Here is a 56,850-nt window from a genome sequence, read left to right as displayed (position 1 = left end):
AGGCCGGCGAGCGCGACGGCAAGGGCACCTACGTCTTCCCTAGCGGCGCCAAGCTGATCACCGAGTTCCGCGAGGGCCGGCCCCAGGGGCACGGCATGTACGTGTGGACCAACGGCAACCGTTACATCGGCGACTTCCGCGACAACCAGCGGACCGGCCGCGGCACGATCCTGTTCGCCGACGGCGGTCGCTACGAAGGCGAATTCGTCAACGGCAAGATGCAGGGCCGCGGCGTTCGCGTCTGGGCGAACGGGGCCCGCTACGAGGGTGAATGGTCGGACGACAAGGCCAATGGCTGGGGCACCAAGTCGGGCGGCCCGGGTGGGCAGATTTTCACTGGGAACTGGACCAACGGCTGCTTCCGCGAGAACAATCGTTGGGCGACAGTTGGAGCCACGGCACAGGCTTGTGGTTTCCAATAGGAGGCGTCATGTCGGCGAGCCCGGACTTGATCATGATCCAGTTCCTCCAATGGGTCGCGGCACGGCCGCGCCGCCGCGAGGACGTGCTCGACGCCTGGCAGAGTTCATGCCCGCGCTTCCCGGTCTGGGAAGATGCACGCGCGGACGGACTGGTGCGCCAATGTGGCGGCGAGGCCGGCGAACACCGGGTCGAGCTCACCGAACGCGGTCGCACCGTGCTCGGCCGGGCGTGACACCCACACCGCCGCAACATCGCCTATAATGACGACATGACGCTGCAACGCGCCGCACTTTGGGCCGTGGTTATCGCGGCGACGATCTTCCTGCTCGTCGCTGGACGCGGCCTGCTGTTGCCGTTCGTTCTGGGCATCGTGCTCTGGTACATGGTCGATTCGCTGGCCGACACCTTCGCCCAGCCGAGGCTGGGCGGGCTGCGCCTGCCACAGCCGCTGGCACTGTCCCTTGCGGTCCTGCTGATCGGTGGACTGTTCTGGATCGTCGGACGCACGATCGGACGCAACGTGCAGGCCGTCGTGGCGGCGGTGCCGAGCTATGAAGCGCGTCTCACCCATCTGATCGAGCAGGCCACCCAGATGGCCGGTATCGAGCAGGCGCCGACCCTGTCGGAGCTGGTCGCACGCATCAGCCTTGCCGACACGCTGGGCAGCGTCGCGACCGCAGCGGCCTCGGTGGTGAGCGTTGCCGGGCTCATCCTGATCTACACGCTGTTCCTGTTCGTCGAGCAGGTTCACTTCAGGCGCAAGCTCGGCGCCATCTTCCACGGCGACGGCCAGGAGGCGCGTGTGCTGGCCGTGCTCGCCCGCATCGACCGCGAGATCCGCATCTACATCCGTATCAAAACCACGCTTGCGACGGCCACCTCGGCGCTGGCCTACGTCGTCATGTCCTCGGTCGGTGTCGACTTCGCGGGCTTCTGGGCCGTGATGGTGTTCTTCTTCTACTACATCCCCACCGTGGGCTCTATCATGGCCATCATCGCGCCGGCGTTGCTCACTCTGATCCAGTTCGACAATCTCACGCCCTTCCTGATCGTGCTGCTGGTATTCGGCTCGATCCAGGTCGTGACGGCCAACGTCATCGAGCCGGCGATCATGGGGCGCTCGCTCAATCTCTCGCCGCTGGTGGTCATCGTCTCCCTGATCGTGTGGGGCACGATCTGGGGCGTCGTCGGCATGTTCCTCTGCGTGCCCATCATGGTGGTGGCGCTGATCGTGCTCGCGCAGTTCGAGACGACCCGGCCGGTCGCCGTCCTGCTGTCCGCCGATGGCCGCATCCCGGAGTCGACGCCATGAAACGGCTGCCCCTCCTCCTCCTGCTCGCCGCATCCGCAGCTGCCGCACAGGTTTCCTCATCGGACCCGAGACCGTCGCCGATGCCGGCGCCAAGGGGCGAGGTCATGTACTCCTGTCCCGGCGGCATGGACTTCGCCTCTTCCTTCTCGGACGACGGCGATCAGGCGACGCTGCGCATGCCCGGTCAACCCGACATAGACTTGTCTCGCGTGTCCGCGGGGTCCGGCTTTGCCTATTCGGATTCCTATTACGAGTTGCGCGGACGCGGCCGCGAAGTGACGCTCACCGCCGCCGGACGGTCGATGCGGTGCCACGCCGCCGGCCGACCGGGCGATCCGCCACGCACCTACGAGGGCGGCGGCCTCACGGTCACCCTGTTTCCCGACGGGACGTTCCGGCTGCGCGAGAAGCGAGACGGATCGACCGACCCCCTGCTCGATCTGGGGGAGTGGGCGCAGGAAGTCGAGGGCGGCGTACGGCTGGTCCTGCGCGGTGGGGCGGGCAGTCGACGGGCCTTCCGCGAGATTGGGACCGACAAGCTGGTTGCCGACGATGGCAGCGAGCTTGCGCAGGCTGCTACCCCGGACCCGATCGACGGCCGGTTCCGCCTCTCGGGCATGTATCGCGATGCGCAGGATGGTGGCTTGTTCGCTCCCTGCCTGGTCGGCCGCACCTATGGCGTGGCTCCGGGCGGCGCCGAGCCCGAGCTCGAAAAGGCATGGGTCGACGCCACGCCCTCTCGTGAGACCAGCCTCTATGTCGAGATCATCGGCGGCTTCGACGGCAACAACTCGGTCACTGTGGATCGCTTCCTTGGTCTGAAGCGCGGCGGCGCCTGCCCGGCGCTGGCGTCCCGCGGGTCAGCGTTGCGCGATACCGAGTGGCGGCTGGTCGAGCTCGACGGCGAGCGTCCCGCGTTCGAGGACTGGCGGCGGCGGCCGCTGATGCGCCTCGACGATCTCGGCAAGTTCACCGCCTCGACGGGCTGCAACACCATGGGCGGCGACTATGTTCTGGACCCGGCCGGGCTTCGCTTCACGCCGGGACCGATGACGATGATGGCGTGCGCGCCGGCGGAAATGGCGATCGAAAAGCGTTTCCTCGCGGCACTCGATGCGATCCGGACCGCGCAGATCTCCGGCACGACACTCGATCTCATCGACGCGGCAGGCAAGAGACGTATGCGCCTCGAGGCTCGAGGCAGTTAACGAAACGTCTCGGTATCGGCCCGAAGCGTCAGGCTTTTACCGCCGTCTATCGCAATGTGCAGGAACGTGAAGCCGGAGGGAACGGCGGCGCTGTCAGCGCTCCCCTGAAACTCACGATCGATCTCGTCGAACAGCCGGACGTAGAGTTTCCACTCAACCATTCCCGACTCGAACGGCACGCGAACGGACTCGTTCCAGTCGAGAGTGCGAACCCCGCTCTGTACGACGCGATCCACTGCCACGTCCCGGACCAGCGTCGCCTCGAAGCGGCCGATCGTTGCGGTGCGTGCCGCCTTCGTCGCCGCCTTGGCCACGACGGCGACGCAGATCTGGCTGGGACGGTCCTCACGCACGAAAGCGACCGATCCACTGTTCATCGTCTCGTCGGGGATATCATCGATCCAGCCCAGCCGCTCGACGATCACCACACGCCTCTTGCTCTTGTCGAAGCGCCATCCCGGCGGAGGATCGAAGCAACGCCGCACGGTCCGCGCCTCGCCGGCCGGCGCGCGCGCCAATATTTCCGGCGATACCAGCGTGTTCGACTCCGGTACGGCGGACCGCACCTTCTGATCGAACGCGAACGAGCCCACCTTTTCCGGGATCGAGGTGAAAAGCAGCTGGAACGTCACGGTGCGCGAGTCATGGCGCAGGAAAAGCGATCCGGAGGCAAGCCGGGCATGCCTGGCGTCAGCCGGGAAGGCGCTGCGCGGTACGACAAACTTCAAGCGCTCGGGCGTCACGAGGGCCTCGCCGCGCCATGAGCCGATCGTCAGCACCGGCAGCGTCCGGTCCCTCGCCAGTCGCAGGCCCAGAACCTCGATCTCGATCACGGGATCGTCCCCGGCCGGAGCGGCGGGAGGCGGCGCGTCGCTCGACCCTGGGCGCCGGGGCGCAAGGAATGTCGGCGTGTAGGAGAGAATGACCGGCGAGAAATCGAAGGACGCCATCCACTCCAGGTCCGCCGGAATTCCGCTGGCCGCCTGCGCCACGGCAGCGGCGCCGCCGGCGGTGCCGGGGCGATCGATAGCGGCGCGCAATGCTGCGTTCACCGCCTCGAGCCTGGCGAACACCTCCCGTCGCGCGGCCGGCAACCGGTCGAAGGGCAGCTCACGCTCAGACTCGTAGCGCGAGGCCAGCGCATCGAACAGCAGGCTCGCCGCCCGGAACGACGAAAGCATCTCGATGCGCGCGAGGCTGTCGGCACGCGCCTGCAGCTCGGCGCGCTCCGCCTGCAGGATGACAAGCTTCTCCGCGATCGTCGGCGGGGCCGGGACGCTTCGATCCTCGGACAACTGGGCGTACGCCACCGCGGCGCCCGTGACCAGAACGACCACGAGCAGCAGCAGGACCAGTGTGCGGATCCAGAGCGATCCGGATGCGGGCGAGCCAGCCGTCATGCGGAGGCTTCTAGCATTGGCCGCCGATGACGGCACCGGCGGCTGATTGTCTGGATCAGTAGGAGAAGAGCACCGGCAGCGGCGACGTCAGGATCAGGTCTCGTGTCACGCCGCCGAAGATCATCTGGCGCAACCGGCTCTGCGTGTAGGCCCCCTTGACGATCAGGTCGGCCCCCAGCGCCTGCGCCCGGTCGACGATGGTCTGGCCGGCCGTTTTTGCTCCCGGCTTCACATGCTGGCCCGTCACGTTGAGACCGTGGCTCTTCAGCGAATCGGCAATCTCCAGGGCCGTCGGACCAGGCACCATCGCCCCTTCGACGCTCAGCACCTCGATGGCCTCGGCGCCGCTCAGGACCGGCATCGCGAGCGAAATCGCGCGCGCACTCTCGGTCGAACCGTTCCACGCGAACAGGATGCGCTTCCCGACCATGCCGCTGAACCCCGGAGGCACGACGAGGACCGGACGGCCCGAATCGAACAAGGCCGTCTCGAAGACACTTTCCGGCATCTTCGGCAGGGCGCCGGGCTGCGGCAGAACGATGAGGTCATAGGCTCGGCCGATCGTGCCGATCGCCGTCGGACCGCTGTCGTCGGCCGAGCGCCATTCGGAGACGAGGCCCTTCGCCCGTTCCTCGAAGGCCTGCTTGACTGCCGCGACCCGCTGGCGTTCCTCGGCATCCTCGGCCAGGCCACCGCCGATCGGCGCGCCCATGCCGGCATCCGCCCAGGCCATGCTCATGACTCCGTAGGAAGGCGGTTCGAGGCCGATAAGGCGCGCCCCGAATGTGCGTGCGATCTTGGCAGCCAGATCGAATGCGGCCGGATCTTCCGACGTCCAGGCCATTGTCAGAATGGACTTCATGACACGCCCCCTCCTTGCTTGACCAAACGATAGCACGGGGCTCGCCGCAGCGCGCGCCACGACGAACTTGATACAATTCTCACATTGTATCGGTGTGCCGGTCCAATACGTTAAGGGCGATTTTTCAACTTAATGTTCGACAGGGGCTCCGATGAGCCTCCAGCATTTCCCCACTTCGGAGATACCGATGCTGTCCTTTATTCGCCGGTTGATGGCGGACGACAAGGCCGCCACCGCGATCGAGTACACGCTGATCGCGTCCCTGATCGCCGTCGCCGCGATCACTGCCATCAGCACCGTCAGCGGCAAGGGCCTCTAATCCCGGCCGCCTCTGTATCGGTGCATCCGCGCACCGATTCTTCATAGAGGCCTTTGTGTCAGGCGATCTGCCCGGCCGACGGCACGATCCAGGCAAAACGGTCGGACAGGGCCGCAAGAGTGATCCTGTTGATGGCCTCCGCGCCGATCGTGTCGCCACCCGTGGCATCGGGCAGGTCGCGCGTCGCCACCGTGTCGGCTGCGATGGTGCTCATGAAGCCCTGGTCCGTCGCCGCACGCACGGTCGCCGAAATGCACATATGGGTCATGAAGCCGCCGACGATCAGGTTCTTGCGGCCGAGCCCGGCAAGCTTCGTGGCCAGGTCCGTTCCCGCAAACGCATTGGGCAATCCCTTGTCGATGATCGTCTCGCCGTCGCGGGGCGTCAGCTCCTTGACGATCTCGTAGCCCGTCGACGTCGGATTGAAGGCCTTGCCCTTGGACTGGTGGCGCACATGGACAACGGGTGCGCCCGCGTGGCGGGCCTTCTCCAGCAGCACGGCCAACGCCTCGACCGCAGGCTGCACCCCGGTCAGCGGCAGCAATCCATCCGTATATTCCCTCTGCGCATCGATGATCAGCAGGATCCCGTCGGCCATGGTGGCCGGCGTCGGTTGCGCCCCGGCCATCTGCAGCATGGTCATTGCCATGTTCGTTCCTTCGACTATTTCGCGGTTGTGTAAGCCCCGGCGACATCAACGCTCATGCCAACCGGATTTGCAACACCTTCGAGGGGGGATCTCAATGGCCCTCAAAGGGTGTAAATGCGGCGCAGAGAGGATGAACTTCGTGCTGAACGGTCAAGGACACGGATGAAAGCGATCGTCATCGGCGGCGGCATCATGGGCCTTTCGACGGCCTGGGGATTGGCGCGCCGGGGCCACGAGGTCGAGCTGTTCGAGCAGGGTCCGCTGCCCAACCCCTTGGCCTCGTCGATGGATGAGCACAGGTTGATCCGCCATCCCTACGGCACCCATGTCGGCTACGCCCGGATGATCGACGATGCATACGCGGCCTGGGACCTCCTGTGGTCCGATCTCGGTCAGACCCTCTACGAGCCGTCCGGCACCCTGGCGCTGAGCGGCAATGGCGCAGACTGGGCGGAACGGTCGGCTGCCGCCCTCGCCTCGATCGGCAAGCCGATGACCGAGCTGTCGATGTCGGAGCTGCCGCGACGCTTTCCCCTGCTCGACACCAAGGGACTCGAGCGCGCCTTCTGGATCGACACGGGCGGCGTGCTGCTGGCGCAGGACATCGTGACGGCACTCGTGCGGCACCTCGGCGCGCAGGCCAACGTGACGCTGCGCGGCGACACGCCCGTCCGCACGGTGGATCTCGAGCACGGACGCATCGTCACGAAGGCCGGCGCGACGCACGATGGCGACGTCGTCATTGTGGCCGCCGGCGCCTGGGCTCCGCGCCTGCTGCCGGCACTTGCAATGCGTGTCGTGCCCTCGCGCCAGGTCGTGATCTATTTCGACCTGCCGGAAGACCAGCGCGCCGCCTGGGCCAGGGGACCGATGATCATCGAGAAGACGGGCGACGTCGGCCTCTATCTCGTGCCACCCGTCCGCGGACGCGGCATGAAGGTGGGCGACCACGAGTTCAGCCGGAGCGGAGATCCCGCCGCGACGCGCGATGCGCAGGAAAGCGAGATGCGCGCCCTCCTCGATCGCTGCGGCAACCTGCTGCGAGGGTTCGACCGTTGGCAGGTGCGGAACCTGAAGGTCTGCTTCTATAGCGTCACCGGCGACGAGCGCTTCGTCGTCGAGAAGCAGGGCGCGAAAGGCTGGGCGATGTCGCCCTGCTCGGGCCATGGCTTCAAGTTCGGCGCCCTGATGGGACTGGAACTGGCGCAAACCATCGACGGAGGTCGCGACGCCACGGCGCATGCACGATGGGCCGCCGGTCTGGTCGGCGATGGGCCGACCTGACAAAATGCCGTGAATCTGGGAGAGAAACCGACATGGCATCCGCCAAACGCCGCCGCCCGTCGAAAGCCGAACCAAAAACCGCACCGAAGAAGGAGACAGGACTGCGACAGGGCCTCGCCACCTACGGCGATGCCGGCTTCTCGCTGTTCCTGCGCAAGGCCTTCATCAAGGCCGGCGGCTATTCCGACGACGCACTCGACCGGCCGATCGTTGGCATCACCAACACCTTCTCCGACTACAATCCCTGCCACGGCAACGTGCCGGACCTGATCGAAGCGGTGAAGCGCGGCGTCATGTTGGCCGGCGCGCTGCCAATGGTCTTCCCGACCGTGTCGATCCACGAGAGCTTCTCCCATCCGACCAGCATGTTCCTGCGCAACCTCATGTCGATGGACACCGAGGAGATGATCCGTGCCCAGCCGATGGACTCGGTGGTGCTGATCGGCGGCTGCGACAAGACCCTGCCGGCCCAGCTCATGGCCGCGGCGAGCGCCGACCGGCCGGCCGTCGTGCTGCCGGTGGGACCGATGCTGGTGGGCCATTTCAAGGGCGAGGTGCTGGGCGCCTGCACCGACTGCCGCCGCCTGTGGGGCCAGTATCGCGCCGGCACCTTCTCCGAATCCGACATCGAGCAGGTGAGCGAGCGCCTGGCGCCGACCAAGGGCACCTGTATGGTGATGGGCACCGCCAGCACCATGGGCTGCATCGTCGAGGCGCTGGGTATGGGCCTGCCGACCAGCGGCTCGATACCGGCCACCCACTCGGACCGGCTGCGCATCGCCGAGCAGACCGGCAGGCTCGCGGCCGAGATGGCGGTCAAGCAGGGGCCGAAGCCAAGCGAGATCATGACCAAGGCGGCGTTCCGCAACGCGCTCACCGTGCTGCAGGCGATCGGCGGCTCGACCAATGCGCTGGTGCATCTCACCGCGGTGGCGCGTCGCCTCGGGATCGAGATCGAGCTGGAAGAGTTCGACGAGATCGGCCGCAACGTGCCGGTGCTGGTCGACCTGAAGCCGTCCGGCGATCACTACATGGAGCACTTCCATTGGGCGGGCGGCAATTCGCGCCTGATGAAGGAGATCCGAAGGAACCTCGACGAGAAGTGCAGGACGGTGGCCGGCAAGACGCTGAAGCAGGTGATCGACGGCGCCGAGATGGTGCCGGGCCAGACCGTGATCCGCACGCCTGCCAATCCGATCAAGCCGACCGGTGGCATGGCCGTGCTGCGCGGCAATCTTGCGCCGCGCGGCGCCGTCATCAAGCACGCGGCGGCCTCGCCTGCGCTGATGACCCATACCGGCCGCGCCGTGGTGTTCGACTCGCTGGAGGATCTCGCTGCCCGCGGCGACGATCCGGACCTCGATGTAAAGGCGGAAGACATCCTGGTGCTGCGCAATGCCGGCCCCAAGGGCGCGCCCGGCATGCCCGAGGCGGGCTCGTTCCCCATTCCCATGAAGCTCGCGCGCGCCGGCGTGAAGGACATGATCCGCATTTCCGATGCGCGCATGAGCGGCACGGCGTTCGGCACCATCGTGCTGCACGTCGCGCCGGAGGCCGCGGTCGGCGGCCCGCTGGCACTGGTGAAGACCGGCGACCGCATCACCCTCGACGTGCCGAAGCGCCGGCTCGAACTCCATGTCGATGCAAAGACGCTGGCGGCCCGCAAGAAGGCCTGGAAGGCGCCTGCGGCCCATCCCGGCAGCGGGCGCGGCTACACCGGCCTGTTCTTCAAGACCGTGCTGCAGGCCGACGAAGGCGTCGACTTCGACTTCCTCGGACCGGAAAAGTGACCGAAGCCAAGCTCCCCCGCATCTCGGTCGTCGTCACCTGCTACAACTGCCGTGACTACATCGCCGACGCCATCCGTTCGGTCGCGCACCAGACCCTGCGCGACTTCGACTGCGTCATCGTCGACGACGCCTCGACCGACGATTCGGTCGCCGTCGTCCAGCAGACACTCGAGGAGCTTGCCGACTCCCGCTTCCGCCACATCCGTCTCGACAGGAATGTCGGGCAGACCGGCGCCACGCGCCGCGGCCTCGCCGAGACGAACGCGATGTTCGTCTGCTTCCTCGATTCCGACGATCTGTGGAACCCGGACTTCCTCGAACGCCATCTCGCCGCCCACCTGAACGAGACCTACGCGGTGGGCTTCACGGCGTGCAACGCGCGCCTGATCAACGGTCACGACGAATTGATCGCCGGCGGCATGTACTGGTTCGGCAAGGACCGCGCCCGTGTCGACCGCGACCAGGCCTTTGTGCCCATCGAGGCGAGCCGCGTGCCGACGATCGATGCATCGCGCGGCACTGCCGGATGGCAGAGCCACACGCCCTATCGCCTCTACACCAAACGCGCGGTGCACTGGGTCTGGGTCAGCACCTCGTCGATGATGTTCCGGCGCTCGCTGATCAATCTCGTCTTTCCCGAGGATGACGAAGCGTTCCGCCTGCACATGGACTTCTACGTGGTGGTCATGGCGCAGATGGTCGCCGGTTCCCTGCTGATCGACGACGCCCTCTACTCCTACCGGCTTCACGGCCGCAACGGCGCGGCGGACAACCCCGTGCTGGGCGGACGTCTCCATCTGTCGAGCCGGAACTGGGGCAACACCTATTCGCAAATGCTTGATCGCATGCTCGGTGCAATGATTCGCGATCAGGAGCGCTTCGTGACGGCCCTCGGGGATCGCCAATACCGCCGCATGCTCCTGCGCATGCGTGCCGCCCGCGCCAATCTGTTGGTCGGCTGGGTACTTACGATCCGGAGTTGGTTGATCTAGCACAGTTCCTGCTTCATTCTTTGTGAGCAGTTATTCTCGCAACTCACGGGAAATCGGGGGAGAAGACGATCGTGAGCAGGTTCGGACGGTGCGTGAGCCTTGTCGCTCTGCTACTGGCCGGCGGCTTCGGTGCTGTCGTCGCGGGCGCATACCCAGCCGCGGCGCAGACATCGACCGTTTCGGCGGCCGACGAGGCCGAATACGACGCGGCCTTTCAGGAAATGCTGCGGAAGCCGTCCGACCTCGACACGCTTTTCAAGTTCGCGATGATCGCGTCCAAGACCGGCGATCTCGAAGGCGCCATCTCGGCGCTCGAACGCATGCTGGTCGTCGATCCGGACTTGCCGCGCGTCCGCCTCGAACTGGGCGTCCTCTACTACCGGCTGGGATCCTTCGAGGTGGCGCGCAGCTATTTCGAGATGACGCTGAAGTCGGCCTCGCTGCCGCCGGACGTCAAGAGCCGCGCCGAGCAGTTCCTCGCGGAATCGGAGAAGCGGCTGACTAAGTCGCGCTTCAGCGGCGAGATCTTCGCCGGCATGCGTTACCAGTCGAACGCAAACCTCGGCCCCCCGACCTCGAGCGTCCGCCTGTTTGGCCAGGCGGCCAACCTGAACCAGTCGGCTCTGGGCACCGCCGATTGGGGCGCCGTCACGTCGGGCTTCGTCCGCCATACCTACGATCTCGGCCAGAACAACCGGGGCCAGCTCGAGACGCAGCTCTCGGGCTATCTCAACCGCCAGTTCCAGATCCAGGCCGCCAACGTCTCCATCCTCGACCTGACCTCGGGACCGCGCTTCCAGGCGTTCCAGGGCATCTTCGAGGATGTCTCGCTGAAGCCGTTCGGCACGGTGGGCTACATCTGGGTCAACGACGTGCCCTACTACGGCAGCTTCGGCTCGGGGCTCGAAGTGGGGACGCTGCTGTCAGACAAACTGCGCAACACCACGAACCTCGTCTGGCGGCGGCAGATGTACCAGAACAGCTGGTATCTCCCGACCAACAACCAGTTCACCGGCGTCGAATACACCGCCAACACGACCTTCCAGTATCTGGTCAACGACGCCCTGATGCTCTACGCGAACGGCAACCTGCAGCGCTACCAGACCGACAGCACGCCCTGGCAGAATTACACGCTCTACGGCGCCGGCGGCGGCATGTCCTTCTCCTTCGCCGATCCGCTGTTCAAGAGCGAGATGCCCTGGACCATCAGCCTGTTCGGCAACGTGCAGTGGTGGTATTATGATCAACCCGATGCCGTCGTGGATCCGTCCGTTACCAGACAACAAACGGACACGATTCTGAATATAACCTTGTCCATTCCTTTCGATCAGCGGACCATGTTCACGGTTTCCGGTGGAAGGTTCGTGCGGTCGGCGGACATTCCCAACTACGCGTTCACGAACAACAGTGCGCTCATCGGAGTAACCTGGCGCTTCTAGCGCCGCTCAGGAGATCACAGTGGCCCCCAGACTCTCTGGCTCGAACCTGTCCCTGCTGGCCGCCGCGCTTCTCGCCGCGGCCGCCTCCCTTCCGCCGCTCGCCGCCAATGCCAAGGTCGGCGTCACCTCGGCGGCCGACGGAGACCCGCGCGGAAAGCCGCCCACGGAGGCCGAACGCGTGCTGCGCGTGGGCGTCGACGTGCAGGCCAACGAGCTGATCACGACCCAGGCCAACGACCGCGCGCATTTGATGTTCCTCGACGGAACGTCGCTTTCCGTCGGCCCGAACGCGCAGCTCACCATCGACAAGTTCGTCTACGATCCGGCGACCAAGACCGGCGACCTCGCCATCAACGCCAGCAAGGGCGTCTTTCGCCTGGTCGGCGGCAAGATCAGCAAGACCAACGCCATCACCGTCACCACGCCGTCGAGCACCATCGGCATCCGCGGCGGGATCAGTATCTTCGACGCCGACCAGCAGAAGACGATGTCGATCTTCGTCTTCGGCATCAGTATGACTGTCAGCGCCGGCGGCAAGGTCGAGATCGTGACCCGTCCCGGCTTCCAGGTGACGACCTTCTTCGGCGGCCTGCCGGGCCTGGCGAGTGCCATTCCGCCAGGCGCCCTGGGCGCCCTGTTCGCCCAGCTCGAAGGCAGCAAGGGCGGAACTCAGGGCGGGGCCGACCAGGCCGCCCAGAGTTCGGGCTTCTCGGGCGCCAATTCGGGTCAGGGCAGCGGAAATACCCTGGGCGACCGCTTCGGCAGCGGCCCGGGGCCGAGCAACATCAATCTAAGCAACATCATCACTAAGGCCGTCACCCAATCAACCGAGATCGCGCCCACGAATCAGCCGACGCTGGACAAGGTCATCAGCAACTCCGGCCAGATGACGCAAACCATCACCTACAATGGCGTGATGGGCGGTCTGGTGCGCGACAATGGTCGCTACTCCTTCGGCACGGGCAGCTATCAGCAGGTCTGGTCGATGGGCTCGAACAGCGGCACCACCACCGCGAATTTCAACAATAGCAGCTATAGCGGTACCACGACCCGGACCGGCAACTATGGTTTCCAGGCGACCATGCCGACCACGAATTCGAACACACCGGGCCGCACGATGAACATGAACGGCGCCTTCATCGGACAGGGATATCCGAACTATCAGGCTGGAACCTTCTCGGTGAACGGTCCGAACTATCAGGCCGGCGGCGTCTTCGCGGGACAGAAGGCGGGCACCCCCCCGGGGCACTGACGCCCCGGCGTCAGCCGATCCTCGCGGCAATGAAGTCCGCGATGGCGGAAATGTCGTCGCGCGGAAACCACGGCAAATTGCCGTCCCCTGGCTGGACATCGGCGGCGATGGCGACGATGGCGGGATCCCCCGGCGCCAGCGGCTCGGAGTCCCTTGATGCCCGCACCTCGATCTTGAGGTGCGCTTCACGCTTGTAGCCTTCGATCAGGACGAGATCCGCGGGTGACAGGCGGGCCAACACCTCCGAGAGCGATGGCTCCGGCGTCTCGCGCATGATGGCGTAGCGCCGGCCGCCAACGAGGGCGACCTCGCCGGCGCCGGCGGCGCGATGACGCCAGGAATCCGTGCCCGGCCGGTCGATGTCGATGTCGTGATGGGCATGCTTGATGGTCGCCACCTTCCAGCCGCGCCGCACGAACTCCGCCACGAGGCGTTCCGTCAGGGTCGTCTTGCCGGCGTTCTTCCAGCCGGTGATACCGAAAACGCGCGACGGGTTCACGTGGTGATCCGGTCGGCGTGCGCATAAACAGTCAAGCGGCCGTCGCGCACGAAAGCCACCAGCGCGACGCCCGCCTGCTCGGCCGTCTCGATGGCGAGCGACGTCGGCGCGGAAACCGCTGCGATCGCCGACGCCCCGATCATCGCCGCTTTCTGGACCATCTCGTAGGAGCACCGGCTGGTGACGACCACGAAGCCGCCCGGCCCGGCGCCACCGCTGCGCGCCAGCGCGCCGGCCAGCTTGTCGAGCGCGTTGTGACGGCCGACATCCTCGCGCACGCAAACCAGCATGCCGTCAGCTGACGCCCAGCCGGCGGCATGCGTGGCGCCGTTCGTCCGGTTGATCTTCTGATGGTCCGGCAGGCCCGCCATCGCGCGTTCGATCGACGGTCGTGCCACCGGTCGAGGATCCGACACCGCGGGGACGGCGCGTAAGGCGGCGTCGAGACTGTCGACCCCGCACAGGCCGCAGCCGGTGCGGCCGGCGAGGCTGCGCCGCCGCTCCTGGAGACCCGCCATCCGCTGCGCCGCGATCTCGAGCCTGACCTCGATTCCGCGCCCGACGGGCTCGACCTCGATGTCGTAGATTTCCGACGGCCGCTCGACGATCCGCTCGGTGAGGGAGAAGCCGCGGGCGAAATCCTCGAGGTCGCAGGGCGTCGCCATCATCACGGCATGGCTGATGCCGTTGTAGACCAGCGCCACTGCGACCTCTTCGGCGACGATCTCCTCGAGCGTCTCGCCGCCGCCGGCGGTGAGGCGGCGGGCCGGCCGGCGAACCGAGCCGTCGCGGCTCATGCCGTGGTCTCGTCGATCCGCAGGTGCCTGCCCTCGCGATCGAAGAACAGGCCGCGGTTCAAGGTCAGGGGATCGGCCTTCACGTCGGCCTCGACCTCCTTCAGCTTGCGCGCGGCCACCGGGTCGGGCAGCGGGCCGCCCTGGTGGCCAAGACCGACGAAGAAGGCGACGCCGTCCCACGGTGTGCGCGCGCCGTCGAGCAGGCCTCGCATCTCCTTCCATGTCATCTCGTCGCCGATCAGGTGGGCGTAGCTCGATCGCAATGGCACGGCGTTGGACGACGTGATCCGCACCAGCAGGATGAAGATCGTGAACGGGCCCGTATCGGCGAACTGCGCCGCGAGCCAGTGTTCGAAATCGGTCTTCATCGCAGGCTAGAACTCGACCACGGGCGTGGGCGGCATGTAGCGGTCGAACACCTGCAGGAAGGGCTCGCCGCGCTCGGCCTCGTACCAGGCCTCGAAGGCGCGGAAGGCCGCAATCGGATCGGCGATCACCGGCGGATCGGCCGGCTGGCCGTCGTCCCGCACCTGCGGATGCGCCTCGGCATGGAGCGCCTCGGCAATGGGCCGCAGCCAGTCGAGCAGCGGCCGCGCGCCCTCCCCCAGTTCCGAGAGGCCGTTCTCGATCCAGCCGATGTCGCGGAACAGCGCTTCGAGCTGGCGCTCCACCGCGAGATCGCGATCGGGCTCCAGCGCCGCCACCCTCGCCATGTCGGACAATGCACTCAGGCGCCGCCAGGCGAAGGTACGCGCGCGCTCGGCCTCCCTGATCTGCGCCTCGACCGAGGCGCGCACGTTACGCTCGGCCGTTTCGGCCGCGGTGCAATCCGCCTGGAGGCGGGCGATCAGGGAGTCTGCGGCAGACGGCATGCCGGAAGTTGACCCGACCGGCGGCGCCGCCGCAAGCCTCTCGGCCTGCCGCTTTACTTTGCGTACTTGAGCTCGACCTCGGCGACGCCGGCGGCGACGTTGAGACCCACGCTGCCCTCGACGCTGACGGGCTGCAGGGTCACCTGGCCGCTGCCGCCGCCCACGAGCACGTTGGCGCCGACGCCGCCGCCCACGGTGGCCTGCGCCGTCGCGCCGACATAACCGCCCGTCAGCGCGCCCGGCGCAATGTTGCCCGGCGCGAAGACGAGCCAGACGATCTGGGATTCCTTGGTGAAGCCGATATCGACGCCGTAGCGCTTGATGGCGCCCGTGTACTTCTCGCCGACACCGTCAGTCCGCGCGAAGATGCAGTCGAGGTCCTTCGACGAGCCGAAGATGAAGCCCATGCCGCCCGCGACCTTGCAGGTGAGCGAGCCGACATTCGCGCCGGACTTGCCGGTCGCCTGCGGCGTGCCGGGGGCAGCCGGAGTCTGTGCCTGGGCGGCCACGCCGAGGCCAGCCACGAGAGCAGCAGCCGCAACAGTCGTCACTATGGATCGAAGCATGTCGGCATCCTTTCGAGGGTTGAGAGTCAGTCTTCCTTTTTTGCCCGCTCGATCGCCTCGAGAATCTCGGTGAGGCCGACGGAGTAGACAACTCCCTGCTTGTTCATCTCGTGCCGGATCGTGCGGATGAGGCCGGCCTTCCGGATCATGAGATTGGCCAGCGCGATCTTTGCGTCCTCGTTCGTCACGTCGTCCTCTTGGACCTTTCGGCCCATCCTCGTCTTGCTGGCCTAGTTGTTCTGGCCGCGGGCCTTCAGGACGTAACCCGTCGCCCGGAAATCCGTATCCTGACGGATGGCTGCCGTCACGACCGGGTCCCTGTGCGGGTTGCTGCTGGCGATCAGGGCATCCGTCTCGGCCTGGCAGTTCGCACTGACGGTTCGGCCGGCACTCGACGCGTCAGACATATCGACCGCAAAAGGTGCCGCCTGCCTCTGGAGACAGGCATCACGCGCCTCGTATGTCTTGCCGACCGCTTTCACGGTCCAAGGCTCCGAATACTGCTGGTTCACCGAACAGGCCGCCAGCGACAGCAGGGCGACGAGGATCAATGTACGCATCGGGGGACGAGACTCCAGAAGAACAAACAGAATGGCGGAAGAGAGTGGGAGTCGAACCCACTAAGAACCGGCTAACGGCCCTCTCTGGCTTTGAAGGCCAGCCGCCCCACCGGGAGCGCTTCCCCTCCGGGGCGGATGATTCACCAGAACCGATGCCGTGTCACCTGTCATACTGGGATGAAATTCTCCAAGGGATTCAAGACCATGACCATCGAATTGAAGTACGTCATCGCGAATGTCTCAGACCTGCCGGCAGCCGTCGCCTTCTGGCGCGACACCGTCGGTCTGAGGCTCAAGTTCGAGACCCCGGAATGGGCCGAATTCGACACCGGCACGACCCGGCTGGCCCTTCAGCCAGCATCGCCGGCAAATCCGGCAGGGACATGGCAGCCGGGCCTGCGTGTTTCCGATCTTGCCGCCAAACGCGCCGAGCTCTCCGCACGAGGCGTGAACATCGGCGGCGCGCCGCATGAGGAGCACGGCTTCCTGCTGTCCCTGTTCAGCGGTCCCGACGGCGCGCCCGTCAGCCTGAGCGGACCCGTCGCTAAGCCGTAGACGGCGGACCGTACTGTCCCGCCTTTTGTGGCACCGCGCGGCGCAGATCGCCGCGGCGGATCGTGATGCCATGGCGGTCGAAGAATTCCAGGATCTGGATTGCCAGCTTACGGCCATTGTCCAACTCGTCGCGGAACTCGGCGGCGCTGAATTCGTGGTCGAAGCCATTGGCAATACCGATCATCTCCGCCACCACCGGGCGCAGGAAGAAATGGTCCGGCGCCACCTCCACGACCCTTCCCAGCTTCGAGAGGCGCTGCAGCAGCCGGCGCGTGTCGGCCTCCGGCGCATTGTAGGCCTGTGCGAAGTCGCGGACGCGCGGCGGTTTGAAGCGATCGCGCGTCAGGTCGGCTGAGATCTTCTGCCACAGGGCTTCATCGCGTGAGCCGAGCTTCAGCGAATGGCCGGGCAGGCGCAGGAAGGCACCATCGACGACGACGGTCTTGCTGCGGATCTCCTGGTCGAGCAGTGCCTTGAACACCGGCGCCGGCCAGCGGCGCCTCAGCGTTACCCGTAGCCGTTCCGCCTGCAGCCCTGGCGCATCGGCCCTCGTTTCGTGGAAGGTCTTGAGCGTATCGACGATGTCCTTGCGCGAAGCCTCGAGCGTCTCGGCCAGAAAGCCGAAGCCTTCGAGCTTCTGCCCGCCCGCTGCCTGGAGAAGCTTCTCGACCTCGGCCGGCCTCAGGTTGCGCGACAGGCCGAAGCGGCCGAGATCCACGAAGCCGCTCTCCAGACGCAGCAGCCGTGACATGATCATGCCGTCCGTCTCGGCAAGCGCGGCCAGCTCCAGCAAGCGCCTTTCGGCGCGCCGGTTGCGCGGCGGCCCAAACGGATCGATCACCGCCGCACCCGCCATCGTGCGCGTCGCGGACGGATCGCGAAGGATGACCCGGTCGCCTGCGAGCGCGCCGACCTTCTCGTCGAGGACGATCTGGGCGAGCGCCGTGTCGCCCGGCGCCAGTTTCTCGCCTTCGAGCAGCGCCACGCGGCCCATCACATGCGCCGATCCGAGATGGACGTGGACTGGCGACCAGTGCTTCAGCGGCTGGGCTTCCGAGGCGAGCAGGCTCAGCCGGACGTCGATGCGGTCGGTCGGGGCATGAAGCTCGGGACTGACGACCCATTCGCCGCGCTTGATCGCATCCTTGGAAAGCCTGGGACCCGCGAGGTTGAGCGCGCAGCGCTCGCCGGCACGTCCGATCCCGGCGGGCCGGTTCTGGGCATGCAGCGAGCGCACGCGGGCTTCGATGCCCGACGGCGTCAATAGCAGGCGGTCGTCGACCTTGATTTCGCCGGCATGGACCGTGCCGGTGACGACGACGCCGGCACCGGACAGCACGAAGCAACGATCCACCGCCAGCCGCGCAAAACCCGCCGCGCCCTTGCCGCTCTCGCCGAGGGAGAGGAGCTTTTCCTTCAGCTCGTCGAGCCCCTGCCCGGTCACCGCCGAAACCGGCACGATCTCCGCGCCGCGCAGGGACGTGGTGGAGAGCAAGGTCTCGATCTCGGCCATCCGCTCCAGGAGCTGGTCGTCGTTGGCGAGGTCGGACTTGGTGAGGGCCACGATGCCGCGGTCGAGGCCCAGCAGGTCGAGGATCTGCAGGTGCTCCACGGTCTGGGGCTTGATCCCTTCGGCCGCCGACACGACGAGCAGCGCCGCATCGATGCCAGTGGCGCCGGCCAGCATGTTGTGCACGAAACGCTCGTGGCCGGGCACGTCGACGAAGCCGAGCTGGCGGCCGTCGCCGAGGTCGCTGTAGGCGTAGCCGAGGTCGATCGTGATGCCGCGCGCCTTCTCTTCCTTGAGACGATCGGCATCGACGCCGGTCAACGCCTTCACCAGCGCCGTCTTGCCGTGATCGATATGGCCCGCGGTCCCGACGATCATGTCAGGGGCTCCCCGGCGCGGCGCTCAGCCTCGGCGCGCTGCGACGGCTTGGCGTGGGCCTGGGCCTCCTTGAGGAAGCCGGCCGCCAGCTCGCCCGCGCCGTTCGCCTCGGCCCGCCTCAACCAGTGGAGCGCCTCCACCACATCGCGCTCGATACCCTTGCCGGCGAGATAGGCCGCCCCGAGCATCGCCTGTGCCTCGGGATGGCCAAGTCGCGCCGCACGTGCCCACCAATCCACGGCCGCCGCCGCGTCGCGCTCGACACCCAGCGCGTTGTGATGGATGTCGCCCAGCCGCGCCATCGCTGCCGCACTGCCGCTGGCCGCCGCCTTCTCCGCCCAGAGACGCGCGCCGGCGTAATCCAGCGGACAGCCGCCCCCCACGAGCTTCATCCACGACAACATGTCCTGTGCTTCGGGATCACCCTGCTGGGCGGCTTTCTCGTAGAGCCGCGCGGCCTCGGCATGATCCTGCGGCACGCCCCATCCTTCGTAGTGGCAGAGGGCGAGATTGCGCTGGCCACCAGCATCGCCCTGCCCGGCAGCCCGCCGCAGCCACTCGACCGCCTTGGCATGATCCTGCTCGACACCGCGCCCCTGCAGGAAGGCCGCGCCCATGTTGCTTTGCGCCCTCGCATGCCCCTCATGGGCGAGCGGCGCCCATAGGTCGAGCGCGACGCCATGGTCGCCGGCCTTCCAGGCAGCCAGTGCCTCCGACATCCGTTGCTCCGGCGGCGGGGTGCGATCGAGCAGTCTAGCCAGCCACGACATGAAGCTTGTCCAGTTGGGCGACGAAAACCGACTCCTCGTCGAGCGTGCGCAGATCGAAGTAGAGCGTGCCGTCGCTGATGCGGCCGATCACGGGGATGGGCAGGCGGCGAAAGACGTCGGCGATCGCGTCGAGTCCCTTGGCCCTGACCGCAATCGCGAACGACGGCAGCAGGTCGACGGGGAGCGCGCCCGAACCGATCTGTCCGCGCACCTCTGCGACACTCACATTCGCGGCGGTCCCCAATGCGGCCTGCACCAACGGCAGCAGCCGCTCGGCGACTGCGCGGATCTCAGCCGCCGGCCGCGCGAGGGCGCGGATGGTCGGGAGGCGTTGGGCGAGCTTCGCCGGATCGGCGTACAGCCGCAGCGTCGCTTCGAGGGCCGCAAGACGCACCTTGTCGAGTCGCAGCGCCCGCTTCATCGGGTTTTTGGCAATGCGCTGGATCAACGGCTTGCGGCCGACGACGAGGCCCGCCTGCGGGCCGCCCAAAAGCTTGTCACCGGAGAAGGTGACGACATCCACTCCGGACGCGATGGCTTCACGTGCGGTCGGCTCATGCGGCAGGCCCCAGGCTTCGAGATCGGCGAGGGTACCACTGCCGAGATCCTCGATCAGCGCCACGCCCTTTTCGCGGGCCAACGGCACCAGCTCGGCGGCCGCGACCGATTTCGTGAAGCCCTGGATCGAGTAATTCGAGGGATGGACCTTCATGATGGCCGCCGTATCGGGACCGATCGCTGCTGCATAATCCTTGAGATGCGTGCGGTTCGTCGTGCCGACCTCGACGAGGCGGCAGCCAGCGCGCGCCATGATGTCGGGGATGCGGAAGGCGCCCCCGATCTCGATCAGCTCGCCGCGCGACACGATGACCTCGCGGCCAGCGGCCAGCTCGCTCAGCACCAGCAGCACGGCGGCGGCGTTGTTGTTCACCGCCGTCGCGGCCTCGGCGCCGGTCAGGCGGCAAAGCCATGGTGCGATGTGATCGTCGCGCTCACCGCGCGCGCCGCCATCCAGATCGTATTCGAGCGTGGTCGGCGAGCGCATCGCCTCGACCGCTGCGGCAATGGCCTCCTCAGCCAGAACGGCGCGACCGAGATTGGTATGCAGCACGGTACCGGTGAGGTTGAACACGCGACGCTGCGAGGGCTGCAGAAAGGCACCCAGCTTCGACGCGCACCACGGGACGCAGGCCGCTTCGGTTGCAACCTCGGCGGTGCCCCGCTTGGTCTCGACCCACGCCCTCAGAGCTTCGATGACCAAAGGCCGACCGGCGCGCTCGATCAGCGGCGCCAGCGTGGGCCACGAGGCCATGCGATCGATCGACAGGGGACGGATTTCTGAGGCGCCATCGGCGCGGTCGGCACGCGACACGGGTTTGTTCCTACCAGAGAGAGGCCGGACATCCTGTCCGCCGGCACCCAACCATGGCTCAGGCCCAACGGCCGATCAATCAATTCTCCGGCCGCTCCATCATCCCCAGCACGAAGGGATTGGGCACGCGCGAGAAGCCCTCCTCGCCCACCAGCACGTCGAGGCCGAGCGAGGCCAGGTCGTCGGCCAGCGGTTCGAGGGCACGGGCCTTCTCGAGATAGAAGACCTTCGAATAGCCCTGGCAGACCTCGCAGCATTCGGCACGGAGATAGGCAGTGCCCGCCAGATTGCGGAACGAAATCTTGTCGGTGCTGCCGCAGTGCACGCAGCGCACCCGCGTGTAGCGCCACGACGTGGCGCACAGCGAACAATGGAGGTGCCGGTGGCCGAACTTGGTGCCGCCGGGCGAGACGAGACCCGACACGGCCGGCGATCCGCAGGCCGGGCATTCGCCGCTTTCGGTCTCACCGGCCAGATCGCCGGCATCGAGCAGCGCCGCCATGCGAGTCCACGCGACCTGCAGGGCTGCCGCCACGAACACGGCCTGCGCGGCTTCCCCGGTTGCGACATCGCCGCCGAGAAAGCGGTCTGCGAGCGATTCCAGTGAAGCCTGGTCCGCCTGCAGAAGTGCCTCCCGCGCTGCTCGCGCCGAGTCCGGCAGGACCTCGAGCTCGATCGTCTCCAGGATCCGGGTCAGCGCCACGCGCCAGCTTTCGTCACGAGACCAGATCGAGGGGTCGAGCGGTGCGCGCTGGACGAGCCGCGCCTTCGTGATCTCGGCCGTCCCGGGCAGCGAGCCCGGCGGCAATCCCTCCAGTGCCTCGTGCTGCACCGTCACCAGCGCCGCGATCAGGCGCAGGAAACCTTCGAGATCGTGACCGGGCGCCAGCGCCAGAAGACGGGCAGCTCGGCGCTGGAAGACCGTCGACAGATCGGGCAGCCGAATGCGCTCGCCCTCGGCGGCGGCGCCGAGGATGTTCTCGCCGAAGGCAGATGCGGGATTTTCGGGACTGGAACTCAGGACTTGCCGACTTCCTGGCGGAACCACTTGCGATGATGCTTCCAGGCCCAGCCGCCGCTGACGGAGCCCCGCGTCATGGCGCTCAGCGTGCCCTTGACCCAGATGGCGGCATAGACGTGCACGATCCAGATCAGGATGGCGCCGATGGCGCAGAGCGCGTGGACCACCGCCGAGAGACGCTTCTGGTCGATCGTCGTGTAGGACGCGAAGTAGGTATCCCACAGCACGAAGCCGCTGCCGAGCAGCAGGAGGATCAGGATCGACTGGCCCCAGAAGACCAGCTTCTGGCCGGCATTGTACTTGCCGATCTCGGGCAGCCCCTCCTCCCTGTCGTTGATCACCGCGCCGAGGTTCTTCATCCAGATCGTGTCGTCACGGTTCCAGAAGTTGAGCGTGAAGAAGCGGAGGAACAGGCCGAGGAAGCTGACGGCCAGGACGACGCCGATCCAGGGATGGATGGCGCGCGTGATCTGGCCGCCGCCGAACAGGTAGGTGAGGAAGTAGAGAGAGGGATGGAACAGCGCCATGCCGCTCAGCGCCAGCAGGATCAGCGACACCGCCGTGACCCAGTGATTGATGCGGGCGGCCGTCGTGTAGCGACTTACCGGCTTGGTATGCGCGGTCATGCCTTCTCACTCCCAGCCACCTCAGCGGCCTTCTCCTCGTCATGCTCGGTGACCCGGTTGGGCCCCTTGGTGACGTAGTGCATGAGGCCGAAGGCGCCGGCGAAGGCGATGGCTGCCAGCGACAGCGGCTTCATCACGCCCTTCCAGATACCCACCAGCGGACTGATCTGCGGATTGTCGGGCAGGCCGGCATAGAGCGACGGCTTGTCGGCATGCTGCAGCACGTACATGACGTGTGTGCCGTTCACACCCGGCGGATTGTAGAGCCCGGCATTCTGGTAACCGCGCGACTTCAGGTCGGTAATGCGCTTGCCGGCATGGGCGATCATGTCTTCCTTGGTGCCGAAGTAGATCGCCTGTGTCGGGCAGGCCTTGGCGCAGGCCGGCGCCTGGCCGACCACGACACGGTCGGAGCAGAGCGTGCACTTGTAGGCCTTGCTGGTGACCTGCGAGATGCGCGGGATGTTGAAGGGGCAGCCCTTCACGCAGTAGCCGCAGCCGATGCAGTTGTCCGAGATGAAGTCGACGATGCCGTTGGTGTACTGCACGATGGCGCCCGGCGCCGGGCAGGCCTTGAGGCAGCCCGGATCGTCGCAATGCATGCAGCCGTCCTTGCGGATCAGCCATTCCAGGTCGTCGCCGTGCTCATACTCCGTGTAGCGCATCACGGTCCACGAGGCGGTCGTGAGATCGGTCGGGTTGTTGTAGGTGCCGTCGGTGTAGCCGATCGGCTGGTCGAGCTGGTTCCACTCCAGGCACGCGGTCTGGCAGGCCTTGCAGCCGATGCACTTGCTGACGTCGATCAGCTTGGCAACGGGAACCGCGGCCGGCTTGCCGGCGGCGGGCGCCGGCACGCTGGAAGCGGACCGGCGGCGGAGATCGAGGGCTTGCATCACTGACATCTCACCCTCCCCGATCACGCCACGGCCGGCTGCGACGCCGGCGGGGTGGTTTTCTTCACGTCGACCAGGAACGCCTTGTATTCCGGCGTATTGGTGCTGGCGTCACCGACCGGCGGCGTCAGCGTGTTGAGCGGGTAGGATTTCCGCGTGAGCCCGATGAAGCCATAGTGGATCGGCAGGCCGACCACGTCGCAGGGCTTGCCGTCGACCATGATCGGACGGATGCGCTTCGAGACAGACGCCTTGGCCTTGATCATGCCCCGCTGGCTCGAGACCTCGACCCAGTCGCCGTTCTTGATGCCCTTGGCCTTGGCCAGCCTCTCACCCATCTCGACGAACATCTCCGGCTGGACCACGGCATTGTCGTGCACATTCTTGGTCCAGTAGTGGAAGTGCTCGGCGAGGCGATACGAGGTCGCCACGATCGGGAACTTGTCGGGCGTGCCGAACGACTTCGTATCCGCGGCGAACACCCGGACCACCGGATTGGTGGTGACCTTTGGGTGCAGCGGATTGACGATGAAGGCGTCCATCGGCTCGTAGTGCTCGGGGAACGGCCCATCCGGCATGGCGGTGCGGCTGAACAGCCTCGCCGTGCCTTCCTGGTTCATGATGAACGGGCCGACCGACTTGTCCGGCGCGACGGTGGGTGCGTAATCGGGCACGTCGCCGCCAACCCAGCGCGAGCCGTTCCAGGTGATGTATTTCTTGCGCTCGCTCCATGCCTTGCCCGCCGGATCGGCCGAGGCGCGGTTGTAGAGGATGCGGCGGTTGGCCGGCCACGAGAAGCCCCAGTTCGGATGGATGCCGAGACCGGTCGGATCGCTGGCATCGCGGCGCATCGCCATGTTGCCGGCCTCGGTATAGACGCCGGTGTAGATCCAGCAGGCGCCCGACGTCGTGCCGTCGTCGCGCATGACCGCGAAGCCCGGCAGCAGTTGGCCGGCCTTCAGCATCACCTTGGAGGGATCGGCCGGATCGGGCAGATCCGCCAGCGCATAGCCGTTGATCTCCTTCAGGAGTTCCACCGGGTCGGGGTGCGCCGGCTTGGCGTAGTTCCATGTCGTGTTGACGATGGGATCGGGGAAGGCTCCGCCTTCCTTCGAGTAGAGCGCACGCAGGCGGCTGTGCAGGTCTGCGATGATCTGGATGTCGCTGCGCGATTCGCCCGGACCGTCCACCGCCTTCCAGTGCCACTGGATGACACGGCTGGAGTTGGTGAAGCTGCCCTCGTCCTCGGCATAGGCCGTGGTCGGAAGCTGGAAGACCTCGGTCTGGATTGCCTTGGGATCGACGTTGTTGAACTCGCCGTGGTTTTCCCAGAAATGCGCCGTCTCTGTCTCCAGCGGGTCGATGATGACCAGCCACTTGAGCTTCGACAGGCCCGCCTGGACCTTGGCCTTGTTGGGCGCGGCCATCATGACGTTGAGGCCCTGGCAGAACAGGCCGTTCATCTGGCCGCCCGCCATCATGTCGACCATCTTCAGCACGTCGTAGGCCGTGTCGAACTTGGGCAGGTAGTCGTACGCCCAGTCGTTTTCCTTGGTCGCCGCGGCGCCAAAGAGGCTCTTCTGCTGGCTGACGAAGAACTTCCCGTAGTTCTGCCAGAAGCTCGTCTGGCCCGGACGGATCGGCTTGAACCCGCGCGACTTCATGTAGTCGGCGTAGGTCGTCTCCTTTTCCGTCGGCAGCACCAGATAGCCCGGCGTCGACGTCGACAGCAGGGCGAAGTCGGTGATGCCCTGGACGTTGGAATGGCCGCGCAGGGCGTTCACGCCGCCGCCCGGGATGCCCATGTTGCCCAGCAGGAGCTGGATCATGGCCATGCTGCGGATGTTCTGCGCTCCGGTCGTGTGCTGGGTCCAGCCAAGCGCGTAGAGCGAGGTCATCGAACGCTCGCCGTTGGCGGTCGTCGCGATCAGCTCGCAGACCTTCAGGAACTTGTCCTTGGGCGTGCCGCAGATGCGCTCGACCATCTCGGGCGTGTAACGCTCGACATGGGCCTTCAGCAGGTTGATGGCACAGCGCGGATTCTGCAGGGTCTCGTCGACCTTCGCCATGCCCTGTTCGTCGAACTCGTAGTCCCACGTGGAGCGGTCGACGTAGTTCTTCTTCGACTCGTCGTAGCCGGTGAACAGCCCGTCCTCGAACTTGAAGCCTTCCTTCACGATGTACGAGGCGTTGGTGAACGACTTGACGTATTCCTGGTGGATCTTGCCGTTGCCCAGCAGGTAGCGCATCAGGCCGGACAAGAAGGCGATGTCGGTTCCCGGCCGGATCGGCGCATAGAGATCCGACACCGCGGCCGAGCGCGTGAAGCGCGGATCGACCACGATCAGCTTGGCGCCGTTGTTCGCCTTCGCCTCGACCACCCACTTGAAGCCGCAGGGATGGGCCTCGGCGGCATTGCCGCCCATGATCAGGACGACATCAGCGTTCTTGATGTCGTTCCACGAGTTCGTCATCGCACCACGTCCGAATGTGGGGCCAAGACTGGCCACCGTCGGTCCGTGTCAAATTCTGGCTTGATCCTCCAAGGCCAATATCCCGGTAGATCGGATGGCCTTGTAGGTGAGATAGCCCGCCTCGTTGCTGCACGAGGAGCCGGCGAAGAATCCGGTGGTAAGCCAGCGGTTGACCGTGACCCCGTCGCGGTTCTTGGTGATGAAGTTCTTGTCGCGGTCTTCCTTGGCGAGCTTGGCGATGCGCTCCATCGCGAAATCCCAGCTCACGCGCTCGAACTTGTCGGAGCCCGGTTTGCGGTGCATCGGGTATTGGAGGCGGTTCGGGCTGTTCGCGAAGCCGAGCGACGCCGCGCCGCGCGCGCAGAGCGTGCCGCGGTTGATGGGATTGTCCGAGTCGCCCTCGATGTGGATGACCTTGGCCTTGCCGTCCTTCGTGCCCTCCGACGACGAGTAGACGAGGACGCCGCAGGCCACGGCGCAGTAGGGGCATGTATTGCGGGTCTCGGTCGCCTTTTCGAGGCGGTAGGGCCGCACGCCGGCGGCAAGACCTTCGCCCGCGCCCATGAAGCCCAATGCACCAACGGAAGAGGCGGCGAGGCCGGCGGCGCTCACCTTCATGAATTGCCGACGTGTGACGGCCATGTTTCGCTCCATCCCAACGACGCCCGCGAGGCAGTTGACCGCCTCTTTTTCCTCATTGCGTCCCGTAGAGTGAAACTCGGCAGAGGCCGTGAATCAACCGGTATTTCGAGTATAACTGAAAGTTGAGGGCCTACCCCCGCGTGCAGGCCCGGGCATCCCCGCCCCTTTCAGGGCTTCGGCTGGAATCCCCAGGTCTGCGCCAGAATTTCACCCATCCGCGCGGCGATGATCCGATTGCCGAGGCTCTCGTTGGCGGCATCCCGGGCGTAATGGATGTGGTCGGCGTAGATCGTCGCCTTCTCCCCGGCAAAAATCTGTGTCAGGTCGTAAACGGGTGCGCCGCCGTCGCGCAGGGTCATGAGCCCCGTGACGATGTTCTTGTAGATGTCGCGATAGGAGAGATCGCCCACGACGCGCTTCTCCTCCTCGGTGAGTTCCTTGCCGATCGCCGGCGCCGGCTGGATGAAGTAGGCCGACTTCACGTTGTTGTCGCGCGCGACCGCGAACGTGGCCCTCACGTACTTCTTGTAGAGCTCCAACTGGACGTCGAAGGCGAGCTTGTGGTTCCGCTGGATGTCCTCCGGCAGGTGGAAGATGCTGTTCAGCGTGGTCTTCTTGGTCGACTTGAAGATGTCCTTGCCCTTGGCGGCCTGTTCGATTCCCCTCACCACCATGTAGGCGGCGTGCGAATGGCCGAGGATCGGATTCAGCGCCAGAGTGCCGGCGATCCGGCCCATCACCCAGCCGACCGCCGCGTCGCCGAAATTCTCGTCGGCGACGAACGGATTGACATCGAGGAAGTTGCTGAGCGGCCGCTCCAGGCGTTCGCTGAAGCCCGGCCAGAAGAAATAGTGCTCGTTGAATCCGCCGAGGACGGCGACCGCATCGACCGACGAGGCGTAGAGAGTGAAGAGAATGAACGGCTGCGGCTCTTTCCAGGCGCCATCACCGCCGTTCAGGACCAGGAACGGCTTGCCGTTCGGGCTGATGTACTTCTTGTTGAGTTCTTCCTCGAGATAGCGCGGCGCGGGCGGCGCTGCATTCTGCCCGAGCTGCGACGCCACGGAGCCGCCGGTCAGCATCACGACATAGCGGTCGGTGGGCTTGAGGACCGGATAGTCCGGGCCGAAAAGCCCGACATTGTTGACCCACGGCAGGCCGCACGGCGGGTTGGCGTGGTGCACGAAGCCGACATAGGGATGCGGAAAGAGCGTGTCGACGTAGCGGCACGCCGTTCCCTTGGTAGCGTCACGTACATAGGTGTTCTGTGTACGCTCGAACAGCTCCGTCGCCGGCGTATATCGGCCGTCTTCGAGATACATCCAGGCGATCGCCGTGACTTCGAGCGCGGCGAGCGAAAGGACAACTCCGAAAAGGATGGAGATCCAGCCGAAAATGCGCTGCTTCATCTCCCCGCCCGTTACTTCCTCGTTGCCTGGATGGCCTGCCAGACGCGTTGCGGCGTCGCCGGCATCTGAATGTTCCGCACGCCGAGCGGCCACAGAGCGTCCATGATCGCGTTCATCACGGTGGGCGTCGAGCCGACCGTCCCGGATTCTCCCACGCCCTTCGCGCCGATCGGGTTGCTCTTGGCCGGTACCGTGTCGTCGAGCTGGTTGTTGAATGTCGGAAATGTGCCAGCCCGCGGCATCGCGTAGTCCATGAACGAGCCGGTCAGGAGCTGGCCGCTCTCGCGATCATAGACGTTCTCCTCCAGCAGCGCCTGCCCGATGCCCTGGGCGCAGCCGCCATGGATCTGGCCGAACACGATCGGACGGTGCAGCGGCTTGCCGACATCGTCGACCGTCGTGTAGCGCTTGAGTTCGACCATGCCGGTGTCGGGATCGATCTCGACCTCGCCGACATGGGCGCCGTTGGGCCAGGCGATGCCGTCGACCGTGTTCACGTTCTCGATGAAGATGCGCTTGTCCGGCTGCTTCGCCGCCAGCTCGCCGAGGCCGATGCCGCGGTCGGTGCCGGTGATGGTGAACCGGCCGGCCGAATAGACGATGTCGGCGGTGGCCGCTTCCAGCGCGTCGGCCGCCAGTTCCTTGCCCTTGTCGACCAGCTTCTCGCTGCCGCTCAGCACCGCCGAGCCGCCGATATAGGCCGAGCGTGAGCCCATCGAGCCGACACCGCCGACACGATCGGAATCGCCCATGGCGATCTCGATCTGGGACGGATCGATGCCCAGCAGCTCCGAGGCGAGCTGGGTAAAGCTGGTCTGCAGCCCCTGTCCCATGCCCTGGGTGCCCATCCAGATCACGACCTTGCCGTCTTCCTTGACCTCGTAATGCGCCATCTCGTTCATCACGTTGGCCGAGGTCCATTCGACGTAGGAAGCGAGGCCACGGCCATAGAGCTTGCCGCGCTTCTCGGCCTCGGCCTTGCGCGCCGCGAAGCCGTCCCAGTCGGCCGCCTCGAGCGTCTTGGTGAGGAAGAGATTGAAGTCGCCGGAATCGTACTTCTCGCCCATCGCCGTCGTGTAGGGCATCTGCGAGGGCTTCACGAAATTGCGCCGGCGCAGCTCGGCCGGATCCATGCCAATCTGGCGCGCCGCCGTGTCCATCATGCGCTCGAGGTTGAAGATGCACTCGGGGCGGCCGGCGCCGCGATAGGCGCCGATCGTGGCGGTGTTGGTAATGACGCAGGTAATCCGGAGATCGATCAGCGGAACGTCGTAGGTGCCGGTCGTCACCTTCGGGCCGACGAACAGCGGGATGACCACGCCGCCACGCGACGGATAGGCGCCGATATTGGCGAAGGCCTCCATGCGCAGCGCCAGGATCCTGCCATCCTTGTCGAAGGCCATCGAGGCCTTGTGGAACTGGTCGCGGCCGGCGGTCGTGGCGGCGAATTCCTCGCCGCGCTCGGCACGCCAGCGCACCGGGCGCTTGAGCACCTTGGCCGCCCACACGGCCACCGCCTCGTCCGGCTGGATGCCGACCTTCATGCCGAAGCCGCCGCCGATATCGCGCACGACGACGCGCACCTTGTCCTTGGGCATCTTCAGAATGACGTCACACAGCGTGTCGCGCGTGACCGACGGGTTCTGGCTGCCGATATGGACGATCAGCCGGTCGTTCTCCCACTCCGCCATCACCGCGCGCGGCTCCATGGCGTTCACGATCAGCCGCTGGTGCACGATGTCCAAGGATACGACGTGGGCGGCGCCTTTGAAGACTTCCTCCGCCTTGGCATGGTCGCCGAACTTGTTGTAACCGGCGACGTTGCCCGGCGCGCCCTGCCAGACTTGGGGTGCGCCAGGCTTCAGCGCATCCTCGATCTCGGTGACCGATGGAAGCTGCTCGTACTCGATCTCGACCAGTTCGACGGCATCCTGGGCCTGTTCGCGTGTGTCCGCCACGATGGCCACGACGGCCTCGCCGACATAGCGCACCACCTCGTGGGCCAGGGACCGGCGCGGGGTCATCTCGGGCTTGCTGCCGTCGGCTGCCGGGAACATCGCCGGGAAGGCGAAATTGCCGACGCCGTCCTTTTCCATGTCGGCCCAGGTGTAGACCGCAACCACGCCCGGGGCTGCCTTGGCCGCTTCCGTGTCGATCTTCAGGATTTTTGCATGGGCATGCGGAGAACGGACGAGAACCACATGCGCCTGGTTCGGACGCGAGAGGTTGTCGGTGAAGCCGCCCGTGCCGGTCAGAAGCCGGTCGTCCTCGACACGCTTGATGTACTGAGCCTTGCCAAACACCGCCATACGCCACTCCCGCCACGAATTCCCATCCGGATTGGCCGGACTATAGCGGCGAAGCGGCGTCCCACAAGTCAGCGCGACGGATCGTCCCCCAGCTCAGTGACGTAGGCTGGGCATCTCGGGCAGCGGCACGATCCGGATTCCGGCCGCCTCGAGGCCCTCGCGGACGGCCTTGGACACGGTCACCGCCGTCGGCCCGTCGCCGTGCACGCAGATGGAATCGACCTGGCAGGGGATGCGTTTCCCCGAAGTGGAATAGATCGCCTGTTCGTCGACCATGCGGCGGACATGCTCGACCGCCTTGGCCGGGTCCTTGATCATCGAATTGGCTTCCTTGCGCGGCGTCAGGAAGCCGGCATCCGTATAGGTGCGGTCGGCGAAGACTTCCTCGGCGACGCGCAAACCGTGCTTGCGGGCGGCCTTGCCCTGCTCGGTGTTGGCCTGGGCGAGGAAGATCAGGTCCCGATCCACGGCCCGGGTTGCGCGGGCGATCGCCTCGGACATTTCCGGGCTCTCAGCCGACATGTTGGCCATCATGCCGTGAGGCTTCATGTGGGTCACCTTGGCGCCGTGGAGGGCCGCGATCGCCTGCAACGCCCCGATCTGGTAGGCGATGTTGGCCTCCAGCTCCTTGATCGTGAGGTTGATGACGCGGCGGCCGAAGCCCTGCAGGTCGGCGAAACCCGGATGGGCGCCGATCGACACGCCGTTCTGCGCGCAGAGCTTCACCGTATCCATCATCACGACCGGATCGCTGGCATGGAAGCCGCACGCCACATTGGCCGAGGCCACGATCTTCAGGACCTCCGTATCGTTGCCCATCACCCAGGGGCCAAAGCTCTCGCCCAGGTCCGAATTGATGTTGACGTGTCCTGCATTGGTCGCGGCGGCCATGGGAGACTCCCTCAATCTGAGACGCTATCCTAGCAGATGTGAGCGTTCGATACCTATCCTGCGGCGATACCGCCTTCACCGTCGAATTCGGCAACGAGATTTCCCCCGAGATCAATGGCCGGGTCATGGCACTCCACGCCGCGATCAGCCTGGCCCGCGAGGGCGGCGAGATTGCGGGCGTCGTCGAGACCGTCCCCACCATGCGGTCCCTGATGGTGACCTACGATCCCCTTGCGACCTCCCGCGCCAATCTCCAGCCCAAGGTCGATGCGCTGATCGCCCGCGGCCTGCCGGCCGACGCCGTGAGCCGCCAGGTCACCGTACCGTGCTGTTACGACGATCCCGAATTCGCGCCCGACCTGGCCGAGGTCGCGGAGCGTGCGAAGAAGACGCCGGAACAGGTGATCGAGGCCCACCTCGCCTCGCCTTTCAAGGTCTATGTGCTGGGTTTCATGCCGGGCCTCGCCTACGTGGCGGGGCTCGACCAATCCCTGTTTCTACCCCGCCGCAGCCAGCCGCGTGTGCGGGTGCCACGCTCTTCCGTCGCCATCGCCATGGACATGACGACGATCTATCCGTTCGAAAGTCCCGGCGGCTGGCACCTGATCGGCCGCACACCGCTGTGGATGTTCGACAAGCGCCGCGAGCAGCCGGTCTTCCTGTCACCCGGCGATTCGCTCACCTTCGAGCGCATCGACCGCGAGAACTTCGACCGCATCGCCGGTGAGGTCGAGGCCGGCACGTTCGACTGGTCGAGCCTGGTGAAAAGCAAATGATCGCCGGATTGAAGGTCGTCCGCGCCGGCCTGTTCGACACGCTGCAGGATCTCGGCCGCACCGGTTTCATGGCGCTGGGCATGCCGACCGCCGGCGCGATGGACCGGATCGGCCTCGGCCTCGCCAATGCGCTGGCCGGCAATCCCGCCAACACCGCCGGGCTCGAGATCGGAGTCATGGGGCCGGACCTGCTGGTCGAGGCCGACAGCGTGCACATTGCGCTCGTGGGGCCACTCTCGCCCGCGCTGATCGAAGGACCGGATGCCGCAGCGAAGCCGCTGGAGTCCGACCGAAGTCACCTCCTGAAGCGGGGCCAGATCCTGCGTGTTGGCATGATCGAGGGATCGAGCACGGCCTACCTTGCCGTGGCCGGCGGCTTCGACCTGCCGGCCTTCATGGGCAGTCTTTCGACCTATTCACGGGCCGGCATCGGCGGCTTCGACGGTCGCAAGCTCGCGGCGGGCGACCTGCTGCCGCTGGCGCAGGCGGCCGCCGCCGCGGGCGACGAGCGCAAGCTGGCGCAGCCGTTTGACTATGGCAGCGGACCGCTGCGCGTGGTGTGGGGACCGCAGGAGGACTATTTCAGCGATGAGGGCCGCCGCACCTTCGTCGAGTGCGAGTATCGCGTTTCCAAGGAAGCGGATCGCATGGGCATCCGCTTCGAGGGACCGACGATCGCCCACGCGAAGAGCGTCGACCACGGCGGCGCCGACATCATCTCCGACGGCATCGCGCCCGGCGCCATCCAGGTGCCCGGCGCCGGCCTGCCGATCGTGCTGCTGGCCGATCGGCAGACGGTCGGCGGCTATCCGAAGATCGCCACAGTTGCGTCGGTCGACCTGCCGCGCCTCGGACGCCTGCTGCCGGGCCAGACCGTGCGCTTCGCAGCCATCACCGTCGAGGAAGCCGAGGCCCTGCGCCGCGACCAGGAGGCCAGGCTCCAGCGCGCCATCGCTGGATTCGTCGCGGCGCGCCCACCGGGCGGTATCGACCTGGCCCGGCTCTACGAAGAGAACCTGATCGACGGCGTCGTTTTCGATCAGCCGTGGAGCGCGACCTCGAAGCCTTCTTCGGCCGAAGGCGGCACGAAGTAGCTTGTAAAGAGATCGAACTCGGCATCGCTGGCGTTGAAGGCGTGCGTGCCGGCGGCGTTGCGGGCGCGCAGCCGCGCCTTGCAGACCTCATCCGGCACGTCGAGAAGGTGCAGTCGGTAATCCGCACCGGCCCGCTCGAAGAGGCTGCGCATCCACTGGCGACTGGCCGGCGTATTTGCAGGAAAGTCCAGTACCACTGACAAGCCCGCTTCCAGCAGAGCCACGACATGGTCGCCCATCACCTCACGCAGGCGGCGTGAGTTGCGCACATAGTCCTCGATCGTCTTCTGCTCATCCTTGTAGAGACAGGCGAGCCATACATCTTCGCTGATGCGAATCGTGCCCGCGCGCTCCGCCAGCCTGGCGGCGAGCGTCGACTTTCCGGCGGCGATCTTGCCGCAGATCATGTGGAGCGTCGCCTGTCCCTGCTCTGCCGTTTCGTCCATCGGTCGGCTCCCCCGCGAAAGCCGCTTTACTGTAGCCGGTCCGGGTCTTCGTTGGTACGAACCGCGAGGGCTGGAAACGTTCCGACAAACGATCGGGGGATGCGTCGAGATGAGCTGGCAACCGGAAATGGACGAACTGCGCCGCCGTCAGGAAATGACGAAGCGCATGGGCGGCGCCGACAAGGTCAAGCGCCAGCACGATGGCGGCCGCCTGACGGTCCGCGAGCGCATCGACCGGTTGCTCGACAAGGATTCGTTCCGCGAGATCGGCAGCGTCGCCGGCAAGGCGGAATATGACGGCCGCAACGACCTGGTCGATCTCACGCCGGCCAATGTCGTCATGGGCCGCGGCAAGATTGACGGACGGCACGTCGCCGTCACCGGCGACGACTTCACGGTGCGCGGCGGATCGGCCGATGCCACGATCAAGGAGAAGTCCAACTACGTCGAACGCTACGCCAACCAGTACCGCATTCCGGTCGTGCGCCTGATCGAGGGGTCGGGCGGCGGCGGATCCGTGAAGACGATCGAGACGACCGGCCGCGCCAATGTGCCGGGCGTCGCGGGCTGGGAATGGACCGTACGCAACATGGGCGCGGTGCCGACCGTGGGCCTCGGCCTCGGCTCCGTCGCGGGCCTCGGCGCCGCGCGGCTGGCCGCCACCCACTATTCGGTGATGGTGAAGGAAGTCTCCGCGATGTTCGTCGCCGGTCCGCCGGTGGTGAACCGGCTGAGCCCCAAGCAATACGACAAGCAGGAACTGGGCGGCTGGGAAATCCAGCTGCGGGCCGGCGCGATCGACGAAGCCGTCGACAGCGAGGACGAGGCCTTCGCCGCAACGCGCCGCTTCCTCTCCTATCTGCCCTCCTCGGTATACGAGGCGCCGCCGCGCGGCCCCGTGACCGACGATCCGGCGCGGCGCGAGGAATCCCTGTTCGACGCCATCCCGCGCGACACCCGCAAGGTCTATCGCATCCGGCCGATCGTCGAGAAGGTGGTCGACCAAGGCAGCTTCTTCGAGATGGGCCGGCTCTACGGTCGCTCGGTCGTGACCGGCTTCGCGCGAGTCGACGGGTGGCCGGTGGCGGTGATGGCCAGCGATCCGATGTTCTATGGCGGCGGCTGGACGTCCGATACCTGCCAGAAGGTGACGCGCTTCCTCGACCTCGCCGAGACCTTCCACCTGCCGGTCGTCTATTTCTGCGACTGCCCCGGCTTCCTGATCGGCCTCGAGGCCGAGAAGAGCGGCGTCATCCGCCAGGGCGTGCGCGCCATGTCGTCGATGTTCCAGACGACCGTGCCGTGGTGCACCTTCATCATCCGCAACGCCTTCGGTGTGGCGGGCGCCGCGCACCAGAACGGCTCGCGGATGAACTGGCGCTACGCCTGGCCCTCGGGCCGCTGGGGATCCCTGCCGCTGGAAGGCGGCATCGAGGCCGCCTATCGCGCCGACATCGACGGGGCCGACGATCCCAAGGCCAAGATGGCCGAGATCGAGGATCGCCTCAACAAGCTGCGGTCGCCGTTCCGCAGCGCCGAGAGCTTCTGGATCGAGGAGATCATCGATCCGCGCGATACGCGCAGGATCCTTTGCGAGTTCGTCGACCTCGCCGCCCCGGTGCGCGGCAGCGGCCCCGCCAGCATGTGGATGCGACCTTAACGGCGCCAGCCATAGCCCTCGAGCTTCGGCAGCATGCCGCAGGCGGGCTCGAAGGGTGGGTTGCTGAGATAGTCCTGATCGGAAACGATATAAGACTGCCCGGGCGCGCGGCTGACCACCGCGCTCAACGCCGGATACGACCAATCCTGGAAGAACAACTTGGTCGGCCAGTCGTGCAGGGGCAGCGTCTCGGCCCTCACGATACCGGTACGTTGGTCCACGACGAGGCGTAGTTGCTCGATGTGGCCGCTCCACAGCCGGGTCAATGCGATGTCGGGAATCGCTCCCGCGACGGCGAGCGCCCCGAACAGCAACACCATGCGGCTTGCCACCTCGGGCTGGCGTACCGCGACAAAGATTGCCGGCGGATTGCGATACGCCACCTGTAGCCACATGCCGATGAGAAGCGCCGCCAGAAGCATGCCGGCCGCCTGACGCGCGACATAGTGCGAAGGCGGATAGAGTATCGAGGGCGCATGCACGATCCGCCACCACGGCGACACGGCCAGCAGCACGACGATGACCCCCATCACCACGACCGGCCCGCGCCCCTGCAGCCAGGCCGGCCGTCGCACGCCGGCGACAAGACAGATCAAAAATCCCGCAAGGGGGATGGCAAACTGCATGTTCTGCCAGAAATCGACACTAGTGGAGCGCACTTTCATGAAGTGCGGATGGTCCCAATAGTCGAAGATCGTCACAGCCGAGACGAGTGCCGCGCCGATAAAGGCGAGCGCCGCCAGCTGGAACAGGATCTTGGTCCCGGGATCCCCGCCGCCACGCCGGGCCGACCACAGGATCGCAGCCGCCAGCAGCGGTCCGAGGTAGATCGTGGCCTCGTAGGAGCGCAGGCAGAGCAGGCCGAAGGCCAGCAGCAGGGCGGCGTCCCGACGGCGGGTGCCGTCGGTCGTGAGCGCGACCGCCATGGCGGCGGTAATGCAGGCAAAGGCTACGTTGTACTCGCCGACGATGAAGAACGAGGTCGGCAGGTAGACCGCGGCAATGATCGCCAACACGGCCGCCAGCAGCACGGGATCGCGGCGCACACGCACAAGGGCGAGGTGATAGAAGGCGGTCGGCAGCGCGAACAAGGCTGCCGAATAGGCGATGGCCAGCATCCTCGTGTCGCGGACGCCCGCCTCTGCCAGCAGCAGCACCGGAGCCTGCGTCACCCAATCGACGTGGGCCCGGGCGGCATAGAAATCGTGGAAATGCCCGTGGTCGAGCAGATTCACCAAGAACGAGGCGCCGTCCCAGAACAGGCCACGACAGGTCACCGTGTTATGCAACGCGAGGGCCCAGAGGAGCACCGCGATACTCCGGGCGACGGCGACCGGCGACATCGTGGGCACGATCAGTCGCGCCACATGTAGTGCCCCAGCGGATAGGGTTCGGCCGGCGGGAATGGTTGCCAGTTGTTGAAGCCGCGCGGCGGCGCGATGATTCCGTCGCCGCGTTTGCCACGCAAGGCCAGGCTCTGGCTGGGCAGGATCCACGACTCGACCAGCGTCTCGAGAGGACGCCGCGAAAGGGGCGTGGCTTCGTAGGCGATCACGCCGCTGTTGCTGCGCACGATCGTTCGCACCGTATCGAGATAGCGGCACCATTCGAGCGTGAGATAGATGTTGGACGGCAATACTGCGAGCACGATCAGGCAGGCGAAGGCAAGCATCCGGCTCGATATTTCGGTTCGGCGCAAGGCGACGAACGAGGCGAACCGGGCGCCGAGCGGCGACGTATAAAGCCACATCAGCACGACGATGGTGGCGATGACGAGGCCCGCGAGGCTGCGGGCGGTATATTGCGACTTGGCATGCGGCCGCACCAGCGAGTCGGTCAGCACCAGCAACGGTGACAGCGCAAGCAGGATCAGGAAGATGCCGGCCAGGACGTAAGGTCTGCGGCCGGCGAGATCCCGCGGACGCAAGAGCGCCCAGCCGGAGATGACCAGAGCCGCGCCCATCGCCAGGTCGAATTGGACGTTCTGCCAGGCGTCGAGCACCGTCGCGGCAGTCCGGCTGAGATGGTCTTCCGAGAAAGGGTGGATCACCGAGTCCGCCGCGACCCACATGCCGCCCAGGAATGGCAGGATGGCGGCCAGGTAGAGAAACGTGGCGACAAGGGGTCGCGGCCGGATCCGGTAGACCGTCCAGGCGATCATGAGGGCCAGCAGGGGCCCCAGGTAGAGCATCACCTCGTAAGTCCGGATCGCCAGCAGTCCGACCGCGACCAGGAAGGCCCCGTCGCCGACGCTGAGTTCCCTCGCCGTCACCAGCCGGACGGCCACGACGATGCCGATGGCGTAGGCCGTGTTGTACTCGCCGACGATGAAAAAGGACGTCGTCATGAAGACGACGCCGATCGCCGCGAGGACTGCCGCCAGCAGGACCGGATCGTCCTTCACTCGCATCAGCGCGAGGTGGTAGAGCGCGGTCGGAAGGGCGAAAAGGCCCAGCGACAATAGCTGGGCCAGCAAATGCAGGTCGGTGACACCGAGGAACACTGCCGTGAGGATCGGCGCCTGACCTAGGACCATCGCGTACAGGCGAGGGTCGTAGAAGTCGAAGAAGAACTCACGCCGTGCGACCTGCACGAGGAATGCAGATCCATCGACGAAAAGCCCCCGGCACTCCCAGCTGTACCAGAGCGCCAGGATCCAGAGCAGGCCGACAGCGGACCTGTATGCGACTGTAGTTGTTGGCATTTCCCCGCGAGGGGGCCTACAGGACCCGCGCCGGAGGTGCAAGCCTTCACGGCTTGCAGCGTCGATGGGGCGCTGTTAGCAAGGCGCGGCAAACAAGGATGGCGGATGCTCAGTTGGGAGAAAATCGACGCGATTCCAGGCTGGTTCATGTTCCAGTCCTATTGCGTCTGGCGTGCCCTGCTCGACCAGCAGGCCGGTGCTTCCGGCGACCTGTTCGAGATCGGCGTGTGGCGGGGACGGTCCGCGTCGGTCCTGGCGTCCTACCGGAAGGGCAACGAGAAGCTCTATCTCTGCGATCTCCGGCTGGATGAGGCCGCCGTCCACCGTTCGATCGAGTCGGTCGGCGCCAAGCCCACGAACATCGTGCCGCTGTCAGGCCCCTCGGCCGACCTGCCGGCCAAGCTCGACCTGCAGGCGATGCACCAGTCGGTGCGCTGGTTCCATATCGACGGCGAGCATACCGGCACGGCCGTCTATCGCGAACTCGAGTTCGCCAACCGGATCGTCAACACCGAGGGCATCGTCGTGATCGACGATTTCTTCTCGCCACGCTACCCGGCCAATACGACCGAGGTCATCCGCTACCTCGAGAAGAACCCGTTCCACTTCCGCCTTCTCGCCGTCGGCTTCAACAAGGGCTATCTCTGCAGGCCCGAGAGCCTGCCGCGCTACATGGATTTCATGGCCTCGGGCATGTCGCGCGCGCTGCAGGGCTACGGCGCCAAGACGACGATCTTCAAGACGACCGGTCCATGGGACACCGATGCCGTCGGCATCACCGACTTCGTCGATGATGCCGGGGCCATCGCGGGCCCCGACAACGAACCGCAACGCTGGCACATGATGCGGACACGCCATGTCTGGGGGCCGATGCGGCACCTCCAGAACGGCTGGCGGATGCTGCGCGGCGGCTAAGCCGCAGGTCTCGCGATCTTCATCTGCTCGTCGATATCGTCGGCGATGAAGTTGCGCACCACCTCGTCGAGATCCTTGTCGGTCTCGAAGCCGAGGCGTCGCGCCCGGGCCGAGTCGATGCCCTGGGGCCAGCCGTCGCAGATCTTCTGGATCGCCGGATCGTGCTGCCAGACGACCTTGCCCACCTTGCGATTGCCGGCATGCCGGCCGACCGCCTGCTCAAGCTCCTTCGCCGTCACGTTGATGCCGTTCAGAAGCAGCGTGCGGCCGGGACCGAAGGCGTCCGGCGGCAGATCGTGCAGGCGCATGAAGGCGTCGACCGTCTTGCGCGGGCTGAGGACTACCATGACCGTCTCGGGTGTCACGGGACAGACCACGTCGACGCCGGTCAGCGGCTCGCGAAGCACCGAACTCGCCCAGGTCGAGGCCGCCTTGTTGGGCAGGCCGGTGCGCACGCAGATCGTCGGCAATCTCACCGAAGTGCCGCGCAAAAAGCCCTTGCGCGTGTAGTCGCGGACCAGGAACTCGCCGATCGACTTTTGGGCGCCGTAGGATGTCTGGGGCGTCAGGGGCGTGTCGTCGGTGACCGCGGGCGGGAGATCGCCGCCGAAGGCGGCCAGCGAGCTCGTGAACACGACGCGCGGATTGGTACCGAGCGCCCGACAGGCTTCCAGGACGTTGCGCGTGCCGTCGAGGTTGACCCGATAGCCCAGGTCGAAATCGGCCTCGGCGCCAGCGCTGACCACGGCGGCGAAATGGAACACGGTCGACGCGCCCTGCACGATCGACTGCACGGTCGCGAAATTGGAGATGTCGCCGGCCAGCGTCCTCACCCTGGGATCGTCGAGGCCCGGACCCTCCGCCTTCGCGACGTCGAACAGCAGCAGCTCGCTCACCTTCTGGGGCTGGCCCGAGGCGCCCGCGATCTCTCCCTGCTGCAGGATGCGCCGGGCGAGTTTCTTGCCGAGGAAGCCTGCGCCGCCGGTGATGACCACCTTCATGTCGTTTCCGTCCCGATTTCGTTGCGTGACGTCGAAAGTGTGCACAGATCACGGCTTGCAGTCTATGTTTGCGGGAGATGGCAGGCCCCAGCGACATTTATGTATTCAAGGACGCTCTCATCATCCTGGGAACGGCGGCCGTCGTCGCACCCGTCGTGCACCGCCTCAAGATCAGCCCGGTCCTCGGCTTCCTGGTCGTTGGCGCCGCACTGGGCCCGCACGGGCTTGGCCACCTCGCCGACTATTCCCGCGCCATCGACTGGCTGACCGTCACCGGCGAGCGGCAGATCAGCTTCATCGCCGATCTCGGCATCGTCTTCCTGCTCTTCTTCATCGGCCTCGAACTCTCGATGCGCCGCCTGGTCACCATGCGCCGGCTGGTCTTCGGACTGGGCGGCCTGCAGGTCGTCCTCTCGGCCCTGGCCATCAGCCTGGCCGCCTTGTGGTTCGGCCAACCCGCCGCCGCCGCACTCATCATCGGCACCTGTCTGGCGCTGTCCTCGACCGCCATCGTGATGGAGCTGCTGTCCGGTCAGCGCCGCATGATGTCGACCACCGGACGCACCAGCTTCGCCATCCTGCTGGCGCAGGACCTGGCCGTGGTGCCCCTCCTCTTCCTGATCAGCGCCCTCGGGGGCCATTCGGACGGGTCGGTGGTCCAGGGAGTCATTGTCGCCGTGGTCGAGGCCATTCTGGCCATCGCGGCGATCGCTCTCGTGGGGCGAGTGGTGCTGAAGCCGCTGTTCCGCCTGGCCGCCAGCACCGACAATCCGGAATTCTTCATGGCGGCGACCCTGCTGATCGCCGTCGGATCGGGCGTGATCGCGGCCTTCGCGGGCCTCTCTATGGCGCTGGGCGCCTTCATCGCCGGTCTGCTGCTGGCCGAAACTGAATACCGGCGCGCCGTCGAGGCGATGATCGACCCGTTTCGCGGGCTGCTGCTCGGCGTCTTCTTCTTCTCCGTCGGGATGCACATCGACCTGAGCTTCATCTGGCGGGAACCGCAACTCGTGATCGGCGGTTTCATCGCCATGATGGCCGCCAAGACGGCCCTGCTGGTTCCCCTCTGCCGGCTGTTCGGCGTGCCATGGGCCGCCAGCGTCGAGACCAGCCTGCTGCTGGCGCCCGGCGGCGAGTTCGCCTTTATTGGTATCGGGCTCGCCGCAGAGTTCGGCCTGATCAATCCCGGGGTCGCCGCGGGCGTTCTCGCGGTGGTGTCGCTCACCATGGGTACGCTGCCCTTCGTATCGTTGTTCGCGCGTCGAGCCGCCCTGCGCGTGGCCAAGCAAGTGACGGGCGGTGCGCCGGCGATACAGCTGCCACCGTCCGATCACGCCAAGCGCGTGATCGTGGTCGGCCACGGACGCGTGGGCCAGCTCGTCTGTGACCTGCTCGACAAGCACGAGATTTCCTACATCGCCGCCGACCGCGACGCCGCCCGCGTCGAGCGCTGGCGCAAGCTCGGGCGCCCCGTCTACTTCGGTGACGCCTCGAACGCGCTGTTCCTGCAGCGCTGCGGCATTGATGAGGCGACGGGCGTCATCGTCACCATAGACACGGCGGCGGTCGACGATGTCGTGCGCGCCGTGCGCGCACGGCGGCCCGACGTGATGATCGTGGCACGGGCCCACGACGCCCAGCATGCGCTGCATCTCTACACGCTGGCGGTCACCGACACCGTGCCGGAGACCATCGAGGCGAGCCTGCAGCTGGCCGAGTCGGCGCTCGTCGGTCTGGGCGTCCCGATGGGCCTCGTCATCGCCTCGATCCATGAGCGGCGCGAGCAGGTGCGCAACGAACTGCAGGCCGCCGCCGGCGGCACCGGATCGATGACGGCGCAGATCCGCCGCGCCAGGCGCGACAAGGCCGCCAAGCCGTGAAGGTCATCAGCTGGAACCTGCTGCGCCTCACCGGCGCCGCCGTCGAGGATGTGGCGACGCTGATCGACAGCCAGAAGCCCGACATCCTTCTCATGCAGGAGGCGACCCGGCATATCGAGGCGTTGCCTAGTCTGGTCGGCGGTCATTTCTACAGGCTGTCGTGGCTGGGCCGGATTCACGGCCTGGCGGTCTGGAGCCCGACCCATTTTCCACGCCCCGTGGCCCTCTCGCTGCCGGCATCGCGACTCCCCGGCCGACTGCCGCGCCGGCGCGCCCAGATCATCCAGATGGGCGAAATCACCTTCGCCAACGTTCATCTTTCGCACGGCCAGCTTCTCAACCGCCGCCAGCTTGCCCGCATCGCCGCGGCACTTCAGGGAAAGCCGTCGGCGATCATCGGCGACTACAATGCCGTCGGTCCCATCTTCCTGCCGGGGTTCACCGATGTCGGTCCGCGCGAGCCGACACACCTCTCGGGCAACGTCATGCCGGTCCGCCTCGATCGCTGCCTGGCCCACGGGCTCGTCTGCCGCGCGTCCGCAGCGCTGGACTTCGGCCCGTCCGACCACCGGCCGATCAGGCTCGAACTGCATCTCGAAGGGCCGCACGCCGAGCCCGCTCCGTCGCCGACCCGCAAGGACAGGCTGCGTCGCTTCTACAGATAGGGCTGCAGCAGCCTTGCCGCGCTGTTGCGCAGGCGGATCGGCAACGAAACGCCATCGATATCGGCCACCGTCATTCGGCGCTGCGGGGTCGTCGCCGCACCGATCTGGCGCGCGAAGGCCGCGTCGTGCAGTTCGACGTTCAGTTCGAAGTTCAGGCGGAAGCTGCGCGTATCCCAGTTGGCGCTGCCGATGAACGACCAGGAATCGTCGATCGTCATTAGCTTGGAATGATCGAACGGCGCCGGCAGCAGCCAGACGCGGCAACCTGCCTGGATCAGCGGCTGGAGCGGCACCTGCCGCGCCCAGTCGAGGATCACATGATTGGAGTTCTCGGGCAGCAGGATGTCGACGTTGATCCCGCGCATTGCTGCCAGGCCCAGCGCCATGGTGAGCGGTTCACCCGGCAGGAAATAGGGGGTCACCACGCGGATCGACTCGCGGGCGCAGGAGATGGCATGCAAGGCCACGAATTCGATCTGCTCCATGTCTTCGTCGGGACCGGAGGGCACCACGCGCGCCATCACCGTCCCGACCGGCTCGAGCGTCGGGAACCAGTCGTCGTCGAGCTGCTCGCCCGTCGTGAACTGCCAGTCGTCGGCGAAGGCATCGGTGAGCTGCTCGACGACCGGACCTTCGATGCGGAAATGCGTGTCGCGCACAGGATGGGTGGGGTTCCCGGCGATGACGTTTTCCGCTCCGATGTTGAGCCCGCCGGTGAAGGCCACACGACCGTCGATGACCAGCAGCTTGCGATGGTTGCGCAGGTTCACGAAGGGCGTGCGCCAGGGGAAATAGGAGTGCAGGAAACGCGCGACCGGAACGCCTGCCTGGTGCAGCCGGTTGTAGGTGCCGGACCAGAAGTATCCGCCGCCGACCCCGTCGATCAGGACGCGCACCTTCACGCCCCGCTGCTGGGCCGCGATCAGGGCCTCGTGGAACTTCTCGCCGGCGGAGTCGGCGCGGAATATGTAGCTGCAGAGGCCAACGGTCGTCTTGGCCCGGCCGATTTCCTCGAGCATCCGCGGGTAGGCTTCGTCGCCGCTGTGCAGCATCTCGACGATGTTGCCCGGCTTCGACGGCAGGCCCGTGAGCCGCCCGACCGCGTATTCCAGCGGCGTCAGCGAATCCCGCGCGACTGACGCCGCAGGCGCAGCCGCGGCGAGCGGCGTGTGTTGTCTCTTGAGCCTCAAGGCGCGCCGCTTCACGCGGTTGATGCCCATGATGGCGTAGAGCAGGCCGCCCAGGAAGGGTGAGAGCCAGGCGATGCCGATCCACGAAACCGCGGCGCCGACGCTGCGCTTGTAGAGCAGAACGTGGACCGTGACAGCTGCCGCGATGGCGACGTGGCCTACCGCGGCGGCCGTTCCGACCAACGCCGCTACATTGTCATCGAGAGTCACTTCGCCCGTTCCCCCGGTCCCTGCAACGCGGCTGATCGAGGGACTGTTCTAGCGACGACCTGCGTCGAACGCCATGCGCCTGGCGGGCGCTTCAGGCGAACGGGATTGACGTGCCCACATCATTTGTTCACGTCGACGACGACGCGACCGCGGACCTCCCCCTTGAGGATCCTGGGCGCCAGAGCCATCAGATCGCCCAGGCCCGCCTCGCTCACGGTGCTATCGAGCCTGTCGAGAGGCAGGTCGCTCCCGAGACGGCGCCACGCCTCTTCACGCGGCGCCTTCGGCAGCATCACGGAGTCGATGCCGTAAACGGTTATGCCACGCAGAATGAACGGCAGGATCGAACCGGGGAACGATGGCCCGGCCGCGAGACCGCAAACTGCCGCCGCACCGCCGTACTTCACCTGCGCCAGCGCCCGGGCGAACATCACGCCGGATACGGTGTCGACGACGCCGGCAAAGCGCTCGCCGAGCAGCGGCCGGTCCGGCGCCTCGGTCAGTTCCTTGCGGTCCATGATCGTCGTGGCGCCGAGCGACTTGAGGTATTCGCCCTCCTGTGGCCGGCCGGTTGCCGCTACCACCGCGTAGCCAAGTTTCGCCAGGATCGCGACGGCCACTGAGCCAACCCCGCCGGCTGCTCCCGTGACCAGAATCTCGCCCTTTGCCGGATCGATGCCATGCTTCTCGAGGGCCATTACGCAGAGCATCGATGTGTAGCCCGCCGTGCCGATCGCCATTGCGCGCCTGGTCGAGAGGGAAGCCGGCAACTTGACGAGCCAGTCACCTTTCACGCGCGCCTTGGTGGCATAGCCGCCCCAATGCAGTTCTCCCACGCGATAGCCGTTCAACACGACCTTGTCGCCGGCCTTGAACGCGGCATTCCCGGACGTCTCGACCGTGCCGGCAAGGTCGATGCCGCCGACATGGGGCCAGGTCTTGACCAATCCACCCCCGGTGGTGAGCACCAGGCCGTCCTTGTAGTTCAGGGTCGAATAGTCGATCGCCACGACGACGTCGCCCGCCGGCAGCTTGTCCTCGGGCAGGGTTTCGATGGCGCCGCTGACCTTTCGGTCGGCACCCTGAGTCAAGACAAGCGCGCGGAAAGTCATGGAAACCCCCAATCAATTCGAAGCAGTTCTGTAGCAAGACCGCCAACGCTCAAACAGTCTCGGCGGGCGTCCCGTTTCGCTGTCCGCGCCGCTGGGCAACCGCTGCCGTCAGCCCACGTCCAGAGCAAAGGCATATATCCACTGAAAAAGTGTGTGTATATTTTCTCCGCGGATCGCACACATACGAAGACGGGTATCGAGACTTGCGCCGCTACTGAGACGACATGCAAAAAATAGCGAACAAGAATACTTCGGGGCTGATAAGGTAATTTGCCTTACAGATTACGGGGAGATGAGGGGCGCTTACTGCGTACCGGTTTGCATGTTTGGAACTTATCGCCTCCCCGTCCTGTCGACCGTGCCGCGCTCGGGCACCTGGTTCCTGCGCTATCTTTTCTCTTTCGTATGCCATCTCGAACAAGGCGGCCGCCTCGACGATCTTCTGACAGGCGAAGTCATCGGCGATCCGCTGGGCGCGGCCTTCGACTTCAATCGTTTCAGAGGCGGGCCGCTGTTTCGAGTGGCCGGGACCCTGCCGGACGAACATATGTTCATCGGACATACGGTGTGTCCCGGCTTCCACGACATGGTTTCGGCAAGGCACTGGTGGCGGCACACTTCGTTCCACGTGCCTGGTTACGACTGTTTCCACGAGGAGAAGAGCTATCGGCACACGCCCGTGGATCTGGCGGACTACGACTATGCCCCCGTCAAGGTGCCAGCGATGGACCGTGCGGCACGCAAGGGACGCGGAGCGCCGATCGCCCTCGTCTACCGTAACCCGGTTGACCAGGCTTTCTCCTATTTCCGCTACTGCCAGGCACATGTCAGTCCGGCGTACCATTTGCTGCGGGGCCGCCCGGTCGCCGACATGTCCTTCCAGGAATACCTGTTTGATGCGGCGCTGGTCTCCTACGCCCGCCAGTTCATCTCCTATCAACTCCAAGCAGAGCGGTATCCCGGCCTGGTGAAGCTGATCCCCTACGATAACCTGATCGACCGGCCGGTCGAAACGGCGACGCGCCTGCTCGACCATTTCTGCGGCATGCACCGAGACTGGCCGATGTTGCCTGCCGCGGTGAGGCTGGTGCGGAAGGAACATATGCGCGCCATCGAGGGCAAGCTCGGCAATTCGCTCGACGGCACCCGCAACGGCCAGGACAGCCACATGCGCCCGTCAGAGGATGCCGGGCGGGACTGGCTGGCGGACCCCGAGATTCGCGACGCGGCAATTGCCCGGTTGAGCGATCTGGGCGTGGATTGCAGTCTCTTCAGCTGGCCGAGCCATCGCGCCACAACCATCCGGCAGGAATTTCCGGAAGACGTTCGACGAGAGCGCGCATATCGTTGAGAGGCTTCGCCTCCGGCCGCCGATTGTCCACATTAGGCCTGTGGCCATGAGATGCTTGCCAAGCATCGAAGCGGCCCCCACCTCTATGATCATGCCGTCCTTTTTCAGCCTGCTGCCCCATCGCAGCGTGATCTCCGTCGCTGGTGCCGACCGCATCGAGTTCCTGCAGGGTCTGATCTCCAACGACACGAGGAAGGTGGCACCGGACCACGCGATCTGGGCCGCGCTGCTCACGCCTCAAGGACGCTTCCTCAACGACATGTTCGTGGCCGATGCCGGCAGCGACACGTTCTTCGTGGAGACCGAGCGCGAGCGGGCGCCGGCTCTCGTGAAGAAACTCAAGATGTACAAGCTGCGCTCCAAGGTCGCCGTCGAGGATCTGGGAGCCGCGCTCGAAGTCGCCGCGGTGTTCGGAGACGACACGTCGGGGGCATTTGGCATCGAGGGAGCGGTGTCGTTCGCCGATCCCCGACTAGGGATGCTGGGCGTCCGCGTGATCGCTCCGGCGGGACAGGCGGCGACGCTCCTTTCGGCGCGAGGCTTCGTCGAAGCGTCCCTTGCCAGCTACGACGCGCTGCGACTGCCGCTTGGCGTACCCGACGGCAGTCGCGATCTCCAGGTCGAGAAAGCTTTGCTGCTCGAGAACGGCTTCGACGAGCTGAACGGCGTGGATTGGAAAAAGGGCTGCTACATGGGCCAGGAGCTGACGGCCCGCACCAAATACCGCGCCCTGATCAGGAAGCGCCTGTTTCCCGTCAAGGTCGAAGGCCCGCTGCCAGAACCCGGGACGCCGGTCCATCGCAACGGCGAGGAAGTCGGCGAGTTGCGCTCCGGCACGGGGGATCGCGCCCTGGCGATGCTGCGGCTCGACGCGGCGCGCGCCGGTGGTACCGCGCTGATGGCAGGTGCGACGCGCATCGTGCCGGAAATCCCTGACTGGATGCACCTTCCCGACCCGGGTGCCCCTAGCGGCTAGGGCCCACGGTCTTTAAGGTCTCTCCGCGCCGCCTGCCCAAGGAGATGACCGTGAAGCGTATCAATCCCAATCCCTTCACCACACGGCCGGAAATCGTCGGCACGTTTGGCGTCGTCACCTCCACGCACTGGATCGCGACCGCCGTCGGCATGGGCATCCTGGAGCGGGGCGGCAACGCCTTCGACGCGGCCGTTGCCACCGCCTTCACCTTGCAGGTTGTAGAGCCGCATCTCTGCGGTCCCGGCGGCGATGCGCCGTTGATCCTGCATGATGTCCGCCGCGGCAAGACCGAGGTCGTGTGCGGCCAGGGTCCGATGCCGGCCGGCGCCACCATCGCCCACTACAAGGGCCTTGGCCTCGACCTCATTCCCGGCACCGGGCTCTTGCCTGCCTGCATCCCGGGCACCTTCGACGCGTACATGCTCGTGTTGCGCGACTACGGCACGATGCGCCTCGCCGACGTGCTGTCGCCCGCCATCGGCTATTGGCTGAACGGCCATGCACTCGTCGAGCGCGCGAGTGCGACCATCGCCACGGTCGCCGAGCAGTTCCGCACCCACTGGAAAAGCTCGGCCGACGTGTTCCTGCCGGGCGGCAATGTCCCAAAGCCCGAGTCGCTCTTTCGCAACGTCACCCTCGGCAACACCTATGCCCGCATCCTGAAGGAGGCCGAAGCCGGCGGCGGCGGGCGCGACGCGGAGATCGAGCGCGCGCGGAAAGCCTGGAGTCAGGGCTTCGTGGCCGAAGCGATCGACAATTTCTGCCGCACGCAGGACGTCATGGACGTCTCCGGCAAGCCCAACCGGGGCGTGCTGACCGGCCAGGACATGGCGAACTGGCAGGCGACGGTCGAGGCACCGCTCACCTACGACTACGGTCGGTACACGGTTTGCAAGGCGCACGCCTGGACGCAGGGCCCGGTGGTTCTGCAGCAGCTCGCCCTGCTCAAGGGTTTCGATCTCGACGGCATGGATCCGACCGGCCCCGACTTCATCCACCTGCAGGTCGAATGCCTGAAGCTGGCTTATGCCGATCGCGAGGCATTCTATGGCGATCCGGCGTTCGTCGACGTGCCGATGCAGACCCTGCTATCGGACGCCTACAATGCCGACCGCCGCGCGCTGGTCGATCCGGCCTACGCCTCGATGGAGCAGCGTCCCGGCAAGGTCGACGGCTATGGGGGCGTCGTGAAGCTGCGCCGCGCTGACGGCGTGCGGCTGGGCGTCGCGTCGAGCGGCGCCGGCGAGCCGACCGTCGGCCGCGTCGGCCAGACCAACGGCGACACCGTGCATTTCGACATCATCGACAAGGACGGCAACATGATCTCGGCCACCCCCTCGGGTGGCTGGCTGCAGAGCTCGCCGGTGATTCCCGAGATCGGCTTTCCGCTCGGCACGCGCGGCCAGATGTTCTGGCTGGAGGAAGGGCTCCCGGGTTCGCTGGCGCCGGGCAAGCGGCCGCGCAGCACGCTCACGCCCACCCTCGCCCACCGCGACGGCGAGCCGTACATGGTCTGGGGATCGCCGGGCGGCGACCAGCAGGACCAGTGGGTCACGCAGCATTTCCTGCGCCACGTCCACTGCGGCATGAACCTGCAGGAGGCGATCGATGCGCCGGCCTGGCACAGCGAGCACTTCCCCTCCTCCTTCTGGCCGCGCACCGCGCGCCCCGGCGTTCTGGTGCTGGAAGGCCGTATCCCCAAGGACACCGTCGCCGAGCTGAAGAAGCGCGGCCACGAGGTCGAGGTGAACGACCAGTGGTCCGAAGGCCGTCTCACCGCCGCGACGCGCGACGATCCGTGGCGCAAGGCGGCCGCCAATCCGCGTGGCATGCAGGGCTACGCGGCGGGCCGATAATGCGCGTCCATGAGTGAAGCGCTGCTGGAACTGCGCGGACTGAAGGTCGATTTCGCGACCGACGACGGCATCGTCCATGCCGTCGACGGTCTCGACCTGGCACTGGGACGTGGTCGCACACTGGGCCTCGTGGGCGAATCAGGCTGCGGCAAGAGCGTGACGTCGCTCGCCATCATGGGTCTGCTGCCCCCGGAAAACTCCAGGGTGAGCGGCCAGGTGGTGTTCGAGGGGCGCGACCTGCTCACCCTCGACGCCCGCCTGCTCCGCGACCTGCGCGGTGCGCGGCTCGCGATGATCTTCCAGGAGCCGATGACCTCGCTCAATCCCTCCTACACGATCGGCGACCAGATCATGGAAGCGATCCAGCGGCATCAGGACCTGGACAAGGCCGCCGCTCGTGCACGCGCCATCGAGGTGCTGAAGCTGGTGCGCATTCCCTCGCCCGAGAAGCGCATCGACGACTATCCTCACAAGCTTTCCGGCGGCATGCGCCAGCGCGCGATGATCGCCATGGCGCTGGCCTGCGGACCGCAGCTCCTGATCGCCGACGAGCCCACGACCGCGCTCGACGTCACAATCCAGGCGCAGATCCTCGACCTGATGCGCGGCCTGCGCCGCGACACAGGGACCGCCATCATCCTGATCACCCACGATCTCGGCGTCGTGGCGGAAATGGCCGACGACGTGGCGGTGATGTATGCGGGTCAGATCGTCGAGCGGGCTACCGTGCGCGATCTCTTCGCGCGGCCGGAGCATCCCTACACGGTCGGCCTGCTGGGATCGATTCCGCGACTCGACGAGAAGCGCGAGCGGCTGCCTTCGATCGAGGGCCGCGTGCCCGACATGACCCGGCCGCCTGCCGGTTGCCGGTTCGCCGCCCGCTGCCCCTTCGTCGAACCGGAATGCATCGCCGCACCGCCCGCGCTCCGGGAGGTCGCACCGGGGCATCTCACGCGCTGCCGCCGCGCCCCGCTCTTGCAGGTCGTTCCATGAGCGGTGCTCTGCTCGAGGTTCGGGGGCTCCAGAAGCACTTTCCGGTGAAGAGCGGCGCCTTCGGACTCGTCTCCGGCCATGTCCGCGCCGTCGATGGCGTCGACTTCCACGTCGACGCGGGCGAAACGCTGGCGATCGTGGGCGAATCGGGCTGCGGCAAGTCGACGGTCGGCCGTCTGGTGTTGCGCCTGCTCGAACCCACGGGCGGCAGCGTTCGCTTCGAAGGCGAGGATCTTCTCCGCCTGTCGGACTCGCGCATGCGTGCGCAGCGCCGGCACATGCAGGTGATCTTCCAGGACCCTTACGCCTCGCTCAATCCGCGCATGACGGTAGGCGCCATGCTGGGCGAGCCGTTGATGCTGCACGGGCTCGCCGCTTCAGAGTCAGCGCGACGCGCGCGGGTCGGCGAGTTGCTGGAGCTGGTCGGCTTGCGGCCCGAACACGCTCGACGCTACCCGCACGAGTTCTCCGGCGGCCAGCGCCAACGGCTGGCAATTGCCCGCGCGCTCGCCGTCGAGCCCAAGCTCATCGTGGCCGACGAACCGGTTTCCGCGCTCGACGTCTCGATCCAGGCACAGGTCGTCAACCTGATGCGGTCGCTTCAGGCGCGCTTCGGCCTGGCCTATGTCTTCATCAGCCACGATCTCGCGGTCGTGAAGCATATCGCGGACCGTATTGCCGTGATGTATCTCGGCAAGATCGTGGAAACCGCCTCGACCGACGAACTCTTCCGTCATCCGCGCCATCCTTATACGCGCGCGCTGCTTTCCGCCGTGCCGCAGCCGGATCCTACGGTCGTGCGCGAGCGTACATTGCTGGAAGGCGACATTCCGAGCGCGATGAACCCACCGCCGGGCTGTCGCTTCCATACGCGGTGCATCTACACCCGCGAATCGTGCAGGATCGATGTGCCGGAACTGATCGATGACGGCGCAGGTCACGCCACCGCCTGTCCGTGGTGGCCCGACCTTCCTCCCGCGCCCCCGCTCGCCGAGGGAACGGGCAACAACGAAGACCGCCTGCGCTTGGCCCGCCTGCAGGCGGCGTTCGTCACAACTCAAACGGAGGCAACATGAAGAAGACGTTTCATCGCCTGACGCTGGCCGCCACGTTCATCGGCCTCGCTTTGTCCGGCGCGGCGGCCCAGAGCAACCTGCGCGTCGGTCTCGCCGAGGATCCGGACGTGCTCGATCCGACCCTGGCCCGCACCTATGTCGGCCGCATCGTCTTTTCCTCGATCTGTGACAAGCTGTTCGACATCGACGAGAAGCTCGCGATCGTGCCGCAGCTTGCGCTCGGCCACGAGACCTCGGCCGACGGCAAGACGGTCACGATCAAGCTCCGCCCCGGCGTCAAGTTCCATGACGGCGAGGCGTTCGACGCCGCCGCGGCCAAGTACAGCCTCGAACGCCACCTCAACATGAAGGGCTCCTTCCGACGGCCGGAGCTCGCCTCCATCGTGTCGATTGACGTCGTTGATCCCACGACCGTCAAACTCAACCTGAAGGAGCCCTTCTCGCCTCTGCTGGCCCAGCTCACCGACCGAGCCGGCATGATGGTCTCGCCCAAGGCCGCGGAGGCCGCCGGCGACAAATTCGGCCTGAAGCCGGTCTGTGCCGGCCCCTACAAGTTCGTCGAAAGGGTCCAGCAGGACCGCATCGTGGTCGAGAAGTTCGCCGACTACTGGAACAAGGACCAGGTCTTCATCGACAGGATCACCTATCTGCCGATCACAGATTCAACCGTGCGTCTGGCCAACCTGCGCTCGGGTAGCCTCGACATGATCGAGCGCGTGCTGGCGACCGACATCAAGACGGTGCGCGACAATCCGAAGCTCAAGCTCGTGACGGCGGTCGAGCTCGGCTACCAGGGCCTCACGATCAACCTTTCGAACGGTCCGAAGGCCGACACGCCGCTCGCGAAGGACGCCCGCGTCCGCCAGGCCTTCGAGCTGTCGATCGATCGCGAGGCGCTGAACCAGGTCGTGTTCAACGGCGAGTTCGTCGTCGGCAACCAGTGGATCAACCCGACCAACCCCTACTACCAGCAGGCATTCCCGGTGCCGAAGCGCGACGTCGCCAAGGCGAAGGCGCTGCTGAAGGAAGCGGGCGTCACGGGCCGCATGTCGCTCGACTTCATGGTCCCCAACAACCCGGAAACCCGTCAGGTCGCCGAGGTGCTGCAGTCGATGGTCGCGGAGACCGGGTTCGACCTCAAGATCCGCGTCACCGAGTTCGCGACCTCGCTGAAGCAGTCCGAGAGCGGCGACTACCAGCTCTATCTGATCGGCTGGTCCGGCCGCAGCGACCCCGACGGCAACTCCTATATCTTCCATGTCTGCGGCCAGCCGCAGAACAACTCCGGCTATTGCGACAAGGACGTCGACGCCTGGCACAACGAGGCGCGCATCAAGAGCGATCCCGCCGAGCGGAAGAAGATCTATGAGAAGATCACCGCCAAGTACCTGCCCGAGGGATCGATCAAGTACCTGTACCATCGCCGCGTCCTGGTCGCGCTTTCCGACAAGGTCGACGGCTACAAGCAGATGCCGGACGGGCTGATCCGCGTCGTCGGCGTCAAGCTGAAGTAGATCGAGCCTTGCTGACCTTCCTCTCCCAGCGACTGCTGCAGATCATCCCGACACTGATCCTGGTGTCGATGCTGATCTTCGGCCTGCAGCAGCTCCTGCCGGGCGACCCGGCGCTGATCATGGCGGGAGAGGAGCGCGACCCGAAGGTGCTCGAGGAGATCCGCGAGCAGTACCGGCTGAACGAGCCGATCCCGGTCCAGTACTTCTACTGGATCAAAGGCGTGCTCTCCGGAAACCTGGGCGAGTCGATGCGCCTAAAGAGTTCGGTGTCGTCGCTGGTCGCCGAAAAGCTACCGGTGACCCTGCAACTCGCTGCCATGGCGCTGATCGTGGCGCTGGGCATCGGCATTCCGGCCGGCATCATCTCGGCGGTCAGGAAGGACACCGCCTGGGATTATGGCGCCAACATCTTCGCCCTGTGGGGTCTCAGCACGCCCAATTTCTGGCTGGGCATCCTGATGATCTTCCTGTTCTCGGTGACGCTCGGCTGGCTGCCGGCCTCGGGCTACGTGCGTTTGGGCGAGGACTGGCGCGCCAGCCTCGCCACCACCGTGATGCCGGCCTTCGTGCTGGGCAACGCCATCGCCGCCGTGCTGATGCGACACACGCGCAGTGCCATGCTGCAGGCGATGGGCGCAGACTACGTACGGACCGCCCGCGCCAAGGGGCTCTACGAGAGGCGCGTCGTGCTGAAGCATGCGTTGCGCAACGCCATGACGCCGGTGATCACCCTGGGCGCCCTCGAGTTCGGCACGCTCCTGTCCGGCGCGGTGCTGACCGAGCAGATCTTCACCATCCCCGGCTTCGGCAAGTTGATCGTCGATTCGGTGTTCAACCGTGACTACGCCGTCGTGCAAGGCGTCGTGCTGGTGACGGCCACGACCTACATCGTGCTGAACCTGCTGGCCGACGTGGCCTATGTGCTCGTCAATCCACGGCTGCGGGGCTGACCGCAATGACCGCTGCCGCCGTCTCAGCTCCCGTCCCCGCTCCCGAGGCCCACGAAGAGAATCCGTGGGCGCGCGCCTGGCGCCGACTCAAGCGGCGGAAAGGCGCTATGTTCGGGCTGGTGGTCGTGGTCCTGTTCATCCTGGTCGCGATCCTCGCGCCGCTGATCTCACCCTACGATCCGATCGCAACCAGCTTCACGCAGGTCCGCAAGCCACCCTCCTGGGCGCACTGGCTGGGCACCGACGAGGTCGGCCGCGACGTGCTGGCCCGCATCATCTGGGGCGCCCGCGCCTCGCTCAGCGCCGGGCTCGTGTCGGTCGGAATCGCGCTCGGCATCGGCGTGCCGCTCGGCCTGCTGGCCGGCTATGCCGGCGGCTGGATCGACGCGGTACTGTCGCGCATCGTCGATGCGATGCTGGCCGTTCCGTTCCTAATCCTGGCGATCGCCCTGGCGGCCTTCCTCGGACCGAGCCTGACCAACGCGATGATTGCCATCGGCGTCACCGCCACGCCTGTGTTCATCCGGCTGACCCGCGGCCAGACGATCGCCGCCAAGGTCGAGGACTATGTCGAAGCGGCGCGCGCGGTCGGCAACCCGCATTGGCGCATCGCGCTGCGCCACGTCCTGCCCAACATCGTGCCGCCGCTGCTGGTGCAGGCCTCGCTGGCCATCGCGGGCGCGATCATCGCCGAGGCCGCGCTGTCCTTCCTCGGCCTCGGCCAGCAACCGCCGTCGCCGTCATGGGGCAGCATGCTGAACTCCGCGCAGCGCTTCATCGCCCAGGCGCCGTGGATGGCCTTCTGGCCGGGCTTCGCGATCTTCTTCGCCGTCCTGTCGTTCAACCTGCTGGGCGACGGCCTGCGCGACGCGCTCGACCCCCGTCACAAGTAAGTCTCTCCGGACGTCAGTTCGGCAGCGAGGTATCGGCAAGCGCGAAGGCCGGCACGCCGCTGGTCAGCGTCGTGACACGCTCCTCCACCAGAAGCTGGGATACCGCCAGGAAGTGCACGAGTTCGCCGTCGCCCAGACGCTCGGCCTCCTCGATCATCTCCCGCACGCTATGCCAGACCCGAAACAACGCCGCCGCCCGCTTCTTCTCCGAAAGCGGCGCATGACCGCGCCGCCGCCGGGTATTCGGTTCGACGATGATCTCCAAGACATCCGCCATGTTCTATTCGCCCTGACGCTTTACGCGTGGAACGCCTCTCCCTCATCCGGCTGGTCGCCGGTTGCCCAACCTACCTCAAAAGAAATGCCAGGCGGGGGCAATCCGGCGCGAGGATCTTCCGACCTTCGTGGGGAAGCGCCCGCTTCAGCGGTCGCCACCGACCGGCAGGCCCGACGGGTCGAGCTGCGGCTCCTTGCGCAGGACCACCGACTCCGGCGCCTCAGCCTCGGGCAATGGCTTGCTCGGGTCGACCGGCCGAACCATCGCCACCACGCGCTTGGGGCCCTTGCCGGCATCGTCGGCTTCGAGACGGCGCCAGCCATGCCGTTCCCAGTACTTGATGTCCTGGGGCAGGGCCTGCGTGTAGAGCATCCTGCAGCCGCGGCTCTCGGCGATCTTGGCGCAGCGATCGATCAGGAGCTGGCCGATGTCGTTTCCGCGGAAGCGCTTCATTACCGCCAGCCGCTCCGGCATGGCGAAGGATTGGAACCAGCGCAGGCGAACCGCTCCCACCGGCTCGTCCCCCAGATAGGCGATGATGTGGGTGGCGCCGAAGTCGTGGCCGTCGAATTCCTCGGAGTACGGGACGTCCTGCTCGCCGATGAAGCAGGCGGCGCGGACGGCGAAGGCCTGGAGGGAGTCTTCCATCTTCATGGCCAGCTTGATCGTGACAGCCTGGCCGCCGATCGAACGTGTGTTGGTGCTCATGTTCCTTGCTCCTCTCAGCTCGCGCGCCGTTCGGTCCATCCCGCATGCGGGCAGGACGCTCCCCGTTCCATCGACTCTTCCAGGATGCCCGGCATGTCGAGCTTGTCCTCCGGACGGTTCAGCACCATCGGGTCCGTCGTCACGGTCGGCGCATCCGGGCCGACCTCGAGATCGCAGGCGAACGCGCCATACTCGTGGTCGGAGAAGTGGAAGACCTTGTCGTCGACCTTGCGGAAGCCGTCCTTCTCGAAGATCGGCCACAGGCGCTTCTGACCGTGCAGATACGCCTTGGGATAGCCCTTCTTGCGGCAGAATTCCTTCGCCCAGTTCACGAACGGCAGGAAGAGGCCGTACGACCGGTAGCGCTTCAGGATGATGGCCCGCTCCAGCTTGGCGAAGCCCGCGAACCAGCGTACGCGGATGGACGCGGCCGGCTCGCCGTCGACGTACAGGATCAGGTGGCTGGCCGTGTAGTCGTTGCCGTCATATTCCTCCCAGTATGGGCACTCCTGCTCGCCCATGAACACGGCGGCGCGCAACATGAAGCACTGCATCATCTCGTCGGAAGTCGATGCGAGCTTGATCGTGATCTCGGGCCGGTTGCTCGGGCCCGCCGTTTCCTGTCCGTTCATCTCAGTCCCCTTCAGTCAAAACGCCATTGTCATTCCGGAAGTGCCGGCCTCCGGCCGAAACGATCGGAAGATTCTGTGAAATCTGGGCAAGCACATCGGTGACGACCGGCGGCGTCATGCCTTTGGCACCGCGCCGGATCGCGGTGGCCGAGATCTTGTCCCGGCGCAGGATGCACCACGGGTAGATCCAGCCGCATTCGTCGCAGATCTGGCGCACCAGCATGCCGCCGAAATCGGTACCATGGAGCGTGTGCAGCCGTGCCCCGGGGTGACGCCGCTTGATCTCGGCGATCACACCCTGGAATCCTTTCGCGTAGTAGGTCTCGGAGTAAACGGCGACCTCGACCTTGTCGGCCATGCCGGCCTCGGCCAGCGCCAGTTCGATCAGCGCCACACGCGTTTCCGGCGGCAGGAAGACGTTTCCCGTCGGGAAATAGTCGACGTTGGAATCGGCCTTGTCGGTCTTCTCGTAGACCTGGAAGCCGTCCTTCAGGTGACCGACGCGGAGTTCGCCCTTGCGGAAGGCATCCACGTGCAGCTTCGGAACCAGCACCGGATGGATGATGACCTTGTCGAGCCCGCGTTCGTCGATCGCCGCCTGAATGATCGAAAGGTGGGTGTTGTGGAACGGATTGAACGTGCCGAAGTAGAGACCGATGCCGCCCCTGGGCGCCGCGACGGAACGCAGGTCCGACAGCAGGCCGATCAGAAACAGCGATCCGCCGAGGCCAAGGCCCAGGAAAAAGAAGCCTTCGCGCGCACCCGGCACCCCCGCCGTGCCCAGCGCCGCCAGGGTGACGTTGACCAGGATTCCGACCAGTGTGTTGCGATTGGCATCGCCCACGCCTCGCGCGACGAGGTAGCCGCCGAGGTACTGCGTTCCCTGCGACGCCAAAG

55 protein-coding genes and 1 tRNA gene (2 of these 56 cut by a window edge) are annotated in these 56,850 nt (G+C 66.1%); 25 read left to right on the top strand and 31 right to left on the bottom strand.

Going from position 1 to position 56,850, the window contains the following annotated elements; genetic code table 11:
• From EPO41_RS27225 to EPO41_RS27210, 4 genes are all read left to right on the top strand, one after another.
• Positions 1-422: the 3' portion of a hypothetical protein gene (locus EPO41_RS27225; RefSeq protein WP_296332206.1), read on the top strand. Its footprint begins 394 nt before the window's first position; 422 of the gene's 816 nt are visible here — the last part of the coding sequence; its start codon lies off the left edge, out of view; it ends in the stop codon at positions 420-422.
• Positions 423-430: 8 nt separating this feature from the next.
• Positions 431-655, top strand: coding sequence for a hypothetical protein (locus EPO41_RS27220; RefSeq protein WP_296332205.1), 225 nt, complete (start codon positions 431-433; stop codon positions 653-655).
• 36 nt (positions 656-691) lie between these two features.
• A complete protein-coding gene (locus EPO41_RS27215; protein ID WP_296332204.1) occupies positions 692-1,735 on the top strand; it encodes an AI-2E family transporter in 1,044 nt (347 codons plus the stop codon).
• Between the two features lie 80 nt (positions 1,736-1,815).
• Entirely contained in the window at positions 1,816-2,943 is a 1,128-nt protein-coding gene (locus tag EPO41_RS27210) for an META domain-containing protein (RefSeq protein WP_296332203.1), read from the top strand.
• Here the strand turns inward: EPO41_RS27210 and EPO41_RS27205 are convergent.
• On the bottom strand, positions 2,940-4,343 hold the full coding sequence (locus EPO41_RS27205; RefSeq protein ID WP_296332202.1) for a hypothetical protein: 1,404 nt from the start codon (positions 4,341-4,343) through the stop codon (positions 2,940-2,942). The two genes, EPO41_RS27210 and EPO41_RS27205, sit on opposite strands and share 4 nt — an antisense overlap.
• Positions 4,344-4,398: 55 nt before the next feature.
• Positions 4,399-5,205: a universal stress protein gene (locus tag EPO41_RS27200; RefSeq protein WP_296332201.1), complete on the bottom strand. Its 807-nt coding sequence runs from the start codon at positions 5,203-5,205 to the stop codon at positions 4,399-4,401.
• Between the two features lie 187 nt (positions 5,206-5,392).
• On the opposite strand from EPO41_RS27200, the gene EPO41_RS27195 reads away from it, so the two are divergent.
• Positions 5,393-5,524, top strand: a complete 132-nt coding sequence (locus EPO41_RS27195; protein WP_296332199.1) for a Flp family type IVb pilin — start codon at positions 5,393-5,395, stop codon at positions 5,522-5,524.
• 58 nt (positions 5,525-5,582) lie between these two features.
• Here EPO41_RS27195 and EPO41_RS27190 read toward each other — a convergent pair whose 3' ends face one another.
• On the bottom strand, positions 5,583-6,173 hold the full coding sequence (locus EPO41_RS27190) for a cysteine hydrolase family protein (RefSeq protein WP_296332198.1): 591 nt from the start codon (positions 6,171-6,173) through the stop codon (positions 5,583-5,585).
• Between the two features lie 162 nt (positions 6,174-6,335).
• Here EPO41_RS27190 and EPO41_RS27185 point away from each other — a divergent pair, with 162 nt between their 5' ends.
• From EPO41_RS27185 to EPO41_RS27165, 5 genes are all read left to right on the top strand, one after another.
• Positions 6,336-7,457: an FAD-dependent oxidoreductase gene (locus EPO41_RS27185; RefSeq protein ID WP_296332197.1), complete on the top strand. Its 1,122-nt coding sequence runs from the start codon at positions 6,336-6,338 to the stop codon at positions 7,455-7,457.
• 32 nt (positions 7,458-7,489) lie between these two features.
• The gene (locus tag EPO41_RS27180) at positions 7,490-9,247 is read left to right on the top strand and encodes an IlvD/Edd family dehydratase (RefSeq protein ID WP_296332196.1); all 1,758 of its coding nucleotides are present in this window, start codon (positions 7,490-7,492) and stop codon (positions 9,245-9,247) included.
• Positions 9,244-10,239: a glycosyltransferase gene (locus EPO41_RS27175; protein ID WP_296332195.1), complete on the top strand. Its 996-nt coding sequence runs from the start codon at positions 9,244-9,246 to the stop codon at positions 10,237-10,239. Before EPO41_RS27180 ends, EPO41_RS27175 begins: the two co-directional genes overlap by 4 nt.
• Before the next feature lie 92 nt (positions 10,240-10,331).
• Positions 10,332-11,678 (top strand): tetratricopeptide repeat protein, encoded by a 1,347-nt coding sequence (locus tag EPO41_RS27170; RefSeq protein WP_296332194.1) that lies wholly within the window; start codon positions 10,332-10,334, stop codon positions 11,676-11,678.
• 19 nt (positions 11,679-11,697) lie between these two features.
• A complete protein-coding gene (locus EPO41_RS27165) occupies positions 11,698-12,930 on the top strand; it encodes a FecR domain-containing protein (protein ID WP_296332192.1) in 1,233 nt (410 codons plus the stop codon).
• Between the two features lie 10 nt (positions 12,931-12,940).
• Here EPO41_RS27165 and mobB read toward each other — a convergent pair whose 3' ends face one another.
• From mobB to EPO41_RS27125, 8 genes are all read right to left on the bottom strand, one after another.
• On the bottom strand, positions 12,941-13,429 hold the full coding sequence (gene mobB, locus EPO41_RS27160) for a molybdopterin-guanine dinucleotide biosynthesis protein B (protein WP_296332191.1): 489 nt from the start codon (positions 13,427-13,429) through the stop codon (positions 12,941-12,943).
• Positions 13,426-14,226 (bottom strand): formate dehydrogenase accessory sulfurtransferase FdhD, encoded by an 801-nt coding sequence (fdhD, locus tag EPO41_RS27155; RefSeq protein WP_296332188.1) that lies wholly within the window; start codon positions 14,224-14,226, stop codon positions 13,426-13,428. The genes mobB and fdhD overlap by 4 nt, the downstream gene beginning before the upstream one ends.
• Positions 14,223-14,594 (bottom strand): hypothetical protein, encoded by a 372-nt coding sequence (locus EPO41_RS27150; RefSeq protein WP_296332186.1) that lies wholly within the window; start codon positions 14,592-14,594, stop codon positions 14,223-14,225. Before EPO41_RS27150 ends, fdhD begins: the two co-directional genes overlap by 4 nt.
• 6 nt (positions 14,595-14,600) lie before the next feature.
• Positions 14,601-15,098 (bottom strand): hypothetical protein, encoded by a 498-nt coding sequence (locus EPO41_RS27145; protein ID WP_296332184.1) that lies wholly within the window; start codon positions 15,096-15,098, stop codon positions 14,601-14,603.
• A gap of 53 nt (positions 15,099-15,151) precedes the next feature.
• Positions 15,152-15,664 (bottom strand): DUF992 domain-containing protein, encoded by a 513-nt coding sequence (locus tag EPO41_RS27140; RefSeq protein WP_296332183.1) that lies wholly within the window; start codon positions 15,662-15,664, stop codon positions 15,152-15,154.
• A gap of 26 nt (positions 15,665-15,690) precedes the next feature.
• Positions 15,691-15,852 (bottom strand): hypothetical protein, encoded by a 162-nt coding sequence (locus tag EPO41_RS27135; protein ID WP_296332181.1) that lies wholly within the window; start codon positions 15,850-15,852, stop codon positions 15,691-15,693.
• A gap of 42 nt (positions 15,853-15,894) precedes the next feature.
• Positions 15,895-16,224 (bottom strand): hypothetical protein, encoded by a 330-nt coding sequence (locus EPO41_RS27130; RefSeq protein WP_296332178.1) that lies wholly within the window; start codon positions 16,222-16,224, stop codon positions 15,895-15,897.
• Between the two features lie 32 nt (positions 16,225-16,256).
• Positions 16,257-16,352, bottom strand: a tRNA-Sec gene (locus tag EPO41_RS27125).
• Between the two features lie 76 nt (positions 16,353-16,428).
• Here EPO41_RS27125 and EPO41_RS27120 point away from each other — a divergent pair.
• On the top strand, positions 16,429-16,779 hold the full coding sequence (locus EPO41_RS27120; protein WP_296332176.1) for a VOC family protein: 351 nt from the start codon (positions 16,429-16,431) through the stop codon (positions 16,777-16,779).
• Here the strand turns inward: EPO41_RS27120 and selB are convergent.
• From selB to EPO41_RS27070, 10 genes are all read right to left on the bottom strand, one after another.
• The gene (gene selB, locus EPO41_RS27115; RefSeq protein WP_296332174.1) at positions 16,769-18,667 is read right to left on the bottom strand and encodes a selenocysteine-specific translation elongation factor; all 1,899 of its coding nucleotides are present in this window, start codon (positions 18,665-18,667) and stop codon (positions 16,769-16,771) included. The two genes, EPO41_RS27120 and selB, sit on opposite strands and share 11 nt — an antisense overlap.
• Positions 18,664-19,437, bottom strand: a complete 774-nt coding sequence (locus tag EPO41_RS27110) for a tetratricopeptide repeat protein (RefSeq protein ID WP_296332172.1) — start codon at positions 19,435-19,437, stop codon at positions 18,664-18,666. The genes selB and EPO41_RS27110 overlap by 4 nt, the downstream gene beginning before the upstream one ends.
• The gene (selA, locus tag EPO41_RS27105) at positions 19,421-20,749 is read right to left on the bottom strand and encodes an L-seryl-tRNA(Sec) selenium transferase (protein ID WP_296332224.1); all 1,329 of its coding nucleotides are present in this window, start codon (positions 20,747-20,749) and stop codon (positions 19,421-19,423) included. Before selA ends, EPO41_RS27110 begins: the two co-directional genes overlap by 17 nt.
• Positions 20,750-20,888: 139 nt before the next feature.
• Entirely contained in the window at positions 20,889-21,857 is a 969-nt protein-coding gene (fdhE, locus tag EPO41_RS27100) for a formate dehydrogenase accessory protein FdhE (protein ID WP_296332170.1), read from the bottom strand.
• Complete coding sequence (locus EPO41_RS27095) at positions 21,827-22,456, bottom strand: formate dehydrogenase subunit gamma (RefSeq protein ID WP_296332168.1); 630 nt, start codon at positions 22,454-22,456, stop codon at positions 21,827-21,829. Before EPO41_RS27095 ends, fdhE begins: the two co-directional genes overlap by 31 nt.
• Positions 22,453-23,358 carry a formate dehydrogenase subunit beta gene (gene fdxH / locus EPO41_RS27090; RefSeq protein ID WP_296332164.1) on the bottom strand — a complete coding sequence of 302 codons (906 nt, stop codon included), beginning with the start codon at positions 23,356-23,358 and terminating at the stop codon, positions 22,453-22,455. Before fdxH ends, EPO41_RS27095 begins: the two co-directional genes overlap by 4 nt.
• A gap of 14 nt (positions 23,359-23,372) precedes the next feature.
• Positions 23,373-26,465, bottom strand: a complete 3,093-nt coding sequence (gene fdnG, locus EPO41_RS27085; protein ID WP_296332162.1) for a formate dehydrogenase-N subunit alpha — start codon at positions 26,463-26,465, stop codon at positions 23,373-23,375.
• Positions 26,466-26,632: 167 nt separating this feature from the next.
• A complete protein-coding gene (locus tag EPO41_RS27080; RefSeq protein WP_296332160.1) occupies positions 26,633-27,874 on the bottom strand; it encodes a hypothetical protein in 1,242 nt (413 codons plus the stop codon).
• An 11-nt stretch (positions 27,875-27,885) separates the two neighbouring features.
• Positions 27,886-30,183 carry a xanthine dehydrogenase family protein molybdopterin-binding subunit gene (locus tag EPO41_RS27075; protein WP_296332158.1) on the bottom strand — a complete coding sequence of 766 codons (2,298 nt, stop codon included), beginning with the start codon at positions 30,181-30,183 and terminating at the stop codon, positions 27,886-27,888.
• 93 nt (positions 30,184-30,276) lie between these two features.
• Complete coding sequence (locus EPO41_RS27070; RefSeq protein ID WP_296332156.1) at positions 30,277-31,074, bottom strand: 5-oxoprolinase subunit PxpA; 798 nt, start codon at positions 31,072-31,074, stop codon at positions 30,277-30,279.
• Positions 31,075-31,112: 38 nt separating this feature from the next.
• Here EPO41_RS27070 and pxpB point away from each other — a divergent pair, with 38 nt between their 5' ends.
• Positions 31,113-31,850, top strand: coding sequence for a 5-oxoprolinase subunit PxpB (gene pxpB, locus EPO41_RS27065; protein WP_296332154.1), 738 nt, complete (start codon positions 31,113-31,115; stop codon positions 31,848-31,850).
• The gene (locus EPO41_RS27060; protein WP_296332152.1) at positions 31,847-32,944 is read left to right on the top strand and encodes a biotin-dependent carboxyltransferase family protein; all 1,098 of its coding nucleotides are present in this window, start codon (positions 31,847-31,849) and stop codon (positions 32,942-32,944) included. The genes pxpB and EPO41_RS27060 overlap by 4 nt, the downstream gene beginning before the upstream one ends.
• On the opposite strand, the gene EPO41_RS27055 is transcribed toward EPO41_RS27060, so the two are convergent.
• Complete coding sequence (locus tag EPO41_RS27055) at positions 32,890-33,390, bottom strand: ATP-binding protein (RefSeq protein WP_296332151.1); 501 nt, start codon at positions 33,388-33,390, stop codon at positions 32,890-32,892. The genes EPO41_RS27060 and EPO41_RS27055 overlap by 55 nt on opposite strands.
• A gap of 109 nt (positions 33,391-33,499) precedes the next feature.
• On the opposite strand from EPO41_RS27055, the gene EPO41_RS27050 reads away from it, so the two are divergent.
• The gene (locus tag EPO41_RS27050) at positions 33,500-35,050 is read left to right on the top strand and encodes a carboxyl transferase domain-containing protein (protein WP_296332149.1); all 1,551 of its coding nucleotides are present in this window, start codon (positions 33,500-33,502) and stop codon (positions 35,048-35,050) included.
• Here the strand turns inward: EPO41_RS27050 and EPO41_RS27045 are convergent.
• Both EPO41_RS27045 and EPO41_RS27040 read right to left on the bottom strand, forming a co-directional pair.
• Complete coding sequence (locus tag EPO41_RS27045) at positions 35,047-36,393, bottom strand: hypothetical protein (RefSeq protein ID WP_296332148.1); 1,347 nt, start codon at positions 36,391-36,393, stop codon at positions 35,047-35,049. The genes EPO41_RS27050 and EPO41_RS27045 overlap by 4 nt on opposite strands.
• Before the next feature lie 11 nt (positions 36,394-36,404).
• Positions 36,405-37,754, bottom strand: a complete 1,350-nt coding sequence (locus EPO41_RS27040) for a hypothetical protein (RefSeq protein ID WP_296332147.1) — start codon at positions 37,752-37,754, stop codon at positions 36,405-36,407.
• 105 nt (positions 37,755-37,859) lie between these two features.
• Between EPO41_RS27040 and EPO41_RS27035 the strand changes: the two genes are divergently transcribed.
• Entirely contained in the window at positions 37,860-38,669 is an 810-nt protein-coding gene (locus EPO41_RS27035) for a class I SAM-dependent methyltransferase (RefSeq protein WP_296332146.1), read from the top strand.
• Here the strand turns inward: EPO41_RS27035 and denD are convergent.
• The gene (gene denD, locus EPO41_RS27030; RefSeq protein ID WP_296332145.1) at positions 38,666-39,670 is read right to left on the bottom strand and encodes a D-erythronate dehydrogenase; all 1,005 of its coding nucleotides are present in this window, start codon (positions 39,668-39,670) and stop codon (positions 38,666-38,668) included. The genes EPO41_RS27035 and denD overlap by 4 nt on opposite strands.
• A 77-nt stretch (positions 39,671-39,747) precedes the next feature.
• Between denD and EPO41_RS27025 the strand changes: the two genes are divergently transcribed.
• Together EPO41_RS27025 and EPO41_RS27020 are read left to right on the top strand one after the other, a co-directional pair.
• Positions 39,748-41,550, top strand: coding sequence for a cation:proton antiporter (locus tag EPO41_RS27025; RefSeq protein ID WP_296332144.1), 1,803 nt, complete (start codon positions 39,748-39,750; stop codon positions 41,548-41,550).
• The gene (locus tag EPO41_RS27020) at positions 41,547-42,215 is read left to right on the top strand and encodes an endonuclease/exonuclease/phosphatase family protein (RefSeq protein WP_296332143.1); all 669 of its coding nucleotides are present in this window, start codon (positions 41,547-41,549) and stop codon (positions 42,213-42,215) included. The genes EPO41_RS27025 and EPO41_RS27020 overlap by 4 nt, the downstream gene beginning before the upstream one ends.
• On the opposite strand, the gene EPO41_RS27015 is transcribed toward EPO41_RS27020, so the two are convergent.
• Positions 42,206-43,615, bottom strand: a complete 1,410-nt coding sequence (locus EPO41_RS27015) for a phospholipase D-like domain-containing protein (protein WP_296332142.1) — start codon at positions 43,613-43,615, stop codon at positions 42,206-42,208. The genes EPO41_RS27020 and EPO41_RS27015 overlap by 10 nt on opposite strands.
• Before the next feature lie 119 nt (positions 43,616-43,734).
• A complete protein-coding gene (locus EPO41_RS27010) occupies positions 43,735-44,727 on the bottom strand; it encodes an MDR family oxidoreductase (protein ID WP_296332141.1) in 993 nt (330 codons plus the stop codon).
• 322 nt (positions 44,728-45,049) lie between these two features.
• On the opposite strand from EPO41_RS27010, the gene EPO41_RS27005 reads away from it, so the two are divergent.
• From EPO41_RS27005 to EPO41_RS26970, 8 genes are all read left to right on the top strand, one after another.
• A complete protein-coding gene (locus tag EPO41_RS27005) occupies positions 45,050-46,078 on the top strand; it encodes a hypothetical protein (protein ID WP_296332140.1) in 1,029 nt (342 codons plus the stop codon).
• A 91-nt stretch (positions 46,079-46,169) separates the two neighbouring features.
• On the top strand, positions 46,170-47,054 hold the full coding sequence (locus EPO41_RS27000) for a folate-binding protein (RefSeq protein ID WP_296332139.1): 885 nt from the start codon (positions 46,170-46,172) through the stop codon (positions 47,052-47,054).
• A 50-nt stretch (positions 47,055-47,104) separates the two neighbouring features.
• The gene (locus EPO41_RS26995) at positions 47,105-48,910 is read left to right on the top strand and encodes a gamma-glutamyltransferase family protein (protein WP_296332138.1); all 1,806 of its coding nucleotides are present in this window, start codon (positions 47,105-47,107) and stop codon (positions 48,908-48,910) included.
• A gap of 9 nt (positions 48,911-48,919) precedes the next feature.
• The gene (locus EPO41_RS26990; RefSeq protein ID WP_296332136.1) at positions 48,920-49,903 is read left to right on the top strand and encodes an ABC transporter ATP-binding protein; all 984 of its coding nucleotides are present in this window, start codon (positions 48,920-48,922) and stop codon (positions 49,901-49,903) included.
• Complete coding sequence (locus EPO41_RS26985; protein WP_296332134.1) at positions 49,900-50,979, top strand: dipeptide ABC transporter ATP-binding protein; 1,080 nt, start codon at positions 49,900-49,902, stop codon at positions 50,977-50,979. The genes EPO41_RS26990 and EPO41_RS26985 overlap by 4 nt, the downstream gene beginning before the upstream one ends.
• Positions 50,976-52,493 carry an ABC transporter substrate-binding protein gene (locus EPO41_RS26980; RefSeq protein WP_296332132.1) on the top strand — a complete coding sequence of 506 codons (1,518 nt, stop codon included), beginning with the start codon at positions 50,976-50,978 and terminating at the stop codon, positions 52,491-52,493. The genes EPO41_RS26985 and EPO41_RS26980 overlap by 4 nt, the downstream gene beginning before the upstream one ends.
• A gap of 8 nt (positions 52,494-52,501) precedes the next feature.
• Positions 52,502-53,443, top strand: a complete 942-nt coding sequence (locus EPO41_RS26975) for an ABC transporter permease (protein ID WP_296332130.1) — start codon at positions 52,502-52,504, stop codon at positions 53,441-53,443.
• Positions 53,444-53,448: 5 nt separating this feature from the next.
• Positions 53,449-54,336: an ABC transporter permease gene (locus EPO41_RS26970; RefSeq protein WP_296332129.1), complete on the top strand. Its 888-nt coding sequence runs from the start codon at positions 53,449-53,451 to the stop codon at positions 54,334-54,336.
• Between the two features lie 13 nt (positions 54,337-54,349).
• On the opposite strand, the gene EPO41_RS26965 is transcribed toward EPO41_RS26970, so the two are convergent.
• The 4 genes from EPO41_RS26965 to EPO41_RS26950 all read right to left on the bottom strand — a co-directional run.
• Positions 54,350-54,601 (bottom strand): hypothetical protein, encoded by a 252-nt coding sequence (locus tag EPO41_RS26965; RefSeq protein WP_296332126.1) that lies wholly within the window; start codon positions 54,599-54,601, stop codon positions 54,350-54,352.
• Positions 54,602-54,757: 156 nt separating this feature from the next.
• Positions 54,758-55,321, bottom strand: coding sequence for a GNAT family N-acetyltransferase (locus tag EPO41_RS26960; RefSeq protein ID WP_296332124.1), 564 nt, complete (start codon positions 55,319-55,321; stop codon positions 54,758-54,760).
• 14 nt (positions 55,322-55,335) lie between these two features.
• A complete protein-coding gene (locus tag EPO41_RS26955) occupies positions 55,336-55,953 on the bottom strand; it encodes a GNAT family N-acetyltransferase (RefSeq protein ID WP_296332122.1) in 618 nt (205 codons plus the stop codon).
• 1 nt (position 55,954) lies between these two features.
• A protein-coding gene (locus EPO41_RS26950) for a hypothetical protein (RefSeq protein WP_296332121.1) crosses the window boundary here: on the bottom strand, positions 55,955-56,850 show its 3' portion. 400 nt of this gene lie beyond the right edge of the window; 896 of the gene's 1,296 nt are visible here — the last part of the coding sequence; its start codon lies beyond the right edge, outside the window — the gene reads right to left on this strand; the stop codon is at positions 55,955-55,957.

The sequence above is a fragment of the Reyranella sp. genome (assembly GCF_004297265.1).
Lineage (GTDB): Bacteria > Pseudomonadota > Alphaproteobacteria > Reyranellales > Reyranellaceae > Reyranella.
This window is presented reverse-complemented; position numbering and strand designations above follow the sequence as displayed.

Bases quoted from the DNA above. Each gene is read 5' to 3' on its own strand.
- EPO41_RS27025 (WP_296332144.1), top strand. From the start codon at position 39,748: ATGGCAGGCCCCAGCGACATTTATGTATTCAAGGACGCTCTCATCATC.
- EPO41_RS27185 (WP_296332197.1), top strand. From the start codon at position 6,336: ATGAAAGCGATCGTCATCGGCGGCGGCATCATGGGCCTTTCGACGGCC.
- EPO41_RS27220 (WP_296332205.1), top strand. From the start codon at position 431: ATGTCGGCGAGCCCGGACTTGATCATGATCCAGTTCCTCCAATGGGTC.
- EPO41_RS27145 (WP_296332184.1), bottom strand. From the start codon at position 15,098: ATGCCGTCTGCCGCAGACTCCCTGATCGCCCGCCTCCAGGCGGATTGC.
- EPO41_RS27070 (WP_296332156.1), bottom strand. From the start codon at position 31,074: ATGGCCGCCGCGACCAATGCAGGACACGTCAACATCAATTCGGACCTG.
- EPO41_RS27060 (WP_296332152.1), top strand. From the start codon at position 31,847: ATGATCGCCGGATTGAAGGTCGTCCGCGCCGGCCTGTTCGACACGCTG.
- EPO41_RS27195 (WP_296332199.1), top strand. From the start codon at position 5,393: ATGCTGTCCTTTATTCGCCGGTTGATGGCGGACGACAAGGCCGCCACC.
- EPO41_RS27130 (WP_296332178.1), bottom strand. From the start codon at position 16,224: ATGCGTACATTGATCCTCGTCGCCCTGCTGTCGCTGGCGGCCTGTTCG.
- EPO41_RS27045 (WP_296332148.1), bottom strand. From the start codon at position 36,393: ATGTCGCCGGTCGCCGTCGCCCGGAGTATCGCGGTGCTCCTCTGGGCC.
- EPO41_RS26970 (WP_296332129.1), top strand. From the start codon at position 53,449: ATGACCGCTGCCGCCGTCTCAGCTCCCGTCCCCGCTCCCGAGGCCCAC.
- fdhD (WP_296332188.1), bottom strand. From the start codon at position 14,226: ATGAGCCGCGACGGCTCGGTTCGCCGGCCGGCCCGCCGCCTCACCGCC.
- EPO41_RS26980 (WP_296332132.1), top strand. From the start codon at position 50,976: ATGAAGAAGACGTTTCATCGCCTGACGCTGGCCGCCACGTTCATCGGC.
- EPO41_RS27000 (WP_296332139.1), top strand. From the start codon at position 46,170: ATGCCGTCCTTTTTCAGCCTGCTGCCCCATCGCAGCGTGATCTCCGTC.
- EPO41_RS27120 (WP_296332176.1), top strand. From the start codon at position 16,429: ATGACCATCGAATTGAAGTACGTCATCGCGAATGTCTCAGACCTGCCG.
- EPO41_RS27005 (WP_296332140.1), top strand. From the start codon at position 45,050: ATGTTTGGAACTTATCGCCTCCCCGTCCTGTCGACCGTGCCGCGCTCG.
- EPO41_RS27210 (WP_296332203.1), top strand. From the start codon at position 1,816: ATGCCGGCGCCAAGGGGCGAGGTCATGTACTCCTGTCCCGGCGGCATG.
- EPO41_RS27095 (WP_296332168.1), bottom strand. From the start codon at position 22,456: ATGACCGCGCATACCAAGCCGGTAAGTCGCTACACGACGGCCGCCCGC.
- selA (WP_296332224.1), bottom strand. From the start codon at position 20,749: ATGGCCTCGTGGCCCACGCTGGCGCCGCTGATCGAGCGCGCCGGTCGG.
- EPO41_RS27055 (WP_296332151.1), bottom strand. From the start codon at position 33,390: ATGGACGAAACGGCAGAGCAGGGACAGGCGACGCTCCACATGATCTGC.
- EPO41_RS27215 (WP_296332204.1), top strand. From the start codon at position 692: ATGACGCTGCAACGCGCCGCACTTTGGGCCGTGGTTATCGCGGCGACG.
- EPO41_RS27110 (WP_296332172.1), bottom strand. From the start codon at position 19,437: ATGTCGTGGCTGGCTAGACTGCTCGATCGCACCCCGCCGCCGGAGCAA.
- EPO41_RS27080 (WP_296332160.1), bottom strand. From the start codon at position 27,874: ATGAAGCAGCGCATTTTCGGCTGGATCTCCATCCTTTTCGGAGTTGTC.
- EPO41_RS27010 (WP_296332141.1), bottom strand. From the start codon at position 44,727: ATGACTTTCCGCGCGCTTGTCTTGACTCAGGGTGCCGACCGAAAGGTC.
- EPO41_RS27040 (WP_296332147.1), bottom strand. From the start codon at position 37,754: ATGCCAACAACTACAGTCGCATACAGGTCCGCTGTCGGCCTGCTCTGG.
- EPO41_RS27075 (WP_296332158.1), bottom strand. From the start codon at position 30,183: ATGGCGGTGTTTGGCAAGGCTCAGTACATCAAGCGTGTCGAGGACGAC.
- denD (WP_296332145.1), bottom strand. From the start codon at position 39,670: ATGAAGGTGGTCATCACCGGCGGCGCAGGCTTCCTCGGCAAGAAACTC.
- EPO41_RS26955 (WP_296332122.1), bottom strand. From the start codon at position 55,953: ATGAACGGACAGGAAACGGCGGGCCCGAGCAACCGGCCCGAGATCACG.
- EPO41_RS27050 (WP_296332149.1), top strand. From the start codon at position 33,500: ATGAGCTGGCAACCGGAAATGGACGAACTGCGCCGCCGTCAGGAAATG.
- selB (WP_296332174.1), bottom strand. From the start codon at position 18,667: ATGATCGTCGGGACCGCGGGCCATATCGATCACGGCAAGACGGCGCTG.
- EPO41_RS27140 (WP_296332183.1), bottom strand. From the start codon at position 15,664: ATGCTTCGATCCATAGTGACGACTGTTGCGGCTGCTGCTCTCGTGGCT.
- EPO41_RS26960 (WP_296332124.1), bottom strand. From the start codon at position 55,321: ATGAGCACCAACACACGTTCGATCGGCGGCCAGGCTGTCACGATCAAG.
- EPO41_RS27180 (WP_296332196.1), top strand. From the start codon at position 7,490: ATGGCATCCGCCAAACGCCGCCGCCCGTCGAAAGCCGAACCAAAAACC.
- EPO41_RS26985 (WP_296332134.1), top strand. From the start codon at position 49,900: ATGAGCGGTGCTCTGCTCGAGGTTCGGGGGCTCCAGAAGCACTTTCCG.
- EPO41_RS27150 (WP_296332186.1), bottom strand. From the start codon at position 14,594: ATGAAGACCGATTTCGAACACTGGCTCGCGGCGCAGTTCGCCGATACG.
- EPO41_RS27205 (WP_296332202.1), bottom strand. From the start codon at position 4,343: ATGACGGCTGGCTCGCCCGCATCCGGATCGCTCTGGATCCGCACACTG.
- EPO41_RS27035 (WP_296332146.1), top strand. From the start codon at position 37,860: ATGCTCAGTTGGGAGAAAATCGACGCGATTCCAGGCTGGTTCATGTTC.
- EPO41_RS27200 (WP_296332201.1), bottom strand. From the start codon at position 5,205: ATGAAGTCCATTCTGACAATGGCCTGGACGTCGGAAGATCCGGCCGCA.
- EPO41_RS27190 (WP_296332198.1), bottom strand. From the start codon at position 6,173: ATGGCAATGACCATGCTGCAGATGGCCGGGGCGCAACCGACGCCGGCC.
- fdxH (WP_296332164.1), bottom strand. From the start codon at position 23,358: ATGTCAGTGATGCAAGCCCTCGATCTCCGCCGCCGGTCCGCTTCCAGC.
- EPO41_RS26990 (WP_296332136.1), top strand. From the start codon at position 48,920: ATGAGTGAAGCGCTGCTGGAACTGCGCGGACTGAAGGTCGATTTCGCG.